This window comes from Mesorhizobium sp. WSM3873, assembly GCF_001672445.1.
GTDB lineage: Bacteria > Pseudomonadota > Alphaproteobacteria > Rhizobiales > Rhizobiaceae > Mesorhizobium.
Window position 1 is genome coordinate 1 of record NZ_LYTM01000056.1, and the last position, 56707, is coordinate 56707.

General features: G+C 64.3%; 52 protein-coding genes and 1 tRNA gene (1 of these 53 cut by a window edge). 31 read left to right on the forward strand and 22 right to left on the reverse strand.

Annotated features, from left to right (window positions below; translation table 11 throughout):
- Positions 1-259: 259 nt before the first annotated feature.
- Positions 260-1234, reverse strand: a complete 975-nt coding sequence (locus A9K71_RS27370) for a WD40 repeat domain-containing protein (protein WP_067003320.1) — start codon at positions 1232-1234, stop codon at positions 260-262.
- 234 nt (positions 1235-1468) lie between these two features.
- Positions 1469-2530: a GTP-binding protein gene (locus A9K71_RS27375; protein WP_067003322.1), complete on the reverse strand. Its 1062-nt coding sequence runs from the start codon at positions 2528-2530 to the stop codon at positions 1469-1471.
- A 358-nt stretch (positions 2531-2888) separates the two neighbouring features.
- Between A9K71_RS27375 and A9K71_RS27380 the strand changes: the two genes are divergently transcribed.
- Positions 2889-3359 (forward strand): MarR family transcriptional regulator, encoded by a 471-nt coding sequence (locus A9K71_RS27380; RefSeq protein ID WP_067003705.1) that lies wholly within the window; start codon positions 2889-2891, stop codon positions 3357-3359.
- A 180-nt stretch (positions 3360-3539) separates the two neighbouring features.
- Here the strand turns inward: A9K71_RS27380 and A9K71_RS27385 are convergent, their stop codons facing one another.
- On the reverse strand, positions 3540-4391 hold the full coding sequence (locus A9K71_RS27385) for an AraC family transcriptional regulator (RefSeq protein ID WP_067003324.1): 852 nt from the start codon (positions 4389-4391) through the stop codon (positions 3540-3542).
- A 33-nt stretch (positions 4392-4424) separates the two neighbouring features.
- On the opposite strand from A9K71_RS27385, the gene A9K71_RS27390 reads away from it, so the two are divergent.
- From A9K71_RS27390 to A9K71_RS27410, 5 genes are all read left to right on the forward strand, one after another.
- On the forward strand, positions 4425-4832 hold the full coding sequence (locus A9K71_RS27390) for a DUF2000 family protein (protein ID WP_067003707.1): 408 nt from the start codon (positions 4425-4427) through the stop codon (positions 4830-4832).
- Positions 4833-5172: 340 nt separating this feature from the next.
- Entirely contained in the window at positions 5173-6057 is an 885-nt protein-coding gene (locus tag A9K71_RS27395) for a DMT family transporter (protein WP_067003709.1), read from the forward strand.
- A 59-nt stretch (positions 6058-6116) separates the two neighbouring features.
- Positions 6117-7139 (forward strand): LacI family DNA-binding transcriptional regulator, encoded by a 1023-nt coding sequence (locus A9K71_RS27400; RefSeq protein ID WP_067324144.1) that lies wholly within the window; start codon positions 6117-6119, stop codon positions 7137-7139.
- Positions 7136-8119 carry a 2-hydroxyacid dehydrogenase gene (locus A9K71_RS27405; RefSeq protein ID WP_067003331.1) on the forward strand — a complete coding sequence of 328 codons (984 nt, stop codon included), beginning with the start codon at positions 7136-7138 and terminating at the stop codon, positions 8117-8119. Before A9K71_RS27400 ends, A9K71_RS27405 begins: the two co-directional genes overlap by 4 nt.
- 131 nt (positions 8120-8250) lie before the next feature.
- On the forward strand, positions 8251-8643 hold the full coding sequence (locus A9K71_RS27410; protein WP_067003333.1) for a hypothetical protein: 393 nt from the start codon (positions 8251-8253) through the stop codon (positions 8641-8643).
- Positions 8644-8649: 6 nt separating this feature from the next.
- Here the strand turns inward: A9K71_RS27410 and A9K71_RS27415 are convergent, their stop codons facing one another.
- Complete coding sequence (locus A9K71_RS27415) at positions 8650-9423, reverse strand: gamma-glutamyl-gamma-aminobutyrate hydrolase family protein (protein WP_067003338.1); 774 nt, start codon at positions 9421-9423, stop codon at positions 8650-8652.
- Positions 9424-9668: 245 nt separating this feature from the next.
- On the opposite strand from A9K71_RS27415, the gene A9K71_RS27420 reads away from it, so the two are divergent.
- On the forward strand, positions 9669-10778 hold the full coding sequence (locus A9K71_RS27420; protein ID WP_067003340.1) for a TRAP transporter substrate-binding protein: 1110 nt from the start codon (positions 9669-9671) through the stop codon (positions 10776-10778).
- 84 nt (positions 10779-10862) lie between these two features.
- On the opposite strand, the gene A9K71_RS27425 is transcribed toward A9K71_RS27420, so the two are convergent.
- The 4 genes from A9K71_RS27425 to A9K71_RS27440 all read right to left on the reverse strand — a co-directional run bounded on the left by A9K71_RS27425 (position 10863) and on the right by A9K71_RS27440 (position 15448).
- The gene (locus tag A9K71_RS27425; RefSeq protein WP_067003342.1) at positions 10863-11891 is read right to left on the reverse strand and encodes a zinc-dependent alcohol dehydrogenase family protein; all 1029 of its coding nucleotides are present in this window, start codon (positions 11889-11891) and stop codon (positions 10863-10865) included.
- A gap of 12 nt (positions 11892-11903) precedes the next feature.
- Entirely contained in the window at positions 11904-13697 is a 1794-nt protein-coding gene (locus A9K71_RS27430) for a TRAP transporter large permease subunit (protein WP_067003344.1), read from the reverse strand.
- Positions 13694-14299: a TRAP transporter small permease subunit gene (locus A9K71_RS27435; protein WP_067003346.1), complete on the reverse strand. Its 606-nt coding sequence runs from the start codon at positions 14297-14299 to the stop codon at positions 13694-13696. The genes A9K71_RS27430 and A9K71_RS27435 overlap by 4 nt, the downstream gene beginning before the upstream one ends.
- Positions 14300-14542: 243 nt before the next feature.
- Entirely contained in the window at positions 14543-15448 is a 906-nt protein-coding gene (locus A9K71_RS27440; protein WP_067003348.1) for a branched-chain amino acid ABC transporter permease, read from the reverse strand.
- 95 nt (positions 15449-15543) lie between these two features.
- Between A9K71_RS27440 and A9K71_RS27445 the strand changes: the two genes are divergently transcribed.
- The 10 genes from A9K71_RS27445 to A9K71_RS27490 all read left to right on the forward strand — a co-directional run bounded on the left by A9K71_RS27445 (position 15544) and on the right by A9K71_RS27490 (position 28036).
- Positions 15544-16152: a CGNR zinc finger domain-containing protein gene (locus tag A9K71_RS27445; protein WP_067003350.1), complete on the forward strand. Its 609-nt coding sequence runs from the start codon at positions 15544-15546 to the stop codon at positions 16150-16152.
- Entirely contained in the window at positions 16145-16672 is a 528-nt protein-coding gene (locus A9K71_RS27450) for a hypothetical protein (protein WP_067003352.1), read from the forward strand. Before A9K71_RS27445 ends, A9K71_RS27450 begins: the two co-directional genes overlap by 8 nt.
- A 175-nt stretch (positions 16673-16847) precedes the next feature.
- The gene (locus A9K71_RS27455; protein ID WP_280940582.1) at positions 16848-20351 is read left to right on the forward strand and encodes an indolepyruvate ferredoxin oxidoreductase family protein; all 3504 of its coding nucleotides are present in this window, start codon (positions 16848-16850) and stop codon (positions 20349-20351) included.
- Positions 20352-20606: 255 nt separating this feature from the next.
- The gene (locus A9K71_RS27460; RefSeq protein ID WP_067003356.1) at positions 20607-22922 is read left to right on the forward strand and encodes an EAL domain-containing protein; all 2316 of its coding nucleotides are present in this window, start codon (positions 20607-20609) and stop codon (positions 22920-22922) included.
- A gap of 25 nt (positions 22923-22947) precedes the next feature.
- A complete protein-coding gene (locus A9K71_RS27465) occupies positions 22948-24066 on the forward strand; it encodes a hypothetical protein (protein ID WP_245299802.1) in 1119 nt (372 codons plus the stop codon).
- Between the two features lie 147 nt (positions 24067-24213).
- Complete coding sequence (locus A9K71_RS27470) at positions 24214-24363, forward strand: DUF3096 domain-containing protein (protein WP_067003359.1); 150 nt, start codon at positions 24214-24216, stop codon at positions 24361-24363.
- A 272-nt stretch (positions 24364-24635) separates the two neighbouring features.
- A complete protein-coding gene (locus A9K71_RS27475) occupies positions 24636-24860 on the forward strand; it encodes an aa3-type cytochrome c oxidase subunit IV (protein ID WP_067003362.1) in 225 nt (74 codons plus the stop codon).
- 86 nt (positions 24861-24946) lie between these two features.
- Entirely contained in the window at positions 24947-26215 is a 1269-nt protein-coding gene (locus A9K71_RS27480) for a Re/Si-specific NAD(P)(+) transhydrogenase subunit alpha (protein ID WP_067003364.1), read from the forward strand.
- Positions 26215-26637, forward strand: coding sequence for a proton-translocating transhydrogenase family protein (locus A9K71_RS27485; protein ID WP_067003367.1), 423 nt, complete (start codon positions 26215-26217; stop codon positions 26635-26637). Before A9K71_RS27480 ends, A9K71_RS27485 begins: the two co-directional genes overlap by 1 nt.
- Position 26638: 1 nt before the next feature.
- Complete coding sequence (locus A9K71_RS27490) at positions 26639-28036, forward strand: NAD(P)(+) transhydrogenase (Re/Si-specific) subunit beta (RefSeq protein WP_067003368.1); 1398 nt, start codon at positions 26639-26641, stop codon at positions 28034-28036.
- Positions 28037-28112: 76 nt separating this feature from the next.
- Here the strand turns inward: A9K71_RS27490 and A9K71_RS27495 are convergent, their stop codons facing one another.
- From A9K71_RS27495 to A9K71_RS27505, 3 genes are all read right to left on the reverse strand, one after another.
- On the reverse strand, positions 28113-29030 hold the full coding sequence (locus tag A9K71_RS27495; protein ID WP_067003370.1) for a hypothetical protein: 918 nt from the start codon (positions 29028-29030) through the stop codon (positions 28113-28115).
- A 218-nt stretch (positions 29031-29248) separates the two neighbouring features.
- Positions 29249-31720, reverse strand: coding sequence for a DNA topoisomerase (ATP-hydrolyzing) subunit B (gene gyrB, locus A9K71_RS27500; RefSeq protein ID WP_067003372.1), 2472 nt, complete (start codon positions 31718-31720; stop codon positions 29249-29251).
- Between the two features lie 236 nt (positions 31721-31956).
- Complete coding sequence (locus A9K71_RS27505) at positions 31957-32538, reverse strand: NADPH-dependent FMN reductase (RefSeq protein WP_067003374.1); 582 nt, start codon at positions 32536-32538, stop codon at positions 31957-31959.
- Positions 32539-32718: 180 nt separating this feature from the next.
- Between A9K71_RS27505 and A9K71_RS27510 the strand changes: the two genes are divergently transcribed.
- Positions 32719-34089, forward strand: coding sequence for a cytochrome P450 (locus A9K71_RS27510; protein WP_067003375.1), 1371 nt, complete (start codon positions 32719-32721; stop codon positions 34087-34089).
- Between the two features lie 27 nt (positions 34090-34116).
- Here A9K71_RS27510 and A9K71_RS27515 read toward each other — a convergent pair whose 3' ends face one another.
- From A9K71_RS27515 to A9K71_RS27545, 7 genes are all read right to left on the reverse strand, one after another.
- Positions 34117-35100 (reverse strand): complex I NDUFA9 subunit family protein, encoded by a 984-nt coding sequence (locus A9K71_RS27515; RefSeq protein WP_067003377.1) that lies wholly within the window; start codon positions 35098-35100, stop codon positions 34117-34119.
- A gap of 158 nt (positions 35101-35258) precedes the next feature.
- The gene (locus tag A9K71_RS27520; RefSeq protein ID WP_067003379.1) at positions 35259-35711 is read right to left on the reverse strand and encodes a DoxX family protein; all 453 of its coding nucleotides are present in this window, start codon (positions 35709-35711) and stop codon (positions 35259-35261) included.
- Positions 35712-36091: 380 nt separating this feature from the next.
- Entirely contained in the window at positions 36092-37093 is a 1002-nt protein-coding gene (locus A9K71_RS27525) for an Ldh family oxidoreductase (RefSeq protein ID WP_067003381.1), read from the reverse strand.
- Positions 37094-37218: 125 nt separating this feature from the next.
- The gene (locus A9K71_RS27530) at positions 37219-38028 is read right to left on the reverse strand and encodes an ABC transporter permease (protein WP_067003383.1); all 810 of its coding nucleotides are present in this window, start codon (positions 38026-38028) and stop codon (positions 37219-37221) included.
- Positions 38028-38693: an ABC transporter permease subunit gene (locus A9K71_RS27535; protein WP_067003711.1), complete on the reverse strand. Its 666-nt coding sequence runs from the start codon at positions 38691-38693 to the stop codon at positions 38028-38030. The genes A9K71_RS27530 and A9K71_RS27535 overlap by 1 nt, the downstream gene beginning before the upstream one ends.
- 199 nt (positions 38694-38892) lie before the next feature.
- Positions 38893-39687: a transporter substrate-binding domain-containing protein gene (locus tag A9K71_RS27540; protein ID WP_067003384.1), complete on the reverse strand. Its 795-nt coding sequence runs from the start codon at positions 39685-39687 to the stop codon at positions 38893-38895.
- Positions 39688-39742: 55 nt separating this feature from the next.
- Positions 39743-40558 (reverse strand): ABC transporter ATP-binding protein, encoded by an 816-nt coding sequence (locus A9K71_RS27545; RefSeq protein WP_067003385.1) that lies wholly within the window; start codon positions 40556-40558, stop codon positions 39743-39745.
- Between the two features lie 211 nt (positions 40559-40769).
- Between A9K71_RS27545 and A9K71_RS27550 the strand changes: the two genes are divergently transcribed.
- From A9K71_RS27550 to A9K71_RS27565, 4 genes are all read left to right on the forward strand, one after another.
- Positions 40770-41642, forward strand: coding sequence for a dimethylarginine dimethylaminohydrolase family protein (locus tag A9K71_RS27550; protein WP_067003713.1), 873 nt, complete (start codon positions 40770-40772; stop codon positions 41640-41642).
- On the forward strand, positions 41612-42283 hold the full coding sequence (locus A9K71_RS27555) for a TetR family transcriptional regulator C-terminal domain-containing protein (RefSeq protein WP_067003386.1): 672 nt from the start codon (positions 41612-41614) through the stop codon (positions 42281-42283). The genes A9K71_RS27550 and A9K71_RS27555 overlap by 31 nt, the downstream gene beginning before the upstream one ends.
- Before the next feature lie 200 nt (positions 42284-42483).
- The gene (locus tag A9K71_RS27560) at positions 42484-44064 is read left to right on the forward strand and encodes a 5-guanidino-2-oxopentanoate decarboxylase (protein ID WP_067003387.1); all 1581 of its coding nucleotides are present in this window, start codon (positions 42484-42486) and stop codon (positions 44062-44064) included.
- Between the two features lie 183 nt (positions 44065-44247).
- Positions 44248-44955, forward strand: coding sequence for an SDR family NAD(P)-dependent oxidoreductase (locus tag A9K71_RS27565; protein ID WP_067003394.1), 708 nt, complete (start codon positions 44248-44250; stop codon positions 44953-44955).
- 77 nt (positions 44956-45032) lie between these two features.
- Here the strand turns inward: A9K71_RS27565 and rpsA are convergent, their stop codons facing one another.
- On the reverse strand, positions 45033-46730 hold the full coding sequence (gene rpsA, locus A9K71_RS27570) for a 30S ribosomal protein S1 (protein ID WP_067003396.1): 1698 nt from the start codon (positions 46728-46730) through the stop codon (positions 45033-45035).
- 203 nt (positions 46731-46933) lie between these two features.
- Positions 46934-47134 carry a hypothetical protein gene (locus A9K71_RS32210; protein ID WP_067003398.1) on the reverse strand — a complete coding sequence of 67 codons (201 nt, stop codon included), beginning with the start codon at positions 47132-47134 and terminating at the stop codon, positions 46934-46936.
- Between A9K71_RS32210 and A9K71_RS27580 the strand changes: the two genes are divergently transcribed.
- Positions 47133-48023, forward strand: coding sequence for a bile acid:sodium symporter family protein (locus tag A9K71_RS27580; protein WP_067003400.1), 891 nt, complete (start codon positions 47133-47135; stop codon positions 48021-48023). The two genes, A9K71_RS32210 and A9K71_RS27580, sit on opposite strands and share 2 nt — an antisense overlap.
- Positions 48024-48032: 9 nt before the next feature.
- Here the strand turns inward: A9K71_RS27580 and cmk are convergent, their stop codons facing one another.
- Both cmk and aroA read right to left on the reverse strand, forming a co-directional pair.
- On the reverse strand, positions 48033-48683 hold the full coding sequence (cmk, locus tag A9K71_RS27585) for a (d)CMP kinase (protein ID WP_067003402.1): 651 nt from the start codon (positions 48681-48683) through the stop codon (positions 48033-48035).
- A 254-nt stretch (positions 48684-48937) separates the two neighbouring features.
- Entirely contained in the window at positions 48938-50296 is a 1359-nt protein-coding gene (aroA, locus tag A9K71_RS27590; RefSeq protein WP_067003404.1) for a 3-phosphoshikimate 1-carboxyvinyltransferase, read from the reverse strand.
- 194 nt (positions 50297-50490) lie between these two features.
- On the opposite strand from aroA, the gene A9K71_RS27595 reads away from it, so the two are divergent.
- The 8 genes from A9K71_RS27595 to A9K71_RS27630 form a co-directional block, all read left to right on the forward strand.
- Positions 50491-50886, forward strand: a complete 396-nt coding sequence (locus A9K71_RS27595; RefSeq protein WP_067003406.1) for a TIGR02300 family protein — start codon at positions 50491-50493, stop codon at positions 50884-50886.
- Positions 50887-51062: 176 nt separating this feature from the next.
- Positions 51063-51138 (forward strand) — tRNA-Ala (locus tag A9K71_RS27600).
- Between the two features lie 129 nt (positions 51139-51267).
- Positions 51268-51618, forward strand: coding sequence for a hypothetical protein (locus A9K71_RS27605; RefSeq protein ID WP_245299804.1), 351 nt, complete (start codon positions 51268-51270; stop codon positions 51616-51618).
- Positions 51619-51680: 62 nt separating this feature from the next.
- Positions 51681-52397, forward strand: coding sequence for a DUF2161 family putative PD-(D/E)XK-type phosphodiesterase (locus tag A9K71_RS27610; RefSeq protein ID WP_067003408.1), 717 nt, complete (start codon positions 51681-51683; stop codon positions 52395-52397).
- 130 nt (positions 52398-52527) lie between these two features.
- Positions 52528-53259 carry a FadR/GntR family transcriptional regulator gene (locus A9K71_RS27615; protein ID WP_067003410.1) on the forward strand — a complete coding sequence of 244 codons (732 nt, stop codon included), beginning with the start codon at positions 52528-52530 and terminating at the stop codon, positions 53257-53259.
- Positions 53256-54458, forward strand: a complete 1203-nt coding sequence (locus A9K71_RS27620) for a PLP-dependent transferase (protein ID WP_067003412.1) — start codon at positions 53256-53258, stop codon at positions 54456-54458. Before A9K71_RS27615 ends, A9K71_RS27620 begins: the two co-directional genes overlap by 4 nt.
- Before the next feature lie 25 nt (positions 54459-54483).
- A complete protein-coding gene (locus A9K71_RS27625) occupies positions 54484-55761 on the forward strand; it encodes a sugar ABC transporter substrate-binding protein (protein ID WP_067003717.1) in 1278 nt (425 codons plus the stop codon).
- 276 nt (positions 55762-56037) lie between these two features.
- Positions 56038-56707: the 5' portion of a sugar ABC transporter permease gene (locus A9K71_RS27630; RefSeq protein ID WP_067003414.1), read on the forward strand. The gene runs 254 nt beyond the window's last position; the window shows 670 of its 924 coding nt (coding positions 1-670); its start codon is at positions 56038-56040; its stop codon lies off the right edge, out of view.

The window sequence follows — 56707 nt, forward strand, 5'->3', positions numbered from 1 at the left end:
TGCAGGAAGTGCAGGAAGTGCAGGAAGTGCAGGAAGTGCAGGAAGTGCAGGAAGTGCAGGAAGTGCAGGAAGTGCAGGAAGTGCAGGAAGTGCAGGAAGTGCAGGAAGTGCAGGAAGTGCAGGAAGTGCAGGAAGTGCAGGAAGTGCAGGAAGTGCAGGAAGTGCAGGAAGTGCAGGAAGTGCAGGAAGTGCAGGAAGTGCAGGAAGTGCAGGAAGTCTCTCCTTCCCTATTCCCTTGCCGCCCTATTCCCCTAATCCCTTACGCAGTGATGTCGATCACGCCGCAATCGCCGGCCGCGCTGCCGAAGACGATGCGGCGCTCTTCCCTGTCCCACATCATCGAGGTGATCGCGCCTTTGCCGGGACGACGCAGCAGCACTTCCTTGGCGTCGGCGAAGCGGGCCGCGATCACCATGCCGTCCTCATAGCCGATCGCGGTGACCTCCTGGCTGGGATGGCAGGCAACGCACGTCACCATGGTATTGCCGCGCGTGCCGAGCTCCAGCGGCGCCTTGCCCATCGGCCCGTCCTTGCTGGCGAAAGGCCACACGATCGCCGCCGGCGCGCCGGAGCTCGCCAGCCATTTGCCCTTCACGCTCCAGGACAGGCTTTTGACCTTGCCCGGATAGCCGCTCATGCGCATGTGCTTGCCGTCGGCCAGCTTCCAGCCATGCAGCGCGTTTTCCTGCATGGTGGTAATCAGGAAAGCGCCGTCCGGCGAAAAGCTGATCCCGGTATGGGCGCCGGCCCATTCGAGCTCGACCGGCTTGCCCTCCGCCGCAGGAAAATGCAGCGTCGCGCCGTTGTAGCGGGCAACGCCGAAGCGCATGCCCTTGGGCGAGAAGGCGAGCCCTTCCACCGAGCGCGGATGGGCGAATTCCTTGATCTTGCCGTCGGCGAAACGGACGAACGCCGTCTTGCCCGAGGCATAGGCGACTGCGCCCTGAGGGCCCGCCGCAACGCTGGTGATCCATTTTCTGCCGGCGCTGGCAAGTTCGCTCGCCTCGCCGCCGGCCTTGACCGCAAACACCTTGCCGTCCTCGCCGCCGGTGATCAGGCGGTCGTTCGCCGCATCGTGGAAGGCGGCGAGCAGCCCGTCATTCGCCTGTACGGTCTTGTGCCCATTGTCGAGCCGATGGATCGCGCCGTCGGCCAAAGCGAAATGCGGCACATCGTTGAGGAAGACGGCGGCGACGCAATGGCCTTCGAGATCAAGCGGGGCGACTGTCGGCATGGGGATGGTCCATTCGATTTCACTAAGCCGGCGCGGCTAGGTGTGACTCCCCCTTCTCCCCTTGTGGGAGAAGGTGGATTGGCGCGTAGCGCCAAGACGGATGAGGGGTGTTCGACGGAGTGCCGTCATCGCCAAGCTGGAACACCCCTCATCCGACCGAGCTTCGCTCGGCCACCTTCTCCCACAAGGGGAGAAGGAGAGAAGGGGCAGCGCTAGCGCCTGAAAGTCCGGAAATCAAGCCGCCTGGCAGGCTTCAAAACTCTTCCTGAGGCGCTCGGCGTCGAGATCGCGGCCGATGAAGACCAGCCGGCTTTCATGCTTCTCGCCGTCCTTCCAGGCGCGCTGGTGGTCGCCTTCGAGGATCATGTGCACGCCTTGCAGGACATAGCGGTCCTCGTCGCCCTTCAGCGCGATGATGCCCTTAAGCCTGAGGATGTTCGGCCCTTCCATCTGGGTCACCTTCTCGATCCAGGGGAAGAACTTCTTCGGATCCATCTCGCCGCCGCGCAGCGAGACCGACTTCACCGTGACATCGTGGATGTCGGAAGGATGGCCGTGGTGATGGTGATCGTGCCCGTCGTGATGATGGTGGTGGTCGTGATCGCAATCCGGACCGCATTCATGGTCGTGATCGTGGTCGTGCGCCTCGAGGAAATGCGGATCGTTCTCCAGCGCGCGTGAGAGGTCGAAGGCGCCGCGGTCGAGCACTTCGCCGAGCGCCACCCCGGCGCGCTGGGTGCGATGGATCCTGGCCGCCGGGTTGATGGCGCGGATCGTCGCCTCGACCTTTTCGAGCTCTTCCGGGGTGACGAGATCGGTCTTGTTCAGCACCACCACATCGGCGAAGGCGATCTGGTCCTCGGCCTCCTTCGAGTCCTTCAGGCGCAGCGGCAGGTGCTTGGCGTCAACCAGCGCCACCACCGCGTCGAGCTTGGTTTTGGAGCGCACATCGTCGTCCATGAAGAAGGTCTGCGCCACCGGCACCGGGTCGGCCAAGCCAGTGGTCTCGACCACGATGGCATCGAAACGGCCGGGCCGCCGCATCAGGCCCTCTACGACGCGGATCAGGTCGCCGCGCACCGTGCAGCACACGCAGCCATTGTTCATCTCATAGATTTCCTCGTCGGATTCGACGATCAGATCGTTGTCGATGCCGATCTCGCCGAACTCGTTGACTATGACCGCGTAACGCTTGCCGTGGTTCTCCGACAGGATGCGGTTGAGCAGCGTCGTCTTGCCCGCGCCGAGATAGCCGGTGAGAACGGTTACGGGGATCTGCGTCTGTGCATCGCTCATGGCCTGCCTCGAAAAATCTGTGCCTCGAAGGATTTGTCGGCCTCATATAGGATGCGAGCCGCGCTTTTGCACGCGCCAAACCGATGGGCCAGCCGGTCCCGATCGGGGCAGCCGCAGTGGGTTAAAGGAACAGGGCAGCCGCACGGCATCAGAGCCCCTCCGGGATGTTCCGCTGTGAATGCCGGCGGGCCAAAAGTCGTTTGTCATCTAACTGAAATAAACATCTGGCATCACCTGCGCGGGCACCGCAATGCTTGCCGGCAAAGTGTTTGCAGGCCGGACTCGTTAAATCGTCATTTGCCAGCCGCCGGACAGCCTCTATGCTGCCCGCGCCGGTTCGGCCGAAGAGGGAATGACCATGGCCAAGGCGGACAGAACAGCGACTATGAGCCGGCTGCATTCGGCAGCGCGGCTGGCGCGCACGGCGCTTGCTGCGCGGCTTCTGGCACATGGCTTCTACGCCGGCCAGGACCAGATCATGCTGGCGCTCGACCGCGAAGACGGCCAGACACCCGGCAATCTCGCCGACAAGCTCGGCGTACGTCCGCCGACGATCACAAAAACCATCAACAGGCTGCAGGCGCAGGGTTTTCTCGAAAAGCGCGCCTCCAACGCCGATGCCCGCCAGGCCCATATTTTCCTCACCGGCTCCGGCCGCGAAACCATCCGCGCCATCGAGAAATCGGTCAAGAAGACCGAGAAGCAGGCGCTGAGGGGTCTCGACAAGAAAGACCAGAAGGCGCTGTTCAAGCTGCTCGCCCGCATCGAGGCCAACCTGTCGAACGAGGACCTGATCCTCATCGACGACGACGCCGAGCTGGATGATTAACGAGCGACGCGCAGCGTCGTCTCGAGCGACGCGTGAGCGCAGCATCGTCGCTTAGCCGCTGGGCGTTGGTGGCCACGAGCGACGCGTAAGCGTCGTCTCGAGCGACGCAAGCGCGATGCACAGCGTCGTCGCTTCAGCCACCACCCAAGCATCGGCAGCTTATCGGAAAGGGCGACGACGCTACGCGTCGCGCACCAGCGTCGCCCAGCGTCCCGGCGTCAGCCCGAACGCCTTCTTGAAATGCCGGTTGAAATGGCTCTGATCGCTGAAGCCGGCCGCAACAGCGGTTTCGGCAAGCGGCTCTCCCGCTTCGATCATGCGCCGTGCTCGCTGCAGCCGACGCATCAACAGGAAGCGATGCGGGCTTGTCGAATAGGTCGCGCGGAAATGGCGCGACAGCGCGTAACGGTCGAGGCCGGTAACCGCCTCCAGCTCGTCGGAACGCACCGGCCGTTCAGCGTTTTCTTCGAGATAGTCGCGGGCCAGCGCGGCAGCCCGCCACGCGATCTTTCCCGCTGATTTTGCCGGCTGTCCGGCATGGCGTTTCAATTGCTGCGCCAGCTGCGCGATGAAATCCGCCACGAACAGGTCGTCGAGCTCCTCGGTGAGCGGTGTTAGCGCCGACAGCAGCGTGCCGCGCAACTGAGGGTCGCTCACCACAGCATCCTTAACGAAGGGGAGCGGCGATCCGTGGAGGCAGTCGAGCAGCATCGACGGCTCGAGATACAGAATCCTGTATCGTAGGCCGTGCTCGGTGCCGGCGCCGCCGTCATGCAGTTCGTCGGGATGCAGAACGATTGCCTGGCCGGGGAGGCTGTGCCGAAGCGCGCCGCGATAGTGGAAGCGCTGCACGCCGTCGAGCGTCACGCCGATGGCGTAGGTGTCGTGGCGGTGCAGGTCGAAAGCATTGCCGTGGAATCGCGCCTCGATGCGCTCGAGGCCCGTGGCGCCGGGCGCCGAAACGATCCGGTCGTCCTCAGCGCACGAACGTTCAAGACCTCCCAGCGCCTCATTGCCTAGATCGTGCGCCATGGTCCCTGATCCACATCTCGGAGAGACATTTTGGTGTTCGACACGAAATTTGCAATCGTGCTCAAGGAAGATCTCGCCGTCTGGCAGAAGCTCAACGTTACCGCTTTCCTGACCAGCGGCATCGTCGCGCAATGTCCTGAAATCATCGGCGAGGCCTATCGCGACCGCGCCGGCAATTTCTTCAATCCGCTCTCGATCCAGCCCGTTATCGTGCTGTCGGCAGACGGGTCGACGCTTGCCGCGATCCACCGCCGGGCCCTGGAGCGCGGCGTGACGACATCGGCCTATGTCGAGGAGATGTTCTCCACCGGCCATGACCTGGCCAACCGCGCCGTCTTCGCCGAATTCGCGCCGGACGACGCCAAGATCGTCGGCATCGCGCTGCGCGCCGAAAAGAAGCTCGTCGACAAGATTACCAAGGGCGCCCGCATGCATGCTTGATTCTCTGGGAAGGATGCTCTTGGTGACTGATTGACCATTCGTCCGGACGACGTCGCGCACGTTCGAGATTGGCCGCGACCTCCCTGCTTCGCCAGCCTGGGGTCTGCGAGCGTCGCGTCGCTCCTTGCTCCGCACGGGATGACGAACCAGGAACGTTCTGCTGATCGCCAAGGCACTGCGCTCTAAGCCTGTCGGCACGTCTTGTTGGGCCAGTCGCTTTTGGCTTGCCGGTCGGCGGCGATTGCCGCAAAAGAATGGCGTCTACCTCTCCTCCGGCCCGATTTTGAGCGTTCCCAAAAATCACGACGACAGCGCGACGCCGCCCGCGGCGATGCTGTTGATGCTCTGCGTCTATGTCTGCTTCACCTTTCTCGACACCTCAAGCAAATATCTGGTGCTCGCCGGCGTCTCGGCGCTGATCGTCGCCTGGGCTCGATTCATCGTGCATGTCCTGCTTGTCGGCGTTTTCCTTCGCGGTTGGCGCGAGCCGTCGCGCTTCCGCGCCAACAACCTGCCGGCGCACATCCTGCGCGGATGCCTGCTTTTCGGCTCGACCATGTTCAACATCCTGGCGCTCAGGACGCTGCAACTCGCCGAGACCACCTCGATCTATTTCTTCGGCCCGATGGTGATCACCGCATTGGCCGGCCCGCTGCTCGGCGAGTGGGCGGGCTGGCGGCGCTGGCTGGCGATCCTCACCGGCTTCGTCGGCGTCCTCATCATCACCCGGCCCGGCGTCGGCGTGTTCGGCATGGGCCATCTCTTCGCGCTGGGCTCAATGCTGTCGAATTCTTTTTACGTCATCATGACCCGGCGCATGTCGTCGACGGAGACATCCGAGAGCCTGATCCTGTTCTCGGCGCTGGCGCCGGCGGTGCTGCTCCTGCCCATGCTGCCCTTCTCATTGTCCCTGCCGCAGGACGGCTGGCGCTGGGTGATCCTTTTGATGCTCGGCGTCTTCGGCGCCGGCGGCCATTGGCTCCTGGTCCAGGCCTATCGCCTGGCGACGACGACGGCGCTCGCGCCTTACCCTTATTCGCAGATGGTTTGGATGATCATCTCCGGCTGGCTGATCTTCCACCAGTTTCCCGACCGCTGGACCCTGCTCGGCGCTGCCATCATCGTCGCCAGCGGCCTCTACATCATCCACCGCGAGCACAGGCTTCGCCTGCGCAATTCCGCTTCCTTGGACACGGAAGCCGAGAGCTTGGCAAAAAAACTTTGATTTGCCCTCGATCGATGGCATAAGCCCCATTTAAACAGTTTAAAGGCCGGGGACCAAGGCTGGCACAGAAGATCAAGCTTTCGACGATCGCGGATGCGCTTGGCGTGTCCACGGCAACGGTGTCGCTGGCGCTGCGCGACAGCCCGCTGGTCGCCGGCTCGACGCGCGAGCGCATCAAGGAGCACGCGCGCGCCATCGGCTATATCTACAACCGACGGGCCGCGTCGCTCCGCACCTCGCGCTCCGGCATTGTCGGCGTCGTCGTGCACGACATCATGAACCCGTTCTTCGCCGAGATTCTGCGCTCGATAGAAAGCGAGCTCGACCGCAGCCGCCAGACCTTCATCCTGTCCAACCATTATGACCAGCTGGAAAAGCAGCGCACCTTCATCGACACGCTGCTGCAGCTCGGCGCCGACGGCGTCATCATGTCGCCGGCCATAGGCACGCCGGCCGAGGACATCATCATGGCCGAGGAAAACGGCCTCCCGGCGGTGCTGATCGCGCGCACCGTCACCGGCGCCGACGTGCCGGTCTTCCGCGGCGACGATGCCTATGGCACGGCACTCGCGACCAACCATCTCATCTCGCTCGGCCACAAACGCATCGCCATGATCGGCGGCACCGACCAGACCTCGACCGGCCGCGACCGCTACCAGGGCTATGTCAACGCCATGGAGGCGGCCGGGCTGGAGGTGAAGCCGTCCTGGCGCATTCCTGGACCGCGCACCAAGCAGGCTGGTTTCGAGGCTGCAGGACAGTTCTTGGCGCTGAAGGACAAGCCGACCGCCGCCTGCTGCTGGAATGATCTGGTTGCGATCGGGCTGATGAACGGCATCGCGCGCGCCGGCCTGGTGCCGGGCGTCGATATTTCCGTCACTGGTTACGACGACCTGGAGGAGGCTGCGATAGCAACGCCGGCCTTGACCACGGTCTGGAATGGCCAGCGCGAGGTCGGCCGCCGCGCCGCCAGCGCGCTGCTCGACAAGCTGAACGGGCAGGCCGTGCGGCCGTCGCAGGAATTGATCAAGCCGGAGCTGCACGTGCGCCAGTCCACCGGCAAGCCGGTGGAGCGTCAATGACACAGACAGAAGCGAAGTCGCCGGTCGCCATCCTGGTGCCGGGCCGTTTCAACGACCACGCCATCGGCCGGATCGACAAGGCGTTCAAGCGCGTGCGGATCGAGCGCGCCGATCCGTCGCTCGTCACCGGCGAGATGCGCGAGAGCGTGCGCGGCATCGCCTCCTTCGGCGGCATCAGCGCGGCCATGATCGACGCGCTGCCCAATCTCGAGATCATCGCCAATTTCGGCGTCGGCTATGACTCCGTCGACGCTCGTCACGCGGCCGCCCGCGGCGTCATGGTCACCAACACGCCCGACGTGCTGACCGAAGAGGTTGCCGACACCACCATCGGCCTGTTGATCAACACTGTGCGCGAAATGTACGCCGCCGAGAAATGGCTGCGCGACGGCGACTGGGTGAGGAAGGGTGACTATCGCCTGAGCCGGCTCACCTTACGCGGCCGCCGCGTCGGCATCTTCGGCATGGGCCGCATCGGCCTCGCCGTCGCCCGTCGCCTCGAGGCTTTCGGCCTGCCGATCGCCTATCACAACCGCCGCCAGGTCGATGGCCTGTCCTACGAATACCATGCGACGCTGAAGGGTCTGGCCGAAGCGGTCGACACTCTGATTTGCATCGCGCCGGGCGGGGCCGCGACGGAGAAAGCCATCGACGCGGCGGTCCTGGCGGCGCTCGGCCCGAACGGCGTCTTCGTCAATATCGGCCGCGGCAGCACGGTTGATGAGGCGGCTCTGGCTGCAGCGCTCTCCAATGGCACCATCGCTGCCGCCGGGCTCGATGTCTTTGCCGACGAACCGAATGTGCCCAAAGCGCTGCTCGATGCGCCCAACACCTCCCTTCTGCCGCATGTCGGATCTGCGTCCGACCACACCCGCCGGGCCATGGCGGATCTGTGCGTCGACAATCTCATCTCCTGGTTCGGCGAGCGCCGGCCGCTGACCCCGGTGCCGGAGACGATCAACGTCAAGCCACGCGCCTGAGCGGAAGGCCGGCCACATTCATTAACGCCTGCTTAACCATCATTCTGCATACTTCGTTATGCATGTTGTCCAAATCGGCGCGTGGTTTGGAGACCGGCATGGCACGGCAAGCCAGGATGTGGAGAGGCGGAGTGAAGCTGTTAGCCGGGTTGATTGCGTCGGTCGCCTTATACGGGGGCGTTCAGTCCCTGCACGACGGCAACGGCCAAAGCGCGGTCGAGCAAGCCGGCCTCTCCAACAGCTATCGGCTGACGGCCAATGGCGACGAAGCGGCCTGCGCAATCAAGCGCGGCGCCGAGGTCTCGGACGGCCTGTCGCTGCTGACAATTGCTCCGAACTGCAGCAAGCTGATGCCCGGCATCGAGCGTGTGAAATTCTGGCGCGAGCAGGCCGACGGCTCGGTCGCGTTCAGCGAGAACGGCATCGATCCGATCGTCACCTTCGGTGTTGCTGATGGCGACGGCTACGAATCCTATGCGCCGGCCGCCCCGCTTTTGGCACTGAACGCGACGACCAGCGACTGAGTTCGGCTATTCCGCCGCCGCGCGTGCACCGGCCTTCGCCGCCGCATGCAGGCGCACGGCATCGCCGAAGGCGCGGAAGATCTTTGCCGAGTTGCTGTCCGACTTCACCCAATATTCGGGATGCCACTGGACGCCGACGGCGAAGGCGCGGGCCTCCTTGACCGAGACGGCCTCGATCGTGCCGTCGGTCGCCAAAGCCTCGACCTGCAGTTTCGATCCGAGCCGGTCGATCGCTTGGCGATGCAGCGAGTTGACCTTGATGTCGCCGGCGCCGAACACGCCGGCGAGACAGGTTCCGGGCTTGATCGAAATCGTCTGGTGGATGCCGAAGCGCTCGTCCTGATTCTCGCTCACCGGCGCGCGGTGATCGAGCGAGCCTTCACGCTCCTGGATCTCGGTGCCGAGCGTCCCGCCCAGCGCCACGTTGAGCTCCTGGATGCCGCGGCAGATGGCGAGTAGCGGCACGCCGCGCTCGATCGCCTTGCGGATCAGCGGCAGCGTGGTGGAGTCGCGCGCCGGGTCGTAGGGGCCGTTGGCCTCGCTGGGATCACCGCCATAGAGCGAGGGATGCACATTGGATTTCGAACCCGTCACCATCACGCCGTCGACCGAGGACAGCAGCTCGTCGAAATCGAGCCGGTCGCCGAAGGACGGCACCAAGAGCGGGAACACGCCGGCGCCGGCGATCGCCGCCTCGATATATTGCTGGGGCGCGGCATGCCATGTGTAGTTGTCGAACTGGCGGACATCGGTTGAGACGGCAACGAGCGGCTGCTGCATTTTGGATACGGGTTCCATCGAGGGCTAACGAATTATTCTGCCTACAAAATAGGCGATCAGCCGGCACTTTGCCATGGCAAGTTTCGGCTCTCCGAATGGGCCAGGACGGTCGACGTTAGACTATAGTTGCACGTTGCCCGCGGTGCTGGACTCGACATCTTGCCCGTGTATTGTTTCGCGCAGCCGATCAGGGCGCCGAGGATGTCCGAATATCGGTCTGTTGGTTCTAAACGGGAGGAAAATGCATGGATCGTCGTTCGTTCATCCGTAAGGCCGGTGCATCCGGTGTTGGTGTCGCGGCAGCGGCCGCCGCGCTTGCCACGCCGGCGATAGCCCAGTCCAATCCGAAAGTGACCTGGCGGCTGGCATCGTCCTTCCCGAAATCGCTCGACACGATCTATGGCGGTGCGGAAGTGTTCTCAAAAATGCTGTCGGAAGCGACCGACGGCAATTTTCAGGTTCAGGTCTTCGCCTCGGGCGAGCTCGTTCCCGGCCTGCAGGCGGCCGACGCCACCGCCGCAGGCACCGTCGAGGCATGCCACACGGTGGCATATTACTATTGGGGCAAGGACCCAACCTGGGCGCTGGGTGCCGCAGTGCCGTTCTCGCTTAACGCGCGCGGCATGAACGCTTGGCACTATCATGGCGGCGGCATTGACCTCTTCAACGAATTCCTTGCAACGCAAGGCCTGTTCGGCCTGCCGGGCGGCAACACCGGCGTGCAGATGGGCGGCTGGTTCCGCAAGCAGATCAACACGGTCGCCGATCTTTCCGGCCTCAAGATGCGCATCGGCGGCTTTGCCGGCAAGGTGGTGCAGAAGCTCGGCGTCGTGCCGCAGCAGATCGCCGGCGGCGACATCTACCCGGCCCTCGAAAAGGGGACGATCGACGCCGCCGAATGGGTCGGCCCTTATGACGACGAGAAGCTCGGCTTCTACAAGGTCGCGCCCTACTACTACTATCCCGGCTGGTGGGAAGGCGGCCCGACCGTGCATCTGATGTTCAACAAGGCAAAATACGAGGAATTGTCGCCCGCCTACAAGTCGCTGGTGCACACGGCCGCGCAAGCCGCCGACGCCAACATGCTGCAGAAATACGACTACCTCAATCCGGCGGCGGTGAAGCGGCTGGTCGCCAGCGGCGCCAAGCTGGCTCCTTTCAGCCAGGAAATCATGGCCGCCTGCTTCGAAAAGGCCAACGAAGTCTATGCCGAAATGGAGGCCAACAACGCGCCGTTCAAGAAGATCTGGGAATCCATCAAAGGCTTCCGCAAGGAGCACTATCTCTGGGCCCAGGTCGCCGAATACAACTACGACACCTTCATGATGGTGCAGCAGCGTAACGGCAAGCTGTAGCCGGGGTCTACGCCCTCTCCCCTATGGTGACGGGGAGAGGGCGCTGTCACCGCCGGTTTCGCCAATCGCCAACGTTGCAGGACTTCAGGTCCGGCCCGGCACGACCAGCACCTTGACCTCGCCGGGGGCGGCTGGGTTCGAGATCACCTGCGGCGCCTCTTCGAGTGGCACCTGCCTGGAAATCAGCTTGTCGATCTCGATCGCGCCGGACGCGATGAGGTCCGCGGCGCGGCGATGCGTGAAGGGATTGATGAAGGACCCGAGGACCTTCAACTCCCGGAACAGCACGTCGAAAGGCTCGAAAGCCACCTTCTGCCCCTGCGGCATCACGCCGACGATCACCACCGTGCCTCCGGCCTTGGCAATTCGCATCGACTGCTCGACCGTGTCGCGAACCCCGGCGCATTCCAGCACCACGTCGACGCCGCCCGGTACAAGCCCGGCTTTTCCGGCGATGGCCTCGATGGGATCGACGGCGCTGGGATCGACCGTAGCGGTCGCGCCGAGTTCTTCGGCCAGCGCCCGGCGCGAGGCCTGCCTGGTCGACAGGATGATGATCGCGGCACCGGCAAGCTTCGCCAATTGCACAGTGAGCAGGCCGATGACGCCGCCGCCGAGCACCACCACCGAGCCGCCGGGCCTGATTCCGGCTAGGTCGATGCCATGCAGGCAGCAGGCCAGCGGCTCGCAGAAGGCGCCATGCGTCGGCTTGAGGTTGCCGGGCAGGAGGAAGGCCTGGCCTTGCGGCATCACGACATAATCGGCGAAACCGCCGTCCCGGTGGATGCCGATAGCCCTGAGATTACTGCACAAATTGACGCGGCCGGCCCGGCACTGGCTGCAGCGCCCGCAGGCGATGTTGGGGTCGCCCGTGACCCGATCGCCGACGGCGATGCCGGACACCGCGTCGCCGACCGCCTCGACGATGCCGCAGAATTCGTGGCCGAGCGTGACCGGCGGCGTGCACGGGAATTCGCCATGGAACAGGTGGCGGTCCGTGCCGCAGACGCCGCAGGCTTCGATCCGCACCAGAACATCCTCCGGCCCCGGCTCAGGTTTGTCGACCTCACGAAGGGCGATGCCGCCGATTGCTTCCAGCCGTACGGCTCTCATGACTTGGTCACCTCAGTTGAAACTCGGCGGCTTGGAAAGATCGGGCGCCGGCGCCGCCGGCTTGGCGGGGGCCGTATCGCCGAAATTCGGCGGCTGTGACAAGTCCGGGGTGCCAGGCGCGGCGGGCGCCGAGCCGCCACCGGCGGGCGCCGCGCCATTGTCGGCCGGCGTGCCGAGCGGCGCAAGTCCCGGCATGTCCGGCAGCTTGAGGTCGATCGTGCTCGGCTCGACGGCGGTGCCCTTGTAGCGCATCACCATTTGCGGGAAGGCGATGGTAAGCCCGATCATGATCACCTGGATACAGACGAACGGCACCGCGCCCCAATAGATCTGGCCGGTGGTGACCGGCGCGATCTGTTTGCCGGTGATGCGGTCGAGATAGGGCACGCGCGCCGCGACCGAACGCAGGTAGAACAGCGCGAAGCCGAACGGCGGATGCATGAAGCTGGTCTGCATGTTCACGCCAAGCAGCACGCCGAACCAGATCAGGTCGATGCCGAGCTTGTCGGCGGCGGGCGCCAGCAGCGGCACGATGATGAAGGCGAGCTCGAAGAAGTCGAGGAAGAAGGCGAGCACGAAAACCAGCACGTTGACGCCGATCAGGAAGCCGGTCTCGCCGCCCGGCAGCGAGGTCAAGAGATGCTCGACCCAGATGTGGCCGTTGACGCCGTAGAAGGTGAGCGAGAAGACGCGCGCGCCGATCAGGATGAACAGCACGAAGGCGGAGAGCCGCGTCGTCGAGGCCAGCGCCTGCTTGATGACATCCATCGTCAGCCGCCCCTTGAAGCCCGCCATGATCAGCGCGCCGACGGCGCCCATGGCGCCGCCCTCGGTCGGGGTGGCGATGCCGAGGAAGATGGTGCCCAGCACCAGGAAGATCAGCGCCAGCGGCGGGATCAGCACGATCACCACCTGCTGTGCCAGCTTGGACATCATGTTGATGTGGAGGCGCTGGTCGGCGATCGCCACGATGTAGATGGCGATCACGCCGACGGTGGCGCCAAGGATGTCCGCATTGTCGCCATGCGTCGGCGCGAGGTAACGATAGGCCGCATAGGAAATCGCGCCGGTCACCAGCAGCGCCACGATCAGCGAAATCACGCCGTGGCCGAGCGTGCGGGCCTCGAGCGGCAATGCCGGCATCGAGTTCGGCCGGACGATCGACATGATCAGGATGTAGAGCATGTAGATGCCGGTCAGAACGAGGCCGGGGATCAGCGCGCCCGCATACATGTCGCCCACCGAGCGTCCAAGCTGGTCGGCCAGCACAATCAGCACCAGCGAGGGGGGGATGATCTGGGCCAGTGTGCCGGAAGCCGCGATCACGCCCGAGGCGAGGCGCCGGTCGTAGCCGTAGCGCAGCATGATCGGCAGCGAGATCAGCCCCATGGCGATGACGGAGGCCGCCACCACGCCGGTCGTTGCGGCAAGCAGTGCGCCGACGAAGATCACCGCATAGGCAAGCCCGCCGCGGATCGGGCCGAACAGCTGCCCGACCGTGTCGAGCAGGTCCTCGGCCATGCCGGATCGCTCCAGCACGATTCCCATGAAAGTGAAGAATGGAATGGCCAGCAGCGTGTCGTTCGACATCACCCTTGTGCCGTAGAAATTATCCGGCAGCGCATGCAGCAGAGGCCAGGCGAGGTTGATCGAGCCGCCGGAATAGGGCGACAAGAGCACGCCGATGAAGAAGAACAACAGGCCGTTCGCAGCGAGCGAGAAGGCGACGGGGTAGCCGATCAAAAGGAAGATGATCAGCGAGGCGAACATGATCGGCGCCATGTTCTGCGCGATGAACTCGATCATGAGCGCACCTCGCCGGACAGCGCCTTGGCTTCTTCGGCAAGCGCTTCGGCCTCGAGCTTGGCCTGGTCGTGGGCCGAGACATAGGGAGTGGGATCCTCCATGTCGCCGCGCATGATGGCGATCTTCTTGATGATCTCCGAGACACCCTGGATGGCCAGCAGGAAGAAGCCGACGAGCAGGATGGCCTTGGCCGGCCAGACGATCAGCCCGCCGGCATTGGTCGACATCTCGCCGCTGCGGAAGGACAGCGACACGTAAGGCACGAAGTAGATCACCATCAGCACCACGAAAGGCATCAGGAAGAGGAGATGACCGAGGAGGTCGATCCAGTGCTGCACGCGGCGGGGGAACATGCCGTAGACGATGTCGATGCGGATATGGTCGTTCTGTTTCAGCGTATAGGCGGCGGCCAGCATGAAGGCGGCGCCGAACAGATACCACTGCAGTTCGAGCCAGGCGTTGGAGGAGATGTCGAACACCTTGCGGATGACCGCGTTGCCGGCGCTCACCAGGATCGCAAGCAGGATCAGCCACGAGACCCAGCGGCCGATGAACTCGTTGATGCGGTCGATCGTCGTGGATAGAGCGAGCAGCCCTGCCATGCATTTCCTCCCTCGCGCACCGGCCCCGAGAATCGCGTTCGATTTCGGAAAGCACGATGCATAACTCAAAGTGCTGGCGCCGCGCCCGAGTCCCCCTCCGGTGTCGCGCCGCTTGGCCCAACGGTATGCAGTGCGTGGTCCGGTTGGTCAACATGGCAAAGCACGTGCCGGCGATCCAGGCGGCGAGCAACGGTAAAAACCGGTCACCTCACGGCGCGTCATGCAACCAAAGTCTGATGGGTTTCAGGCGACCTTGGCCTGGTCGCGGCCGGCGCCGATCAGCACCAGCATGGCGACGAGAAAGAGGTATATCCAGCCGTCGCGCCATTCGAGCGGGAAATAACCGGCCCACAGCGATTCGGCCATGCCGAAGGCCGCGGCACCGAGAGCAGCCTTGAGCGGCGACATGTAGCCGCCGACCGCCGTCACGAACAGGATCTTGAGGCCGTAGACGAGGCCCGTGCCGAAGCTGATGTTGCCGTAGTAGATGCCGGCGAGCATGCCGGCAAAAGCCGCGCAGAAGCCGCCATAGAGCACCGCGCGGCGGAACACCGCGGTGACGTCGATGCCGCACATCGCGGCCGCCTTCGGGTCGTCGGACACGGCCCGCCAGGCCCGTCCGAAGCGCGAATGCGAAAACAGCCAGGCGGCCACTGCCACCATCGCCATCACCGCCGCGCAATCCAAGAGCTGGATAACGGTGAGCGTCACCTTGAAGCCGGCACCCTGCGCGAAGACGACGGGTTGGGCGAGCATCGGCGGCAGCCAGAGATCATGCGTGTCGGCGGCGATGCGGCTTGCTTCCGACAGGAACAGCAAGATGCCGAGCGTCGTCACCACGATCGCATTAGGCGACCGGTCCGCCAGCCTCTTGAACACGCTGCGCGACAGCACCTGGCTGATCAGCACCGAATAGAGCAGGGCAGCAACGATACCTAGCGCGACCGAGGCAAACAGCGTCAGCCACAGCGCCTGATAGCCGAAGGCGGCGGTCAGGATCATGGTGTGGCCGCAAAAGGCAAACAGCGCGCCATAGGCAAGGTTGGTGCGGTGCAGGATGCCGTTGGTCAGCACGTAGCCGAAGGCGAGCAGCGCATAGAGCGCGCCCGAATGCAGCCCGTTCAGCACCTGCTGATAGAAATAGAGCATGGAGCATCCCTAGGGCCGCGCGAACTGGCCCCCGTTTCGAGCGTTGCATCCGAAATCTAACTTGTCAAATACGTTTTATCGGTTAGATTTGCGGCATGACGGTATCCTGGACCCCGCACCGCTTCACCGGCGGCATCCTCGCGCTCGACACGGCGAACACGGTCGTCCTGCGCAACGATCCGGAAAAGACCTTCGACCGTTTCGCTGATCCGGCCGAGATCGCCCGCTTCGCCGAGGCGGCGAGCGGCTTTCGCGCCGCCGAGCTTGGCGGCCGGCGGCTGGAGGCGCCTGAACCGGGCGGCATCGCCGCGGTCGTGCTGTCGATCCGCGAGGCGACGGACCGCCTGTTCCGCCATGCCGTAGCGAAAGGCGCGATCGCCGCCGGCCATCTGCCGGATTTCCTGACCGCCTGCGCCAACGGCCTCTCCGGCAGCAGCACCGAGATCGGCGCGCCGGGCAGGCCCTTTGGCGATCCGGCGACGCCGATCGCTTTCGAGGCGGCTTTGGCCGTCTCGGCGCTTTCGCTGCTGCGCGACGACACCGTTGCCAGGCTCAGGATCTGTCCGAACTGCAGCTGGCTCTTTCTGGACCGCAGCCGCAACTCAAGCCGCCTCTGGTGCGACATGGCCGTCTGCGGCAACCGCCAGAAAGCGAACCGCTATTATCGCCGCCGCACGGCGGCCAGGGAGGCCACCAATGCTTAGAAAATTCCGTTCGATCGCTCTCGGCGCGGCCCTGATCGCCGCGACGGCGCTCGGCGCCTGCCGCGACACCGGCAAGGAGCAGCTCTTCGCCATTTCCGGCAAGCTGTTCGAGTTCAACTACCGGCTTGGCATCGCCACCTATGTCATCACGCTGAGACCGCTGCGGCCGATGGGCGAGGGACAGATTGCGGTGGTGAATTTCCAGAATCCGGCCGGCGGCGACCCGCTCATCGTCAACCAGAAGATCTGGCCGAAGCTCCCGCATATCACCTTGACCAGCCCGCCGCTCACCTGCGTGGTCAAGGACAAGCCCTATTCCGTGACGATCCGCATCGAGGATTCGAGCGGCACGTTGCTTCAAAGGCTCGAGACGACGATGACCTCCTCGGCGGACCAGACCATGCTGCCGGACCGGCCGCTGGTGATCGGGCCGAAATACGAGCTCAACCCGGACCTTGCCGGCCATCCCGACGGCAAGCTGCCGGATGCGCCCAAGCCGGATTGCTCGAAGGCGGCGTGAGGCCCGTTGACCGGTCGAAATTTTCGTGCGCTGCAAAGCGTTTAGCGTGCGATTGAATGCGGCGACCGCTTCCAGCGGGACCGTTTGTTGCGTGCGCTCTGGTCGCTGCGATTTCGTTTGACCTGTCCCGCAAGGGAAGAAAGACTGCGGCCTCTCACTCCGACGTTGGCCGCCGATCCGCGGCGCGCCTCCGCAGAGGACATGCCTGATGACGCTGCATGACGTCGCGCTCGACGACAAGTTCGACCTTGGCAAGGAGCGCGTTTTCCTGTCCGGGGCGCAAGCCGTCGTGCGCATGCTTTTGATGCAGCGCGAGCGCGACCGCCGCGCCGGCCTCAACACCGCAGGCTTCGTCTCCGGCTATCGCGGCTCGCCGCTGGGCGGCCTCGACATGCAGCTGTGGAAGGCGAAGCGGCAGCTTGCGCAGGCCGACATCGTCTTTCAGCCGGGCCTCAACGAAGAGCTCGCCGCCACCGCGTGCTGGGGCTCGCAGCAGACCGAGCTGCTCGGCGAAGGCACCCATGACGGCGTCTTTGCCGTCTGGTACGGCAAGGGGCCGGGCGTCGACCGCTCCGGCGACGTTTTCCGCCACGCCAATCTCGCCGGCTCGTCGAAAAATGGCGGCGTTCTCGCCCTGATGGGCGACGACCACATGGCCGAATCCTCGACCAACGCGCACGCGACCGAATTCCTGTTCGTCGACACCATGGTGCCGATCCTCAACCCCGCCGGCGTCCAGGAGATCATAGACTACGGTCTCCTTGGCTTCGCCATGTCGCGTTTCGCCGGCACCTGGGCGGCGATCAAATGCGTCAAGGACAACATCGAATCGACCGCTTCGGTCGACGCCTCGATCGAGCGGCTGAACATCGTCATTCCTGATTTCGACATGCCGCCGGGCGGCCTCAACATCCGCCACGAGATCGACATGCTCGGCCAGGAGGAGCGCCTGCATGAGCACAAGCGCGCCGCCGCTTCCGCCTTCATCCAGGCCAACGGGCTCAATCGGACCGTCTATTCGGGCGGCAGCAACCCGAAGCTCGGCATCATCACCATAGGCAAGAGCTATCTCGACGTCCGCCAGGCGCTGGAGGATATCGGCATCGACGAAAATGCGGCCAATCGCATAGGCATCCGCCTGTTCAAGGTCGGCTGCCCCTGGCCGCTCGATTATCAGCATATCGCCGACTTCGCCCGCGGCCTCGACACCATCGTCGTCGTCGAGGAGAAGCGCTCGTTGATCGAGGTCCAGTTGCGCGAGAACCTCTACGGTTCCGCTATTCAGCCTGCCATCGTCGGCAAGAAGGACGAGCGCGGGGACTGGCTGTTTCCGGCCAAGGGCGCGCTCGACCCGAACGAGATCGCGATCGCGCTCGGCGAGCGTATCTTGCGCACCATCGGCCCCTTGGAGGAGATCGCGGCGCGCGTGGCGAAGCTGCGCCAGTTCCAGGCGATGCTCGCCGATACCGTCGACATCGGTTCGCGCACGCCGTTTTTCTGCTCGGGCTGCCCGCACAATTCCTCGACCAAGGTGCCGGAGGGCTCGCTTGCCGCCGCCGGCATCGGCTGCCACTTCATGGCGCTGTGGATGGACCGGAACACGGTCGGCTTCACCGCCATGGGCGGCGAGGGCGCGCAATGGGTCGGCCAGGCGCCGTTCTCCAAGCGCGGCCATATCTTCCAGAATCTCGGCGACGGCACCTACAACCACTCCGGCGCGCTGGCGATCCGCTTTGCGCTCTCCTCAGGCGCCAACATCACCTACAAGATCCTCTACAATGACGCAGTCGCCATGACCGGCGGCCAGCCGCACGAAGGTGGCCTCACCGTCGATATGATCGCCAGACAGGTGCGCGCCGAGGGCGTCGAGCGCATCGCCGTCGTCACCGACGAGCCGGCTAAATATGCCGGCAAGGCCGATTTCCCGCCCGGCGCCACGATCCATCACCGCGACGACCTCGACCTCGTCCAGCGCGAGCTGCGCGAGGTCAAGGGCGTGTCGGTGCTTCTCTATGACCAGACCTGCGCCGCGGAAAAGCGCCGGCGCCGCAAGCGCGGCACCTTCCCCGATCCCGACAAGCGCGTCTTCATCAACGAACTGGTCTGCGAAGGCTGCGGCGATTGCGGCGTGCAGTCGAACTGCGTCTCGATCCAGCCGGTCGAGACCGAATTCGGCCGCAAGCGCCGGATCGACCAGTCGAGCTGCAACAAGGATTTTTCCTGCCTCAACGGCTTCTGCCCCTCTTTCGTGACGGTGCATGGCGGCAAGATCAGGAAGGCCGAGGGGATTGCCGGCAAGAGCGATCCGCTCGAAGGCGTGCCGTCACCCGGCGAATTTCCACTCGGATCTCAGGGCTGGGCGGCGATCATCGACGGCGTCGGCGGCACCGGCGTCGTCACCATCGGCGCGGTGCTGGGCATGGCTGCCCATATCGAGGGCAAGGGCTGCGGCATGATCGACATGGCGGGCCTTGCCCAGAAGGGCGGCTCGGTCTTCACCCATGTCCGCATCGCCCCGACGCCCGAGGACATCCACGCCATCCGCGTTTCCGCTGGCAAGGCCGATCTTGTGCTTGGCTGCGACCTCGTCGTCTCCGGCGCCAAAAAGGTGCTCGCCGCGGTGCGAGAGGGCCATACCATGTTCCTCGCCAACACCGCCGAGATCATGCCCGGCGAATTCACCCGTTCCGCCGATTTTTCGCTGCCGGTCGAGCGGCTGAAGAAGGCGATCCGTGCCGCCGCCGGCGACGACAAGGCCCACTTCTTCGATGCCACCCGCACGGCGACCGCGCTGTTCGGCAATTCGCTCGGCGCCAACATGTTCATGCTCGGCTTCGCCTTCCAGCATGGCGGGCTGCCGCTCTCGGCCGAAGCCGTTGAAAAAGCGATAGAATTGAACGGCGAAGCGGTGGTGATGAACATCGCCGCCTTCCGCTGGGGCCGTCGCGCCGCGCACCAGCCGGATTTCGTGCGCGGCCTGGTCGGTCGTACCGGCAAGCCGGCGTCGACACCCGAAACGCTCGACGACATTGTCGCCCGGCGGGTGGCTTTCCTCACCGCCTACCAGAACGCCGCCTATGGCAAGCGCTATTCCAACAGGATCGCGGCCCTGCGCGCAGCCGAGGCGAGAGCGGTTCCCGGCTCAACGGCCGTCACCGAGGCGGCCGCGAAAAACCTCTTCAAGCTGATGGCGATCAAGGACGAGTACGAGGTGGCCCGGCTTTACACCGACGACAGCTTCGCCGCCGATCTCGCAAGGCAGTTCCAAAGCTACGAAAAGCTGGAATTTCACCTCGCGCCGCCGATCCTCGGGCGGCGCGGCAATGACGGCAAGCCGAGGAAATCGAGTTTCGGCCCGTGGATGATGAAGGCATTTCGCCTGCTTGCTGTCATGAGAGGCCTGCGCGGCACCGCGTTCGACCTGTTCGGCCATACCGCCGAACGGCGCGCCGAGCGGCAACTGCTTGCGCAATACGAGGCCGATCTCGATCTGATCGCCGCAGCGCTTGCGCCGGGCAAGGTCGAGGCCGCCGCCGCTCTGGCCTCCGTTCCGGCGCTCATCCGCGGCTATGGCCATGTCCGGCAGGCCAGCGCCGCCAAGGCGTCCGAAGAGCGCTCCAGGCTGCTGCAGCGGCTGACCGAGGCCGCTCCGGTGCCCGTTCTCAGCGCTGCCGAGTGATTGCGCCAGACCAATCCCGAAGTTTTCGTCGGTCGGCCTAAAGTGCCTCGCGTCGAAATGGATCCAGGCGAGGCGCTTTAGGCCTTTGTTCGATGCAGGTCGTTCTCCCAAAAACCGCTGCGCACTTGTGGGCGACATGCGTTAGGTCCTTTGCGCCCTTGGCGGGCAGACCAAAGCCGCTGCTCAAGGCGGTTCTGTTCTAAGCCTTTCTTAAGGCGGTTGTGTCATGACAAGGCTTAGCGTTGGGCCGACCCTATGGGCAAAACAAAGACCGAAAGCATCCCCGCGGATGTTTATATCCAATTTGTGCGGTCGTTGTTCGACAACGCGCACATGTTGTTGATCGGTGGCGCGTGCTACTGGATCCTCGGATTCATGATCTATCTGCGCACCCACAATCCCCTGTTCCTGGCGTTTTCTTTTGCCCTGCTTTCCGTCAGCCTTATCCGTTACTTCGGCATTCGCGGCTTCCTGAGGACAGGCGGCGCGATTGCCGATGTCGAACACGCGCAGCGGTTGGAGCGCAGCTACATCCTGAAGGGCTGCCTTCAGGGTCTCGGATTGGGCGCGCTGTGTTTCGTGTCGATCTACATATATCCCGAACCGTTCGCCGAGCTGGCGGCAATGTCGCTGACGCTGGCGACCCTGGTCACCGTTGTCGCCCGCAACTATGGGTCGCCGCGCATGGTGCGGATTTTTTCCGTGACCTTCATCGGTCCGGCGGCTCTCGCGCTCCTGCTGCGCATGGACGCGCCCTCCGTCGTCCTCGGCCTGATGATCATCCCGATGACGTTCATCACCATCACCGGCGCCGATCATGTCCGCAACGTGCTGTTCTCGGCGGTCATCGGCCACAAGCAGGCGAGAAACCTGACGCGCAGGTTCGACCGCGCGCTCAACACGATGTCGCACGGCCTGGTCATGCTCGGCCCCGACGGGCGCGTCGCCGTCGCCAATGCCGAGGCCGCCCATCTGATGTCGCTGAAATCGGCCGACGCGCTGCTCGGGCGCTCGATCCACGGCCTTCTGATGCGCGGCGTCGCTGGCGGCATGCTGGCACCGAAGGATTGCCGCTACATCGAGGCGCAGCTGACGCGCGCCTTGCGCGAGGGCCGGGACCGCAAGGTGCTCGTGTCGCTCGCCAATGGCCAGCACTACGAGTTCTCCGCGCGCGAAGGCAGCCAGGAACTCGGCGTCATCACCTTCGAGGACGTCACGGCCCGCGTCGAGGCGGAGGAAAAGATCCGTTTCATGGCGCGCTACGACAACCTCACCGGCCTGCCGAACCGTGCCTATTTTCACGAGCTGGTCGGCGAGGCCATGGCGTCCGGCGACCGCGACCGGCTCTGCGGCCTGGCGGTGCTCGACCTTGATGATTTCAAGAGCGTCAACGACACGCTCGGCCACCCGGTCGGCGACGGTTTGATCTACGCCGTAGCCGAGCGGCTGGCAGCGGTCGCCGGGCCGGGCATCAATGTCAGCCGCTTCGGCGGCGACGAATTCATGATCTATTTCGACCGCATCGAGGATGAGAGCCATCTCAGCAGCCTGCTCGACGAGATCTTCGCCGGCCTGCAGGGCGAAGTCGACGTCGCCGGTCACGGCCTGCGCATCCAGACCAGCGGCGGCGCGGTGTTGTCCGTGGTCAAGGACACCGACGTTGACGGCATGATCGTCAAGGCGGACCTCGCGCTCTACAAAGCCAAGGAGCTCGGCAAAAACAGCTGGCGGCTGTTCGAGGCATCGATGGACGCCGCCTTCCGCAATCGCCAGCTGATGAAGGCCGATCTGCGCAGCGCCGTGCAAGCCAAGGAGTTGCGCGTCGTCTACCAGCCGATCGTGTCGATGAGCACCATGCGCATCGCCAGCTGCGAGGCGCTATGCCGCTGGGATCATCCCGATCTCGGCCCGATTTCGCCGGGCGTCTTCATTCCGCTGGCCGAGGAGATGGGCATCATCTCCGAGATCAGCTCTTTCGTGCTGCAGGCGGCCTGCGCCGAATGCGCCAAATGGCCGGCCCAGACCAGCGTTTCGATCAACCTGTCGGCCAAGGACTTCCGCAACCGCGACGTCGTGCAGAAGGTGCGTGATGCGCTGGCGGCGTCGGGCCTTGCGCCGCACCGGCTCGAGATCGAGGTGACGGAGACTGCCCTGCTCGACGACAAATCACTGACCCGCGAGCTGATCGAAGAGCTGAAAGCGCTGGGCGTCCGCATCGCGCTCGACGACTTCGGCACCGGCTATTCCAGCCTCAGCTACCTGCACAAGCTGCCGCTCGACAAGATCAAGATTGACCGCTCCTTCCTGATCGACGTGACCCAGAGCCCCCAGTCGCTCGATCTTCTGAAGGGTATCGTCGGCTTGACCCGGACGCTGGGCCTGGTCGTCACGATCGAAGGGGTGGAGACTTTCGAGCAGCTGAAGATATTGGTGCGTTCGGTCAAGCCGGACCTCGTGCAAGGCTTCCTGTTCGGCGCCGCGCTCAGCGCGTCCGGCATCGAGACGATGTCGAACGTCACCTGGCCGTTCGCCGCGGACCTGCGCCTCGCCCCCAGACGGTCGGCCAGGTAGGGAATTTCATCATTCAGGATTGAGAATGCGCGTTGCTTTGGCTACGCAGCCATTTTCGCCAAATCGGAAGGTTTTCACCCGAGTTTTTCAGGTTCAAAAGCTCGCAGTTGTTTTCTCTAAGCAATTCAATACAGCCGAGTATTTTGGCCAGATGTCCTATATTGCTGTCAGCTGCGGCGGCCCAGTCCTATCAGTTCTGGCAGCTGTGTACTCTTTGATATCGGATGCGAGCCAAGGTCAGGGCGCCAGGTCAACTTTTCCATGCAACCTTTCCGGCGCATTGTTAAGGTTAACGGAAGGTAAACCAGCAGTATCGAATTTTCGGCTTGTGTCTCATTTTGACTCGAATAGCCTGTTTACAGGCGGATACGAGGACTTGAGGATGGATGCTGCAAGAAACGATGCGCAGGCTGACGCCGGCGCAAATGCTGGCTCGGCGCTGAATCGTTCGATCATGCAATTGCTGGAGCATGTCGATTATCGTCTGATCACGGGGGGCGAGGATCTGGAGGCGATCTACCGCCTTCGCTATCAGTCCTACCTGCGCTCAGGCATGTGCGGCCCGATCGCCAGCGGGATGTTCGAGGATCGCTGGGACAACCTGCCGAATTCCTACCGGTTCGGCGTCTATTTCGATGGCCACTTGGTCAGCACGCTGCGGCTCCATTACATTTCCCGCGAGCACCCCTATTCGCCCTCTGTCGACGCCTATCCGGAAATCTTGGCCGAGCGGCTTGCCCGCGGAGAAACCTTCATAGACGGAACCCGGTTCGCAACCGACGCGGATAGCGCGCCCGCGCCCGGAGTCCTGCCTTTCCTGACGCTGAGGCTCGGCATGGTGGCTTCCAGCTATTTTGGCCAGACGGCCGTGCTGACGCCGGTCAAGGTCGAACATTCCGCCTACTACGCCCGCATCTTCCATGCCGTGCAGCGGACAGAAGGCAAGGTGTTTCCGGGTGTCCTTGCGCCGATCGCCTTGTTCGAGATCCCCTGTGGTGAAAACTTGCGCCAGACGCTCGACCGCTTCCCTTTCTTCAAGTCGACGCCGGTGGAGCAGCGGATGATGTTCGCCAATCCGGCCATCAACCGGCTCACCCCGCTGTCGATCGTACCGACGGCCAAATACTATCGCGATGCCGCCTGAACGGGCGTCCTTCCGCGCCTCGTGAACCTTCCCCGCCGCTCCCGCGTTACGAGTACCGGCGTCACTGATCATCGGCGGCGCCGCATTCTTGCCCCAGGCTTGTCGCCGGCTCAAATCGGGTTTTTCACGGGAAGGAGTACGATTATTATGACCATCCACTCGCTTGCGCTCACGCCCCTGATCTCGCTGATCGCCGGCATATTGATCCTGGTGATGCCGCGCCTGCTCAATTACATCGTCGCGCTCTATCTGATCGTGGTCGGCCTGCTCGGCCTGTTTCCGCACCTCGCCGCCTAATGCATCTCGCCCGGAACCGTGCAGCGGTTCTGGGCAACGGCACCCATCAAAAAGAGTTTTGAAGCGTCTCGCCTGAATCCGATTCAGCGCGACGCGCTTTAAAGGCCTACGACGCCCCTCGCCACGGCGATGGCCTCCCATCGCAATTTTAGCTTCCGCCCATTTCAACATTCGTTTGAGGCTGTTGTCGCCGGCCGTGCGGCAATAGCGCCATTGCTCTTGCTCGGGCTTTTCGCTATGTGCCTCGAAGGCATTTTCGAAGGGGTATTCCTATGGCTGATCACACGCCGACCGGTCCTGTCGAACTGGGCGCGCAGATGGACTATGCCGAGCATGATCGCACCTACAACGCATTTCTCACGCTCGCCAAATACGGCTCGCTCGTCTGCGCTGCCATTCTGCTGGCCATGGCCTTCGGCTTCTTCGCGGGCGGCTTCTTCTCGGCGACCATCCTGTTCATCGTGATCATGGCCGTCGGCTATTTCATTCTGCGGTAGACTTTCCAAGCCATTGCGTTCGACGTTTCGCCGGAGGTCCCGGCCGACGCCTTGCGCAGCAAGGTTCCAGCCGAAAGGATCATGCGGTGGGGCAGACGGTATTCATCCCTCGTGAGCTTGACGCGAACGAGCCGAGAGTCGCGGCCTCGCCCGAGACGGTGAAAAGGCTGGCCGGCCTGGGCTTCGAGGTGATCGTCGAGAGGGGCGCCGGCCTGGGCTCGCGCATCACCGATCAGGAATTTGCCACCGCCGGCGGCACGATTGGAACTGCCGGGGACGCCAAGAACGCCGATGTGGTGCTGAAGGTGCGCCGGCCGACCGATGCCGAGCTCAAGGGCTACAAATCGGGCGCGGCCGTCATCGCCATCATGGATCCTTACGGCAACGATGCGGCGCTTGCCGCGATGGCCAGTGCCGGCATCACCGCCTTCTCGATGGAGTTCATGCCGCGCATCACCCGCGCGCAGGTGATGGACGTACTCTCCTCGCAGGCCAATCTGGCCGGCTACCAGGCGGTGGTCGATGCGGCGGCCGAATATGACCGCGCGCTGCCGATGATGATGACGGCGGCGGGCACGGTGCCGGCAGCAAAAACCTTCATCATGGGTGTCGGCGTCGCCGGTCTGCAGGCGATCGCCACCGCGCGCCGTCTCGGCGCCGTCGTCACCGCCACCGACGTGCGTCCGGCGGTGAAGGAGCAGGTGCAGTCGCTCGGCGCAAAGTTCCTGGCGGTCGAGGACGAGGAGTTCAAGGCGGCGGAGACCGCCGGCGGCTACGCCAAGGAAATGTCGAAGGAATATCAGGCCAAGCAGGCGGCACTGACCGCAGAGCACATCGCCAAGCAGGATATCGTCATCACCACGGCGCTGATCCCCGGCCGTCCGGCGCCGAAGCTGGTGTCGGCCGCCATGGTCGCTTCGATGAAGCCGGGTTCGGTGATCGTCGACCTCGCCGTCGAGCGCGGCGGCAATGTCGAAGGCGCGGTGCCCGGCAGGGTCGTGACGACGGAAAACGGCGTCAAGATCGTCGGCCATCTCAATGTGCCCGGTCGTGTCGCTGCATCCGCTTCGCTTCTCTACGCCAAGAACCTCTACGCCTTCCTCGAGACGATGGTCGACAAGGCGACGAAGACCCTTGCCATCAAGCGCGATGACGAGTTGGTCAAGGCGACGATGCTGACCGATGCCGGCCAAGTCGTGCACCCCAGTTTCGCCAAGGCCGCCGAGACGCCGCGCACCGAGCCGGCTGCGATCCCGGCCACCGTCCTGGTCGCGGATGCCGCCGACAAGAAACCGGTGCCCAGGAAGAGGGCCGCAGCCAAGTCACCCTCGCCTAAGCCAGAAGGGACCGCGTGATGGAACAGCTGCAGAAAGCCCTCGACCAGCTCGATCAGGCGACGGCTGCCGTACGCCTCGCGGTGCAGGATCTCGCCAATGCGCCCGCCGGCGCCGAGGCTGCCGGCAACGCGGCGCACGCGCTCTCGGGCGGCGCCATCGATCCCTTTGTCTTCCGCTTCGCCATCTTCGTGCTGGCGATCTTCGTCGGCTATTATGTCGTCTGGTCGGTGACGCCGGCGCTGCACACGCCGCTGATGGCCGTCACCAACGCCATCTCCTCGGTCATCGTCGTCGGCGCGCTGCTCGCCGTCGGCATCGCGGCCTCCGGCCTTGCCGCGGGCTTCGGCTTCATCGCCCTGGTGCTGGTGTCGGTCAACATCTTCGGCGGCTTCCTCGTCACTCAGCGCATGCTCGCCATGTACAAGAAGAAGGAAAAGTGACGTGACCGTCAATCTCGCTTCCTTCCTCTATCTGGTCTCCGGCATCCTGTTCATCCTGGCGCTGCGCGGCCTGTCGCATCCGACCACCAGCCGACAGGGCAATCTCTACGGCATGATCGGCATGGGCATTGCCATCGCCACCACGCTGGCACTGGCGCTGCCCTCGGCCGGCCGCTTCGGCCTGATCGTGCTGGGGCTTGCCATCGGCGGCGGCGTCGGCGCCTATGTGGCGCGCCGCATCGCCATGACCTCGATGCCGCAGCTGGTCGCCGCCTTCCACTCGCTCGTCGGTTTCGCTGCCGTCATGGTGGCGGCGGCCGCCATCTACGCGCCGGAAAGCTTCGGCATCGGCACGGCCGGCGACATCCATGCCCAGGCGCTCATCGAGATGAGCCTCGGCGTCGCCATCGGCGCCATCGCCTTCACCGGCTCGGTCATCGCCTTCCTCAAGCTCGACGGCCGCATGTCCGGCAAGCCGATCATGATCGGCGGCCGCCACCTGATCAACATCGCGCTTGGCGTAGCCCTCGTGGTTATGATCGTGCTGCTCGTCACCACCGAATCCAAGCTCATCTTCTGGCTGATCGTCGCCGCCTCGCTGGTGCTCGGCGTGCTTCTGATCATCCCGATCGGCGGCGCCGACATGCCGGTCGTGGTGTCGATGCTGAATTCCTATTCCGGTTGGGCGGCGGCGGCGCTCGGCTTCACGCTCGGCAATCTGGCGCTGATCATCACCGGTGCGCTGGTCGGCTCTTCCGGTGCGATCCTGTCCTACATCATGTGCAAGGGCATGAACCGCTCCTTCATCTCCGTCATCCTCGGCGGCTTCGGCGGCGAGACGGCTGCGGCTGCCGACGACGGGATCGAGCGCACCGTCAAGCAGGGCTCGGCCGACGACGCCGCCTATCTGATGATGAACGCGCAGAAGGTCATCATCGTGCCGGGCTATGGCATGGCGGTGGCCCAGGCCCAGCACGCGCTGCGCGAGATGGCCGACAAGCTCAAGGCCAATGGCGTCGAGGTAAAATACGCCATCCATCCGGTCGCCGGCCGCATGCCCGGCCACATGAACGTGCTGCTCGCCGAGGCCAATGTGCCCTATGACGAGGTGTTCGAGTTGGAGGATATCAACTCCGAATTCGCGCAGGCCGATGTCGCCTATGTCATCGGCGCCAACGACGTCACCAACCCGTCCGCGCGAGATGACAAGAGCAGCCCGATCTACGGCATGCCGATCCTCGACGTCGACAAGGCCCGCACCTGTCTCTTCGTCAAGCGCTCGCTGGGTTCGGGCTATGCCGGCATCGACAACACGCTGTTCTATAAGGACGGCACCATGATGCTGCTCGGCGACGCCAAGAAGATGACCGAGGAAATCGTCAAGGCTTTCGATCACTGATCCGGCTCGCCATCTCAAAGACCGAAAAGCCCGGCCGTGAGCCGGGCTTTGTCTTTCAATCACCGGATGGTTCAGTCTAGCCTTTGGACAGGAAAAGCGCCTCGTCTTCGTCGCGCTGCTTGCCGCCGAGAGCTGCGGCAGCGCTGGCGATGAATGCGCCGATGACCAACGCCAAGGCGCCGATCAGGGCAAATGAGGCCGTTGCCTTCCTGGCCGTGTCTGCCGCCTGCTTGGCCTTGGTCTTAGCCTCCTCCACCTTTGCAAGCACCGCATCGACACGGGCCTTTGCGTCAGCTTCCGGAAGGCCTGTGCGGGCAGTCACAAGCTGCGCCAGGTAGGTCTTGTCGTCGGCCGACACCTCACCGGCGGCGGCACTTGCGACCAGGATGCGAGACGCTTGCGCCGTGGTCGCCGCGTCGTTTTGCGGATTGGCGGCTGCAAGCTTGCTCGCATCCGCCGGACGGAACAGCGTGTCGACGAAATAGGATGTCGCATTGTCAACCGAGGCGCCGTTGGCGTTTGCCGACGCGCCTGCCGAGGCACCCATCGCGGCGCCCGACGCGACAGTGGATGCCGCCTGCACGCCCGTCCCCACTGCAGCCGACAGGACCGAGCCGAGAACACCGGCGACAAGCAACGTGGCCAGCGCCCAGGCAAGGAAGCCGTGGGTGGTGTCGCGGAAATAGACCTCGTCAGTGTGGACGCCAACCCATTTGGTCCGCAACCGCCCGGCAAGATAACCGCCTAGGCCCGCCGACAGCCATTGTACGACGATCAACCAGGCGCCGGTGGTAGCCGCGAAGGTGGTGACCGAAGGATTCGACGCGGACCAGGGCGAAACCATCGTCAGCCCGAGTCCTGAGCCGAGCAAGGTGAGGATGAGAGTCAAAGCCGAGGCTGCGAAAGCGCCAGCGATGATCGGCCCCCAACTGACGGCGGTGGCGGAGGATTCTAGCGTACCGGGAGCCTCGGTTGCCGATAGGGTGGGCTGCATCGAAGCCTCCTAGCGGGCAAAAAGCATAATGAGAATGATGATCGGAATCGGAACCCCGAGCAACCAGAGCAAGATACCGCGGCCCATCGAAACCTCCTGAAACAAGTTGTGATCGATCTGTCACAATGTTTCAGGAGACCTTCTGTTCCGGTCGGATCACCCCATCCGCCACGGACGGCGGACCGACGGCAGGCTGAGAGGGCCGATTGGCACGGTCCTCAAATATCCAGATTGGCCACCGACAGCGCATTGTCCTGGATGAACTCGCGCCGCGGCTCCACCTCGTCGCCCATCAGCCGTGAGAACAAGCTGTCGGCGTCGGTCGCGTCGGCCACCTTGACCTGAAGCAGCGAGCGCACATTCGGATCCAGCGTGGTTTCCCAGAGCTGTTCGGCGTTCATCTCGCCAAGGCCCTTGTAGCGCTGCATGGTCAGTCCCTTGCGGCCCGCCGCGAACACCGCGTTGAGCAGCGCCAGCGGTCCGGAAAGGAGCTCGGAAGTCTCCTTGCGGCGCAGCGTCGGCTGCTCGCCATAGACTTCCGCCAGACGCGCTGCATAGCGGTCCAGCTGGCGCGCATCGGCCGAATTGATCAGCCCGGCATCGAGCTGGACCGCGTCCTTGACGCCGCGCACGGTGCGTTCGAAGACATAGCCGCCCGACCCGTCATTGGAGGTCGACAGCCGTCCGCTCCAGCCGCGCTCGGTCTCCTCGGCGATCATGTCGAGCCGCCTGGCGACGTGTTCGGCCATGGCGGTGGCGCGGCCGAGATCGGCGAGCACGTCGGCGTTGAGCGCGCCGGCGATCGCCGCCTGCTCGACGACACTGCGGTTGTAGCGCGTGTGCAGCCCGTTGATCAGGTGCCGCACCGCCAACGCGTCGTCGACCGCGCTGCGCAGGTCCTGTCCGGTCCGCACCTCGCCGGAGGCGAGCGTCAGTGAAGCCTCTTCCAGCCCGGACTCGATCAGATATTCCTCATAGGCGCTTTCGTCCTTGAGATATTGCGAGCTCTTGCCTCGCGTCACTTTGTAGAGCGGCGGCTGGGCGATGTAGAGATGGCCGCGCTCGATCAGCTCCGGCATCTGCCGGAAGAAGAAGGTGAGCAGCAGCGTGCGGATATGGGCGCCGTCGACGTCGGCGTCCGTCATCAGGATGATCTTGTGGTAGCGCAGCTTGTCGGCGTTGAACTCGTCCTTGCCGATCGAGGTGCCGAGCGCCGTGATCAGCGTGCCGATCATGTCGGAGCTGAGCATGCGGTCGAAGCGCGCCCGCTCGACATTCAGGATCTTGCCCCGCAGCGGCAGGATCGCCTGGTTCTGGCGCGAGCGCCCGCCCTTGGCCGAGCCGCCGGCCGAGTCGCCCTCGACGATGAAGATTTCCGATTTCGCGGGATCGCGCTCTTGGCAGTCGGCAAGCTTGCCGGGCAGCGAGGTGACGCCGAGCGTGCTCTTGCGGGTTATATCGCGCGCCTTGCGCGCGGCTTCGCGCGCGGCGGCCGCCTGGATCACCTTCTCCACCACCACCTTGCCTTCGGTTGGATGCTCTTCCAGCCAGGTGCCCAGCGCCTCGTTGACCAGGCTTTCCACCACCGGCCGGACTTCCGAGGAGACCAGCTTGTCCTTGGTCTGCGAGGAGAATTTCGGATCCGGAACCTTGACCGACAGAACGGCCGTCAGGCCTTCGCGGCAGTCGTCGCCGGTGAGCGAAACTTTTTCCTTCTTGGTCTGGCCGGAGGACTCGCCATAGCCGGTGATCTGCCTGGTCAGCGCGGCGCGGAATCCGGCCAGATGCGTGCCGCCGTCGCGCTGCGGGATGTTGTTGGTGAAGGCCAGAACGTTCTCGTGGTAGCTGTCGTTCCACCACATCGCCACCTCGACGGTGATGCCGTCGCGCTCGGCGCGAATGGCGATCGGCTTCTCGATCAGCGGCTTCTTCACCCGGTCGAGATACTTGACGAATTCCTCTAGGCCGCCGTCATAATGCAATTCGTGGCGCACGAGGTCGGCATGGCGCGCGTCGGTCAGCACGATGCGCACGCCGGAATTGAGGAAGGCGAGCTCGCGCAGCCGGTGCTCGAGCGTGTTGTAGTCGAATTCGACCATGGTGAAGGTTTCGGCCGACGGGAAGAAGGTGATCTCGCTGCCGCTGCGGCCTTCATAGGTCCCCGGTCGCTTGTCCTGCTCGTAGGTGCCGGTCACCTTCAGCGGAGCGTCGGCATTGCCGTGCGTGAAGCTCATCTCGAAGATTTCGCCGTTGCGACGGATCTTGAGCTTGAGCCATGCCGAAAGAGCGTTGACCACCGAGACGCCGACGCCGTGCAGGCCGCCCGAAACCTTGTAGGAGTTCTGGTCGAATTTGCCGCCGGCATGCAGCTGGGTCATGATCACTTCGGCCGCCGAGACGCCCTCGCTGGGATGGATATCGGTCGGAATCCCGCGGCCATTGTCGATGACGGTCACCGAGCCGTCGGGGTTGAGCGTCACCGAGACGAGGTCGGCATGCCCGGCCAGCGCCTCGTCGATGGCGTTGTCCACCACCTCATAGACCATGTGATGCAGGCCCGAGCCGTCGTCGGTGTCGCCGATATACATGCCCGGCCGCTTGCGGACAGCATCCAACCCCTTCAAAACCTTGATGGAATCGGCGCCATACTCGGCTTCCGCGCCAATGGCGCTTTCGGTCTGATCGCTCATAAATACCTGTCTGATTGATGTCGCTGATCCGGCGCGGAAAAATGGTCCCGAATCGCGCCGTTTTGATGTCTTAGATATAGGCGCAAATGGCCGTTTTTCCAAGGTTTGCAGGCGTTTTGCCGGCTTGGCGAGCGGCCTTTCGCAGGCCGGGCTCAATGCACCGGGGGAAAGCGGGCTATGCCGGCGCGAACGCCTCGCCCGAGCGCGGCGTTGCAGCAGTCATATCGGGACGTCTGCTATTCTGCCGTGAGGCCGGCGCGCAGTGCCTTCAGTGCCTCGCTCCAGCGGAACAACTCGTCCAGCATGGTCTTTGCACCGCCCAGAACCTGCTCGCTCGGATGATACGCGCCCTCCTTGTCGAGCAAGGTCCTGTAGGAAGGCAGCGCCACGCCTTCCGGAATCGGCATGACGCCGACGGCGGTCAGCAGCGGCTTCAGCGCCTGTGCCGCGCGCAGGCCGCCGGACACCCCGCCATAGCTGAAGATGGCGGCGGGCTTGTAGCGCCACTCCTTGAGCAGATAGTCGACGGCGTTAACAATCGCCGGAGCGGCGAAGTAATTGTATTCCGGCGCCACGAAGACGAAGGCGTCGGCGGCGTCGATCGCCGTCGACCAGGCCTTGGTGTGGTCGTTCTCGTATTTGCGCAGGCGCGGATGATGCGGCTCGTCGAGCAGCGGCAGCTTGAAGGCGGCAATGTCGGCGAGCGCCGGCTCGAACTTGCCGTGCTCGCGCGCGAACCCCTCCAGCCACTCGGCGAAGATCGGTCCGGCGCGTCCCGGTCGCGTGCTGCCGATGATGATGCTCAACTGGTGCTTCACGGGTGGCTCCTCGATTGACGGTATCCGTTGGCGACTAAAGGAACCGGTCACCGTCAACAAGCAGCCATCGAAGGGCGCCGTTCACATTCAGGCGAGGCGGTCTCTCCATGGGCTTTCCGTTCGGTCACATGGACGCCCGCTTTGCCGCGCATTACATTTGCCGTCGTAGCGGAGCATCCGATGGACACAAAGCCCGCCCCCTTCGTGCCGCCTGCGCCGAAGCCGCGCACCCAGCCGCCCTCGACGCTGGAGATGATGCGCATCGTCTACCGCAACCCGCTCGAGCTGTGGGGCGAGCATACCTACAACGAGCCCTGGATCTCGGTGACCGGTATCGGCGGGCCGCTGGTCATCGCCAACGATCCCGGCCTCATCCGCCACGTGCTGGTCGACAACGCCAGGAACTACAAGATGGCGACGGTGCGCCAGCTGATCCTGCGCCCGATCCTGCGAGACGGCTTGCTCACCGCCGAGGGCGAGGTGTGGAAGCGCTCGCGCAAGGCGATGGCGCCGGTGTTCACGCCGCGCCACATCTTCGGTTTCGCCGAGCCGATGCTGAAGCGCACGCTGGAATTCGCCACCCGCTACGAGGCCGGCGGTACGACCGACGTCGCCCGCGACATGACGATGCTCACCTATGACATCCTGGCCGAGACGCTGTTTTCCGGCGAGATCGCCGGCGAGCCCGGCAGCTTCGCCAAGGAGATCGACCGCCTGTTCGAGACCATGGGCCGGGTCGATCCGCTCGACCTGTTGCGCGCCCCGGAATGGCTGCCGCGGCTGACCCGCATCCGCGGCCGCAAGACCATGGCCTATTTCCGCAACATCGTTGCCAACACGGTGAAAATGCGCGAGCAGCGGCTGAAGCGCGATCCCGACGGCGTGCCGCAGGATTTCCTGACGCTACTCCTGAAAGCCGAGGGGCCGGACGGCCTGACCCGCGCCGAAGTCGAGGACAACATCATCACCTTCATCGGCGCCGGGCACGAGACCACGGCGCGCGCGCTCGGCTGGACGATCTACTGTCTCGCCGAAGCGCCTTGGGAGCGCGACAAGGTCGAGCAGGAGATCGATGCGGTGCTGGCGCGCGAGCCCGATCCGACAAGGTGGCTGGACGCCATGCCGCTCACCCGCGCCGCCTTCGAGGAAGCGCTGAGGCTTTATCCGCCAGCGCCCTCGATCAATCGCGAGCCGATCGAGCCGGAGACCTGGAACGGCCTCTATATCCCGAGATACGCCGCCGTGCTGGTGATGCCCTGGGTGGTGCATCGCCATCGCAAGCTATGGGACAGGCCGGACGCCTTCATGCCGGAGCGCTTCCATCCGGAGAACCGCGAACGGATCGACCGCTTCCAGTATCTGCCTTTCGGCGCCGGGCCGCGCGTCTGCATCGGCGCCAGCTTCGCCATGCAGGAGGCGATCATTGCTTTGGCCATCCTGTTGTCGCGCTTCCGTTTCGACGTAACGTCACAAACTCGGCCATGGCCGGTGCAGAAGCTGACCACGCAGCCGCAGGGCGGCCTGCCGATGCAGATTTCCCGCCGCGCCTGATTGGAACGGGTCCCGATCGGGAACAGTCTACCGGTCGGCGATCGGCCGGCGCTGCTGGAACTGGCCGGCGGCGCGGAAGCGCCAGAGATAGCTCGGCAGGATCGCTGCGATCGCCTGCGGCTGGATGCCGAGGCCATTGATCGTTCTGTTCGCCTTGGCGGCGGCTTCGGAGACGACGTTGTGCTCGCGCAGCTGGAGCACCTGGTCCTTGGTCAGCAGCGGATTGGGCAACAGCTGCAGGATCGAGGCTTGGATATTGGCCACCCACCACGGCACCGGCACCAGGAGGCGTCTGCGATCGATAACGGCGAGCAGCTCCTGCATGCATTCCTTGAAGGTCAACACCTGCGGGCCGCCGAGCTCATAGGTCTGGCCACGCTCGACCTTGCCGTCGACCGAGCCTGCCACCGCCTCGGCGACGTCGCCGACATAGATCGGCTGGAATTTCGTCTCCCCGCCGCCGATCAGCGGCAGCACGGGCGAGAAGCGCGCCATGTTGGCGAAGCGGTTGAAGAAGGCGTCCTCGGGTCCGAAATTGATCGAGGGCCGCAAGACGACGGCGTCGGGCACCGTCTCGAACACCGCTTTCTCGCCGAGAGCCTTGGTGCGCGCATATCCCGACGGCGAGTTGAGGTCGGCGCCGAGCGCCGATATATGGGTGAGGCCGGCGCCGACCGATCGCGCGGCCTCGGCGACGGCGCGCGCGCCGAACTCGTGCACGGAGCCGAATTTCTGCCGGCCGCTCTCATGCAGTATGGCGACGAGGTTGACGACGTGGTCGGCGCCCTGCACGGCGCGGTCGACCGACCAGCGCACGCGCACATTGGCCTGCACCGGCTGGATCTGGCCGACATTGCCGAGCGGCTGCACATGGCCGGCAAGGTCGGGTCGCCGGCAGGCGACCCGGATGCGATAGCCGCGCTTGGCGAGCGCGCGAACGACATGACGGCCGACGAATCCCGAGCCGCCGAACACGACGACGAGCTTGGGGGTCTGCAGGATTTCTGTCATGGCTGGCTCCGCGCGCAAAAGCTTGGCTGAGCCGCTTCTTAATCCGTTTCGCGTCAAAGGCAAAGAGCGACCGGAGGTCGCCGCCGCCTTGTTTTTGAGCAATTCCAGGAAAGTGTGGAGCGGTTTTCCTTGCCGAATTGCGTCAGGCTAAAAGCCGCTCAGAACGCCTTGCCGATACGCTTGTCGACCGAATGCCGGTTTCCGCCGCGGATGACGAAGAAGGCGAGGATTGCCGCCCAAAGCAGCGATTTTTCTGCGCCCGAAAAGCCCTGGCCCATGGTGACCCAGTGGAACCATACCGTGACCAGAAGCACGATCAGGCCGGCGAAAGCGGCCGGGCGGGTGACGAGGCCGATGGCAATCAAAATGCCGCCGAAGAATTCGGTGCAGGCGAGCAGCGGCGACCAGAAGACGCCAGGATAGAAGCCCAGACCTTCGACCATTTCCGTGGCGCCAAACGGATTGACGATCTTCTGCGAGCCATGAATGGCGAGGAAGGCCCCGGCGACGGCGCGCAGCAGCGTTTCGGCCGCATTGTTCAGCGTCGCATAGACTCCGCCTAGGGCCGGAACGATAAGCCTTGTTCTGGACGTGTCGGTGCTGGCGAACATGCGGTCTCCTTTTTGCTGATTTGACGGACGCAAAGGCGTCCACTCCGTCAAATAGGATAAACCTGACGAACTTTCGCATGTTTTATTGCCGCAGTGAGAAACAGAAAACCCCGCCGAGGCGGGGTTTTCCGGGCAGTGAGCGCACCGAAACAGGGTCCAACGAGGCGGCCTGACCTGAGACGGTATCAAGGCGGCGTGAAGCAAGCACGCCCGCCCCGGCCCTGGACGCCCGGCGCGACGGCCGCCAATCGCAAGCCGCGACCCAAGCCACCCTTTTGCGGCTTGCGATGTGGGGTGCCGCTGATGGGTCGCTGCCGGGCTAAGAAAGGTTCAAAGCGGCGCGAAGCAAATGCGCGCCTTGTTGCCGGGCGATGCCTCGATCAGGCCGAGTAGCGTTCGGCGAATTCGGAAATGCGCTGCACGACCGCCTTCGGGATATCGACACCGCGCGCCGTCGCCTTTTCAGCGGCCTCTGCCCGGGCACGGCCGGGGATGTGCACGCCGTAGCGCCGCCGCAGCCGGTCGAGCTGGTCCTTCATGCGCTGCTCAAAATCCGGATCGACCAATTTGGGCTCGATAGCGAGCACGAAGAGCCCGGTTCCGGGGCTGTCCGGCCCGCCGGAGAACCAGGGTGCGTCGAGCGACCAGTTGGCGCCGGAAATCCCCGCCGCCAGCACCTCGACCATAAGCGCGATGTTGGCGCCGCGCTGGCCGCCGAAGGCGAGCATCGCGCCCTTCATCGCCGCCGCCGGATCGGTGGTCGGGTTGCCGCTGGCATCGAGTGCCCAGCCCTCGGGGATCTTCCTGCCGTCTTCCGCCGCCTTGCGGATGTTGACGAAGGCGGTGGCGCTCGACGATTGGTCGATCACCAACGGCGGCCCTTCCGCGGCAGGCGCGGCAAAGGACATCGGGTTGGTGCAGTAGACCGGCTTGACCGAGCCCGAGCCTGCAAGCACCGCCGGCCCGTTGGTGGCGGCGAACGAGACCAGCCCCTGCGCTGCCAGCCGTCCGGTGAAATAGCCGAGCGCGCCGCAGGTATAGGCGTTCCTTTGCGAGAAGATGGCGACGCCGAACAGCCTCGCCGCCTTGACGAGGTCATCGATAGTGCGGTCGAAGCCGGTATGGGCAAGCCCGCCGCGCGCGTCGGAGAGGTAGACGGCCAGCGCCGGCCGGGTGACGACCGGATCGGCATCGCCGTCGATGCGGCCGTCCTCGATGGCCTCCAGATAGTCGATGAAATGCGACAGGCCGACCGCCGACAGGCCTTCTGCTTGCGCGGCGATGATCGAGGCAACCAGCGACTGCGTCGCCTCCTCGTTGGCGCCGGCGCCGAGCGCCGCCATGCGGCAGAGCCCTGTTGCCTGGTCGAGAGTGAGTTGCATCGGAGCCGTCCTGAGGGAGTAAGGGAATAAGGGAGTAGGGGGAAATTGTGGAGCAAATAGCGAATGGGGATGGAAATGTGAATGCGGATCGTGGCTGAACACTCCCTTCTTCCCCTACTCCCCTACTAACCGATCTTGACCGGAATCCGGGCCTCGATGCGGCTGAAGATGAGAACCAGGATGCCAGTGATGGTCATGTAGATCAGCGCCAGCAGCAGCAAGGGCTCGTAGGTGAGATAAGTGTCCTGCCGCACCTTGGACGAGACGGCGAAGATATCGATGACGCTGATCGTCGCCACCAGCGGCGTCGACTTGAGCTGCAGCACGGTTTCGCCGGTCAGTGTCGGAAGCGCGCGGAAGAAGGCCTGCGGCAGCCAGATGCGGCGGAAGATCTTGAAGCGGCTCATGCCGAAGGCGCGCGCGGCTTCCAGCTGCCCTTTCGGCACGCCGGCGAAGGCGCCGCGCATCACCTCGCCTTCATAGCCGGCAAATGACAAGGTCAACGCCAATACGCCGTAGGGCCAGGCTTGCCTGAGATAGGGCCACATCCAGGACTCGCGGATCCATGGATATTGCGGAAAAAGCGATCCAAGCCCGTAGTAGAGCAGCCACAGTTGCAGCAGCAGCGGCGTACCGCGGATGATGGTGCAGAAGATCTTGGCCGGTGCGGCGAGCCAGAACGGCCCACCGGCCTGCGCCAGCCCAAGCGGTACGGCCAGTATAAAGCCCAGCGCGCAGGTCACGACGAGGATCCACAGCGACCGCCAGATGCCGAGCAGCCCCATCTGCCAATATTGCGGCAGCCAGTCCCAGCGCATGAAGAAGGCCGCGCAGAGGACCAATCCCAGCGCGATTAAGATCAGCACGATGCGGTGCGGCTTCAGCCAGAGCGAGGCACGCGCCGCCATATTGATCGCGGTCGCTTCGGCCGACATCAGCGCGCCTCCTTGACGGAAGGCATGCCGCGCCGCGACCAGGCCTCGACGCGGCCGATGATCACGTTGGAAAACAGCGTCAGCGCCAGATAAAGCGCGCCGGCAGCAAGATAGAAGACCAGATAGGCCTTGGTGACGCCGGCCGCCTGACGCGTCGCGAGCGTCAGTTCGAAGAAGCCGACGACGGCAAGCAACGCGGTGTCCTTGGTGGCGATCAGCCAGAGATTGGCAAGGCCGGGAATGGCGAAAGGCAGCATTGCCGGCAATGTTATGCGCCTCAACATCAGGCCGGGCGGCATGCCATAGGCGCGGGCGGCCTCGATCTGGCCTTGTGGGATGGACAGGATGGCGCCGCGGATGACTTCCGTCGAATAGGCGCCCTGCACGACGCCAAGGACAAAGATGCCGGCGGCCAGCCCGCTGATGTCGACGCGCTGGTAACCCGTCGCGGTCAGCAGCTGATTGATGAGATCGGTGCCGGCGTAATAGAGCAGCAGGATCAGCACCAGTTCCGGCACGGCGCGCACCACCGTGGTGTAGACGGCGAGCAGATCGCGCGTCACCGGTCCGCCGTAAAGCTTGCCCCAGGCGCCGCCGGTGCCGATCAAAAGGCCAAGGCAGGTGGCGCCGATGGCGATCTCGATCGAATGCAGCAATCCGACCAGCAGGGTGCCGCCCCAGCCGGGCGGCACGGGCGACAGGAGTTCGATGATGCCGGCCGCCGAGGCCGGAAGAAAGGCATTGATCAGCTTCGCCCCCGAATTGCTGGCAGCCGCCGACCGCAGCGTTCAGCGGCGGGCTTGCGTGGCAAGGTTTGGGCCAAGGGGCATGGCGCTGGCCATGCCCCAATATCAAATGGAGGCGTCAGTTCGACTGCGTGGCGCCGCCATAGATGTCGAAGTCAAAGTATTTCTTGGAGATCTCATCGTACTTGCCGTTGGCGCGGATCGCCTTGATGCCGGCGTTGATCTTTTCCTTGAGCGCGGTGTCTTCCTTGCGCACGCCGGCGCCGACGCCCGGTCCCAGCACCTCGTCGTCCGGCGCGACCATACCCTTAAGATCGCAGCAGGCCTTGCCCTGGTCCGTCTTGAGGAATTCGCCGAGCGCGATGGAGTCGGCCTGCACCGCATCGAGGCGCCCGGCGGCGAGATCGTTGTTGGCCTCGTCCTGCGTCTGGTATTCCTTGATCTCCTGCGCGCCGGTGAAGTGCTTCTTGGCGTAGACGGCATGCACGGTCGACACCTGAACGCCGATCACCTTGCCTTTAAGATCGTCCGGCGTGGCGCCGAACTTCTGATCCTTCGGCCCGATGATTGCTGTCGGCGTGTTGTAATACTTATCCGAGAAGTCGATCGTCTTCTTGCGCTCTTCGGTGATCGACATCGAGGAGACGATGAGGTCGATCTTCTTGGTGGTGAGCGCCGGAATGATGCCGTCCCAGGCAACAGGCGTGATGACGCAGTCGAGCTTCTCCTCGGCGCAGACGGCGTCGATGAAATCGATCTCCCAGCCGACCCACTTGCCCGTCGCGTCCGGCGAGGTGAATGGCGGATAGGGCTCGGCGGCGACGCCGATCTTGACCTGATCGGCCTTGGCCACGCCCATCGCGGCGACGCCGAACAGCAGCGCCGCGGCGAAGGTCTTGAGAACAGTCTTCATTTCAGGACTCCCAGTTTGTTGTCGTTCCCGGTTTTCGCTCCGCTTGACGCCGGCCCTAGCCGACATTGCGGAGGAATTGCTTGAGCCTTTCGGATTTCGGCGCGCCGAACAGCTGTTCCGGCGGGCCTTCTTCCTCGACCAGCCCGTTGTAGAGGTAGACGACATGGGTCGCGACCTCGCGGGCGAATTTCATTTCATGCGTCACCAGCACCATGGTGCGCCCCTCGCGCGCCAGGTCGCCGATCACCTTCAGCACCTCGCCGACCAGCTCCGGATCGAGCGCGGAGGTCGGCTCGTCGAACAGCATGACGCGCGGATTGATCGCCAGCGCCCTGGCGATCGCGGCGCGCTGCTGCTGACCGCCCGACAGGAACGCCGGGTAGACATCGCGCTTCTCCGCCAGCCCGACCCGGGCGAGCAGCTTCTCGGCCTGGGCGATCGCCTCGTCGCGCTTGACGCCGAGCACGTGCACCGGAACCTCGATGACGTTCTCGATCAGCGTCATGTGGCTCCACAGGTTGAAGTTCTGGAACACCATGCCGAGTCTCGAGCGGATGCGCTCGATCTGCTTGCGGTCGGCAGGCACCGTATGGCCGTGGCTGTCGGCCTTCAGCTTGATCTCCTCGCCATTGACGCGGATGATGCCGCTGGTCGGGTTTTCCAGGCAGTTGATGCAGCGCAGCAGCGTCGACTTGCCGGAGCCCGAGCCGCCGATGATGGCGATCACCTCGCCGTCGCGCGCCGACAGCGAAACGCCCTTCAGCACATGCAACTGGCCGAACTTCTTGTGCAGGTTCTCGACATGGATGGCTTCGGCGGCGCCGCTCTGCGCTTGGCCGGCTGGGACGGCGGCGGCTTCCACCGCGCTCACCGGGTAACCTCTATAGGGGCGACGGCAGTTCGTCGAACGTCCATCCGGCTCATCAACATACGCTGTACCGTCCCGCTCCTCACTTCAGCATGGACCCGGCAGCGCGAGCCCGTCAATCCCGTTCATTACGGCACTTGCGACCTTGTTGCGCAAGTGTATAAATAGCCTTTCATGAAATTTTTTCGGTTTTTTTCATCTTAAAAGGGCATTGATGAGCGCTTTCGGATCACAATCCATGGCGGCGCCGCTGCGGCGCGTGCTCATGCGATCGGCGGCGAACGCGATGCGCGACGCCGACAGAGCTCAATGGCACTATGGCCCCGGGTTCAACCCGGCGAAGGCAGCGTCGCAGCACGCGGCCCTTGCTGAACTGGTAGCGGCTTCCGGCGCCGAAATCGAATGGATCGAGGACAAGGCCGACGGCCTTTCGGATTCGGTGTTCACGCACGACCCATCGCTGATGACCGAGCACGGTGCGCTGATCCTGTCCATGGGCAAGCCATTGCGCGCCAGGGAGCCCTCCCTGCATGAGGAAACCTATAGAGGGCTGGGTATTCCGATCCTCGGCCGCGTCGAGGCTCCTGGCCAGGTCGAAGGCGGTGATTGCGTATGGGTGGATGCCCGCACGCTGGCGATCGGGCGCGGGGTCCGCTCCAACCAGGAAGGCATCCAGCAGGTTTCGAACCTGCTGACGCCGCTGGGAATTTCCGTCTACGGTTTTGATCTGCCGCTGTGGCAGGGGGAAGAGGCGTGCCTGCATCTGATGTCGGTGATCAGCCCGCTGGCCGACGATCTCGCGCTGGTCTATTCGCCGCTGTTGCCGGCTCCGTTCTATCAGATGCTGAAGGCGCGCGGCATCAGGCTGGTCGAAGGCGACGCCGGAGAATTCGCCGCTTCCAACGGCCTCAGCCTGAACGTGCTGCCGACCAGCCCGCACAACGTCATTGCCGTTGCGGGCTTTCCCAATACCAAAGCCGCGATGGAGGCCGCCGGCTGCACGGTTGAGATTTTCGAGGCGGATGCGCTCTGTATTGCCTGTGAAGGCGGGCCGACATGCCTGACGCGGCCGATCCTGCGCCGATGACGGCGCGCCGCAAGTTCCGTCGCGAGGGCGAGGAGCGGCGGCGGCAGGATCTGATCGAAGCGACTCTGGACTGCGTGGCGGAATATGGCCTGCAGGGCGCCACTTTGCGCACCATCGCATTGCGTGCCGGCGTCACCGCCGGCCTGATCCGGCACTATTTCCCCGGCAAGGAAGAATTGCTGCAGGGGGCCTATACGGCGCTGGTCGGCCGCATGACCGAGCAGGCGAAAGCGGCATTGGTCATGGAAGACGCGTCGCCTCGCCAACGCCTTGCAGCTTTCGTCACCGCCAATCTCAGCGCGCCGATCATCGACCAGCGGGTGTTTTCGCTCTGGGCGACCTTCATCGGCCGTGCCGGCGCGGATCCGACGCTCGCCCGCGCTCACCGCGAAGGCTATCTTGGCTTTCGCAACGAGGTGGAAGCTGTCGTCGCCGAGGTGCTCGCCGCCGAACAGCGCGAACCGGACGCAAGTCAGCTGCGCCGTCATGCCATCGCCATCAATGCGATCATCGACGGACTTTGGATCGAAGGCTGCCTGGCCGGTGAGATGTTCTCGCCCGGCGAGTTGGCGGCGATTGGCATCAAGGCTGTCGAGGCCGAACTCGGCCTCGCGCCGCTGAAGCATGATCCCGAAAAGTAGGACCCGGTTTTCGGAGAAAGATCATGCTCAACAAAGGTTAGATCGGGATGGCAATTCAACGAAACGCCATCACGGTCAGAGCAATTCCAGGAAAAGGTGAGAAGCGGTTTCCCGTCCGGGATTGCGTAACAAACTAAAGAGATAGAGCGGAGGATCACTGTTTCCGTTAAACGGTGATCCGCTCCAAAGGGAGAAAACCAATGACCACGCTCGGCGAAGCGCTCATCACCTTGCTCGAGGCGCATGGCGTCGACACCGTCTTCGGCATTCCGGGCGTCCATACGGTCGAGCTTTATCGCGGCCTGGCGCGTTCGAAGATCCGCCACATCACGCCGCGCCACGAGCAGGGCGCCGGCTTCATGGCCGACGGCTACGCCCGCGCCGGCGGCCGGCCGGGCGTGGCTTTCGTCATCACCGGACCCGGCCTCACCAACACCATCACCGCGATGGGCCAGGCGCGCGCCGATTCGGTGCCGATGCTGGTGATCTCCGGTGTCAATGCCACCGATACGCTCGGCAAGGGTTTGGGCTTCCTGCACGAACTGCCGGACCAGCGCGGCATGATGGAGAAGGTGGCGTTGTCTTCCGAGCGTGTCACCGAGGCCGAGGAACTGCCGGGTGCGCTCGCCCGCGCCTTCGCCGTCTTCTCCTCGTCGCGGCCGGGTCCGGTTCACATCGAGATCCCGACAAACGTCATGGTGAAGCCCGCCGAGGGGCTCGCGCCGGTGCTCGGCAACGCCGCGCCGCCCGCTCCGGACGCGGCGGCTGTTGCCGAGGCTGCGAGGTTGATCAAGGCGGCTCGCCGTCCGCTGATTCTTGCCGGTGGCGGTGCCAAGAAAGCCGACGCGGCGCTGACACGCTTCGCCGAAGCGCTCGGCGCGCCGGTGGTCGAGACCGCCAATGCGCGCGGCCTGCTGCATCGGCACCCGCTCTTGGTGCCGGCAAGCCCCAGCCTCAAGGCGGTGCGCGCGCTGATGGCGGATGCCGATCTGGTGATCGCCGCCGGCACCGAATTCGGCCCCACCGACTATGACGGCTACGGCGATGGCGGCTTCGTGCTGCCGCCGAGCCTCATCCGCATCGATATCGGCGCCGACCAGCTCGCGCGCCGTCCGGTGACGGTTGGCATCCACGCCGATTGTGCCGAGGCGCTTTCTGCCCTGCTGGCTGCACTCGGCGCCGCTCATGTCGCCGCGAAAGACGGCGAAGCCCGCGCTGCCGCAGGGCGAGAGGCCGCGCTGGCGGAGCTGCGGCCGGACTACCTGGCGCAGCTGCGCGCGGTGGAGACGATCCGTGACGCGCTGCCCGGCGCCATCATCGTCGGCGACTCGACGCAACCGATCTACGCCGCCAATCTCTATTACGACCACGACCGTCCGGGCGGCTGGTTCAATGCCGCGACCGGTTTCGGCGCGCTGGGCTACGGTCCGCCGGCGGCGATCGGTGCCGCCCTTGCCGTGCCCGAAGCGCCGGTCGTGTGCCTCACCGGCGACGGCGGCTTCCAGTTCACCTTGCCGGAGCTCGGCGCGGCGCTCGACGCCGAGGCGCCGGTGATCTTCGTCGTCTGGAACAATCGCGGCTATCGCGAGATCGAGACCTCGATGCTTGATGTCGGCGTCGAGCCGGTCGGCGTGTCGCCGGCGCCGCCGGATTTCTGCAAGCTCGCCGAGGCCTACGGCATCGAAGCCGAGCGGCTGACAGGGGTCGGTGACCTGGCCGGTGCGCTGAAGCGCGCGCGAACTGCCGGCAAGCCGCGGGTTATAGAAATCACCGTCGATTGAAGGTCCTGGCGACCGTCCCATCCGGCCGAGACGCAGCCGCGTCACGTTACGCGGCTGCGTGTCGACGCATGCAAAGACGGGACGCCTGCCATGTCGATATTTCAATTGAGTGACAACGCGAAAGGCGCGACGTTCGAGGCTGGGGCGGCATAACCATAAGAATACGACAGGAGCAGTCGAAATATGACGGAAACGCTTAACGGCAGGCATGTCGTGGTGACGGGCGGCACCGGGGCGCTCGGCGGCGCGGTTGTCGGCAGGTTGCTGGAGCAGGGCGCGATTTGCCACGTGCCCAATGCGCATGCCGCGGCTCCGCCGCATTTTCCCTACGCGGCTCACGCCAGCGTCCATCTGGCGCACAATGTCGACCTGTCGGACTCCGCCAAGGTCGAGGCCTTCTACCATCAGGTTCCGGAGCTTTGGGCTTCGATCCATCTCGCCGGCGGTTTCACCATGGCGCCGGTCGAAAAGATCGAGACGGCATCCTTTGCCGAGATGATGGACACCAATGCCCGGACCACCTTCCTTTGCAGCCGCGCCGCGGTGCGCTCGATGCTGACGTCGGGCACCGCGGGACGCATTGTCAACGTCAGCGCGCGCGCCGGGCTTGATCCCAGGCGCGGCGCCGGAATGGTCGCCTATGCCGCGAGCAAGGCGGCGGTCGCCGCGATGACCCAAGCGATGGCCGAGGAGCTGAAGCACAAGGGCATCCTGGTCAATGCGGTCGCGCCCTCGACGCTCGACACGCCCGCCACCCGCGCCGACATGCCCGACGCCGATTTCACCAAATGGGTCAGCCTCGAGGCCGCCGCCGAGGCGATCGCCTATCTCGCCTCGCCCGCCAATCAGGCGATGAGCGGCACGCTGGTGCCGCTCTACGGGCGAGCCTGACCTCATAGATCAAAGTGCAATGAAAAACCCCGCCGGATCGCTCCGGCGGGGTTTTTGCTTTCGGTAGAGGAAGGAGCTTAGTTGCCCTGCTTCTTCAGCGCCGCGCCCAGGATGTCTCCCAGCGAGGCGCCGGAGTCGGTCGAGCCGTACTGGGCGACCGCTTCCTTCTCCTCGGCGATTTCCAGCGCCTTGATCGAGACCTGCAGCTTGCGGGTCTTCTTGTCGAAGGCGATGACGCGGGCGTCGACCTTCTGGCCGACGGTAAAGCGCTCGGGGCGCTGCTCGTCGCGGTCACGGGAAAGGTCCGAACGCTTGATGAAGGTATCGAGGCCGCTGTCGACCAGCCGTACTTCCAGACCGCCATCCTTCACCGCGGTGACCTCGCAGGTAACGACGGCGTTCTTGCGCAGCTCGCCGCTGCTCGCCGCCTCGCCGACCGTGTCGCGGGCCAACTGCTTGATGCCGAGCGAGATGCGCTCCTTCTCGATGTCGACGTCGAGCACCTGCGCCTTGACCATGTCGCCGCGATTGTACTCTTCGATCACCTGCTCGCCCGGACGGGTCCAGTCGAGGTCGGAGAGGTGCACCATGCCGTCCACGTCGCCTTCCAGGCCGATGAACAGGCCGAACTCGGTCTTGTTCTTGACCTCGCCCTCGACCTGGCTGCCGACCGGATGGTTGCGCGCGAAGGCTTCCCACGGGTTCTCCAGCGTTTGCTTGAGACCGAGCGAGATGCGGCGCTTGGCCGGATCGACCTCGAGCACCACCACGTCGACTTCCTGCGTCGTCGACAGGATCTTGCCGGGATGCACGTTCTTCTTCGTCCACGACATTTCCGAAACGTGGATGAGGCCCTCGATGCCCGGCTCCAGCTCGACGAACGCGCCGTAGTCGGTGATGTTGGTGACGGTGCCCTTGATCTTCTTGCCGATCGGGAACTTGGTGCCGATATCCGACCACGGATCGCTCTCGAGCTGCTTCATGCCGAGCGAGATGCGGTGGGTTTCCTGGTTGATGCGGATGATCTGCACCTTGACCGTCTGGCCGATGTTGAGGATCTCGGTCGGATGGTTGACGCGGCGCCATGCCATGTCGGTGACATGCAGCAGGCCGTCGATGCCGCCGAGATCGACGAACGCACCGTAGTCGGTGATGTTCTTGACCACGCCCTCGACCACCTGGCCTTCCTCGAGGTTCTGCACGATCTCCGAACGCTGTTCGGCGCGGCTCTCCTCGAGCACGGTGCGGCGCGACACCACGATGTTGCCGCGGCGGCGATCCATCTTGAGGATCTCGAAGGGCTGCGGGTTGTGCATCAGCGGCGAGACGTCGCGGATCGGACGGATGTCGACCTGGCTGCGCGGCAGGAACGCCACGGCGCCGTCGAGATCGACGGTGAAGCCGCCCTTGACCTGGTTGAAGATGACGCCTTCGACGCGCTCACCCTTGGTGAACTTCTCTTCGAGGCGCACCCAGCTCTCCTCGCGGCGGGCCTTCTCGCGCGACAGCATGGCCTCGCCAAGCGCGTTCTCGATGCGCTCGACATAGACCTCGACGGTGTCGCCGACCTTGAGGGAGGAGTCCTTGCCCTTGGCGCCGAATTCCTTCAGCGGCACGCGGCCTTCGACCTTGAGGCCGACATCGATGATGGCCATGTCCTTTTCGATCGCGGTGATCGTGCCCCGGACAACCTGGCCCTCGCCGGAATGGCCGGCGGTGAATGATTCTTCGAGCATGCTCGCGAAATCATCGCGAGTGGGATTTGCAGCTGACATTGTTTCTCCTGGAATGCTTCGCACAACAAGCGAAGCGGGCGCCGTGGGTTAGCGTTGCGTGAGCCTGCCGGCGTTCCGGGCTGAAGAGCCCTCGGCCGCTTAAGCGGCAAGTCCGGCGCATAGAGAATGCTGGCAGGCTGGTTCGTGCCCGATATGGGTATTTTCATCGCCTCCGGCAACGGAAAACACGAGGAAAACCCGGATCAGGCCTTGTTTCTCTTGGCCAGCAGTCTTTGATGGTTAGCCATGGCCGCCAGAAACGCGGTCTCTATAGACACTTCGCCGGTGTCAGGCAAGTGCGCGTCGCGGCGGTGCGCGTGCTCCGCCCGAATGTTTTTGCGATTACGCGTTCGCGGTTGCAGTTCTTTTTTGCCGACATGGATTGTCACGGGGAGCATCACCATGCAGTCAAGCGCCACTTTCAACATCTTCCTGCCGGTTGCCCTCGTCATCATCATGCTGGGGCTTGGCCTGTCGCTCAAGCTCCAGGACTTCTTGCAGGTGGTGCTGCGACCGAAGGCCCTCCTGGTGGCTCTTATCGTGCAGATACTGGTTCTTCCCGTCCTTTGCTTCGGCATCGTGTCAGTTTCGGCTTTGCCGCCTGCCATGGCGGTCGGCATGATGCTGCTCGCGGCCAGTCCCGGCGCCCCGTCCGCGGTTCTCTTCACCCACCTTGCCAAGGGCGATACGGCGCTCAGCCTGACGCTGACGGCGATCAGCTCAATGGTGGCGCTTGTGTCGGTGCCATTGATCACCAATTTTTCGCTGCTGCATTTCTATGGCGCCGGGCACGTCATCCCGCTGCCGATCGAGAAATTCCTGCAGTTCTTTGCCGTTGTGCTTGTCCCGGTTTCGATCGGAGTTGCCGTCCGGCACCGCTACACGGCCCTGGCCGAGCGCCTGGAGGGGCCCGTCAAGCTACTGGCGACGCTTTTTCTTGCGGCGGTCGTTATTTTTGCCGTCGTCGATCAGCGGCAGGTTATCGTGACCTGGGGGCCCATTGTCGGCTTTGCCGCCTTTGCCTTCAACGTGGTGAGCATGGCGCTCGGCTACGCCGTTCCGTCGCTGCTGCGCCTGGAAAGGCGGCAGGCGGTCGCCATCACCATGGCAACGGCCATCCACAACGCCGCGTTCGTCATAGCCCTGGCGCTTAGCGAATATCTCCTCAACAACGCCGAAATGGCGATCCCGCCAGCGCTTTATGCCTTGATTGCCTATGTCACCGCGGCGGTTTTCGTAGCCGTCCTGAGCAGGTCAGGCAGACATGCGATCGAAGGCACGATCCGGTCGTGACAGCCAAGCTCAGGCGAGGTCTTTCGCGGCCATGGCGCGGTCAACGATTGCCATGGCCGCCAGAAACGCGGCCTCGATTGCCATGTCGCTGGTGTCGAGCAAGTGCGCGTCCGCCGCCGGCTTGAGCGGGGAGTCGGCACGGCCCATATCGCGCTCGTCGCGGCGCTCGATGTCGGCGAGGATCGTGGCAAAATCGGCGCTGCCGCCCATGCTTTCGATCTCGGCCAGCCGGCGCCTTGCCCGCACTTCCGCGCTCGCTGTGACATAGAGCTTGATATCGGCGTCGGGACACACGACCGTGCCGATGTCGCGTCCGTCGAGCACCGCGCCCGGCGGCGCCTTGGCGAACTCGCGCTGCTTGTCGACCAGGATGCGCCGGACCGACGGAATGACGGCGACCTTTGAGGCGGCTTCGCCCACCGCATGCGCCGAAAGCACCGTGCGGTCGAGGTTCGAAAGATCGACTTGGCGAGCCGCGGTTTCCGCCGCCGAGACATTGTCGAGCGGCAGACCGAGCTCGAGCAGCTTATGGGCGACGGCGCGATAGGTGAGGCCGGTATCGAGCAGGTTCAGCCGGTAATGATCGGCGAGCCGGCGAGCGAGTGTGCCCTTGCCGGCGCCCGCGGGGCCGTCGATGGCGATGGTGAAGGGGGTGCTCATTGGCTCGCCTCGAACGATAGGCGCAATGAGCAAGATGAGCGCCGCGATCCTTCGCGCCCCCCTTTGTCCTGCCGGACATCTCCCCCGCAAGGGGCGAGATCAGCCGTCATCGCGGCTTGCGCCAATTGTCTATGTTGCAGGATTGAGCGGAGCGCCGGAGCCGCCAATCTCCCCCCTTGCGGGGGAGATGTCCGGCAGGACAAAGGGGGGTGCTGTTCCGCTTGCATCTCGGTTCGGCTCCAACCCATCGCCCGTCACTCGATCTCGGCGCCGAGCCCCTTCATCAGCCCCATGAATTCCGGAAAGCTCGTCGCGATCATGTTGGCGTCGTCGATGGTCACCGGCTTTTCCGTCGCCAGCCCCATCACCAGGAAACTCATGGCGATGCGATGGTCGAGATGCGTCTTCACCGCCGTGTCCGGCCCGTTGGGATGAGCGCCCAGGCCCTTGCCGCCGGGCTTGCCGCGCACGGCGAGCGAGGCTTCGCCCTCGCTGCAGTCGACGCCGTTGAGCTTCAGCCCGTTGGCCACCGCCGACAACCGGTCGGATTCCTTGACGCGCAATTCCTCCAGACCCTGCATCAGCGTCTCGCCTTCGGCGAAAACAGCGGCAACCGCCAGCACCGGATATTCGTCGATCATCGACGGCGCCCGCTCCGGCGGCACGACGACACCTTTGAGGTCGGAGGAGCGCACGCGCAGGTCCGCCACGTCCTCGCCGCCGGCATTGCGCGGGTTGAGGATGTCGATGCGGCCGCCCATCTCCTGCAATGTCAGGAGCAACCCGGTGCGGGTCGGGTTCATCAGCACGTTCTCGATCACGATATCCGAGCCCGGCACGATGAGCGCCGCCACCAGCGGGAAGCCGGCGGAGGAGGGGTCGCCGGGCACGGCGATGGTCTGCCCCGTGAGCTTGCCCTGGCCTTCGATGAAGATGTGGCGCACGCCGCGCTCGTCGGTCTCGACGGTCAGGTTGGCGCCGAAGCCTTTCAGCATCTTTTCGGTGTGATCGCGCGTCATCACCGGCTCGATGACGGTGGTGATGCCCGGCGTGTTGAGGCCGGCAAGCAATACCGCCGACTTCACCTGGGCGGACGCCATCGGCACGCGATAGGTTATCGGCGCGGCATGCTTGGGGCCGCGCAGCGTGATCGGCATGCGGTCGCCGGGCGCCGCTTTCAGCACCTGCACGCCCATCTGGCGCAGCGGCTCCAGCACCCGGCCCATCGGCCGGCCGGAGAGCGAGGCGTCGCCGATAAAGGTCGTCTCCATGTCATAGGTGCCAACCAGGCCCATGGTGAGCCGCGAGCCGGTGCCCGCATTGCCGAAATCGAGCGGGCCTTCCGGCTCCAGCAGCGCGCCGTTGCCGGTGCCGCGGATCACCCATTCGGCGCCCGTCTTTTCGATATGCGCGCCCATCGCCTTCATGGCGGCGCCCGTGCGCATCACGTCTTCGCCTTCCAGCAGGCCGGTGATGCGCGTCTCGCCGGAAGCCAGGCCGCCGAACATGAAGGAGCGGTGCGAGATCGACTTGTCGCCCGGCACCCGCGCCGTGCCGGCAAGGGCAGGGGATTTGCGGGCCGTAGCCGGCTTCGGGGCGGCAGCGTGAGACATTGTCTGTTCCAAATGCGGGCGCCGGCGGGCCGGCTCAATTCGTCGTGTTGCGGCGGTCTCGTATCACGGCGCGCCGCAATGGTCATCCCCTCACGCGGGCCTTCGAATGCAAGGTTTTGCGATGCCGGCTTTTGGCTTTGACAGCGCGGAAAACTGCGGTTAAGGGGACCATTCTTTTTTTGACGAGGCTTGCTGTGGCAAAACCTGAACTTGGCACAAAACGTGTCGACCCCGAAACGGGGCGGAAATTCTACGATCTGAACAAGGACCCGATCGTCTCGCCATACACCGGCAAGAGCTATCCGCGCTCCTATTTCGAGGAAGGCAAGATTTCCGCGATCGAGGACGATGAGGACGTCGCCGACAAGGAAGTCGACTCCGAGGAGGAAGAAGGCGCCGAAATCGTCTCGCTCGAAGATGCGGACGAGGAGACCAAGGGCGGCGGCGACGATCTGCCCGATCTCGGCGACGACGAGGATGATGTCGATCTCGGTGACGATGACGATGACACCTTCCTTGCCGACGAGGAAGAAGAGGACGACGACGTTTCCGATATGATCGGCGTCGGCGACGACGAGGACGAGGTCTGATTTCGGCCCCGGCGCGATTGTTTGCCGGCCATTTTGACCTGTGACGAAAAAGCGGCTTTTCAAGGCTTGATCTTGACCGAAGGCGGCGCTAGAAGCCGCCAGCACTAAACGACGGCGCGGTGCCCAACCGCGCCGGATCTCTTCGCCGGAAACGGCGCCGGCTGACTGCCGGGAGTGGGGCCATAGCTCAGTTGGGAGAGCGCTTGAATGGCATTCAAGAGGTCGTCGGTTCGATTCCGATTGGCTCCACCAAACAGTCTTTCTTTGATGCTCGGTTTCGCGGCATTGGCGCTTGTCGCTTGTCAATCGGTATCCGAGGCCCCGCCTCCTCCTCAACCTGCCCCGGCTGCTGTCGCGGCTCCCGCTGTCCCGGACACTGCGGTGCTCGACCAAACCGTGGCGATCACGCCTCCGGGCAAGAGTGTCCCCGCCCGATATGCGGCGTTTTCAGGCATTTGGGCGGGACGGCTGGATGGCACCTTTGAAGGCAAGCTGGCCGTGCTGACCGTTTCACCGGCCGGGCAGGTGACGGTCAGCTACGCGTGGGGCGATATGGCCGACAACAAGCCGGGGATCGCCGACGGCGCCGGCAGGATCGCCGGGAACACCTTGAAGCTTGGACGCCTGCCGAACGGCGCAGACATCACGTTTACGATGCAGCCTGACGGAACGCTGGCCGGCACCTACACGCTTGCCGGCCAGACCTATAGGGGCCAGTTCGCCAAGCAATAGCGGCGGGCGGTCGCGTCGCCTTCTGCCGTGTCGGCCGGGCTCGAATCGGCTATGCCTCTCCCATGCAGGAAATGTCCCTCTATGCACCGGTGAAGCGGTTCCTCGAGAGCCTCGACTTCACCGTCAAAGGCGAGGTCGGCGGCTGCGACATCGTCGGGTTGCGCGAAGGCGAGCCGCCCGTGGTCGTCATCTGCGAGCTGAAGCTGCAGTTCAATCTTGAGCTCGTTCTGCAAGGCGTCGATCGGGCGGCGGCCTGCGACGAGGTCTGGCTCGCCGCGCGGATGTCGGCGCGCGGCAAGGGCCGCGAGCACGATCGACGTTTTCGCGCGCTCTGCCGGCGGCTCGGCTTCGGCCTGCTCGCGGTCGACGGGAAAGGCAAGGTCGAGTTGCTGCTCAGCCCGGCCGCCGTGCCGCCGCGGCGCGACCCGAGGCGGCGCTCGCGGCTGGTCGAGGAGCATCACCGCCGCAAGGGCGATCCCTCCATCGGCGGCAGCACGCGGCAAAAGCCGATCATGACCGCATACCGCCAGGAAGCGATTGCCTGTGCCGCCGCCATGGCCGACGGCCCGAAGCGGCCGCGCGATTTGAAACTCGTTGCCCCCCGCGCGGCCAGCATCCTGCTGCACAACTATTATGGCTGGTTCGCCAGGGCCGAGCGCGGCATCTACGCTCTGACCGAACTCGGGCAGGCTGCCTTGCAGTCGCAAGGGGTCCTCGACGGTCCGCCGCTGGTCGCTCCGTTTCAAGTCGAGCAGCTTGGAGCGAAGCTCGGCGCGTGAGCGGCTGACGCCGCTCGCGCACTGTCGGCTATCGACCGAAAATCGCCGAATCGCACCATGCGTGGTTGACTCACCTCTTCGTTCATGCAGAAATTGGTTGGACCATTGAACCACTTTCGGATTCACCAGCGTGACCGACCCTCTCCCGCCGATCCAGACGACGGCCCGCGATGATGCGGTCCTGAAGGCGTTGGCCGGCTTCGTGCGGCAAGAGGCGTTGGGTCCCGGTGAAAAACTGCCGACCGAGCGCATCTTGGCCGAGCGCCTTAAGGTCAGCCGCAACACGGTTCGCGAGGCACTCACCCGCTGGGAGGGGCTGGGCCTCGTCGAGCGGCGCCAGGGCAGCGGCACTTACCTCAAGGCGGCGGTCTCGCCCGACATGCTGCACATGCCGCTGACCCTTGCCGGCGGCAACGACTTCGCCGGCCTGATGCGCACGCTGGAGATCCGCCGCGCGCTGGAGGCCGAGGCCGCCGCTCTTTGCGCCGTCCGCGCCGACAAGGCTGAGGTCGCCGAGATCGAGCGCAAGCTCGACATCATGGAAGAAGCCTTCCACAGCCGCGCCGGCATGTCGTCGGAGGAGGACTGGGAGTTCCACCAGTCGGTCTACCGCGCCTCCGGCAATCCGCTGTTCGAGCAGATCATCAGCGCCATGCACGAGCTGTTCCACCGCTTCTGGGAACATCCGCTCGGCGTGCGCGATTTCGGCCATGCCAGCTTTCCCTATCACCGCACCATCTTCGACCGCATCGCCGCGCACGACCCGGAGGGAGCCCGGGCCGAAGCGCTGAAGCTCATCGCTACCGTCGAAAACGACTTGAAGCGCGGCGCCGCCAACCTCAAGCTTTTGGATCGCAAATGAACGAGCATCCCACAGGGTTCGACCCGGCTTCTTTGGCCAGCGACTACCTCGGCGAGGCGGCGACGCTTCTCGCGCATGACGATCCGTTCCCCGGCGGCGCTGTGGTGCCGCCGATCTACCAGACATCGCTCTTCACCTTCGACAATTACGCCGAAATGGCCGACACCTTTGCCGGCAGGAGAAGGCAGCCGATCTATTCGCGCGGCGACAACCCGACGGTGATGGAATTCGAGGCGCGCGTCGCGGCCTTGGAAGGTGCGGAAGCCGCGCGGGGCTTTTCCAGCGGCATGGCGGCGATCAGCGCCACCGTGCTCGCCTTCGTCGGCGCCGGCGAACGGATCGTTGCCGTACGCAACTGCTATGGCGACGCGTACCGCCTGTTCGAGCGCCTGTTCCCGCGCTTGCAAATCAAGGTCGACTATGTCGACGGCTCGGACCCCGATGCGGTGGCGGCGGCGCTTCCGGGCGCCAAGCTGCTCTACCTCGAAAGCCCGACCTCGATGATGTTCGAGCTGCAGGACATTGAGCACCTGACCCGGCTGGCGAAAAGTGAGGGCATCGTCACCACCATCGACAATTCCTGGGCGACGCCCGTCTTCCAGAAGCCGATTTCGCATGGTGTCGATCTGGTGCTGCACTCGGCCTCGAAATATCTCGGCGGCCACAGCGACACCGTCGCTGGCGTGGTGGCGGGCTCGGCCGCGCATATCAAGCACATCAACGAGCAGACCTATTCGTCGCTTGGCGGCAAGCTGTCGCCTTTCGAGGGCTGGCTTCTGCTGCGCGGCCTGCGCACGCTGCCGCTGCGGTTGCCGCATCATATGAAGAGCGGTCTCACGCTCGCCGAGCGGCTGAAGGCGCATGGCAAGGTCGAGCGGGTCAACCATCCCGCCTACTCCAATCATCCCGGCAAGAAGACGCTTGCCGGCTATGCCGGGCTGTTCTCTTTCGAGGTCGCGGAAGATGTCGACATTCCGGCTTTCGTCGATGCGCTGAAGCTGTTCCGCATCGGCGTCAGCTGGGGCGGCCATGAAAGCCTGGTCGTGCCGGCCAAGGCCTCGCTCGAGCAGACGCCGGGTCTGAATTCGATGGCGCGCTTCGGCGTCAGCCCCCGAACCATCCGCTTCAATGTCGGATTGGAGAACGTCGAGGACCTCTGGGCCGACATCGCCCAGGCCTTCGACAAGGCAAAAAAATAAGGTGTTCAAAATGGGAGTTCCGAACATGAAAAGACTGACAATCCTGCTTGCCGCCGCTGCCGGCCTCGCGATTTCCGCCGGGGCCGCGCTGGCCGACACCACCATCAAGATGGTCGAGGTCATCACCAGCCCGCCGCGCACCGAATTCCTGAAGAAGCAGATCGCCGAATTCGAGCAGGCCAATCCCGGCATCAAGGTCGAGCTCGTCTCGCTGCCTTGGGGTCAGGCGTTCGAGAAGTTTCTCACCATGGTTCAGGCCGGCGACACGCCCGACGTGGTCGAGATGCCGGAGCGCTGGATGGGCCTCTATGCCAACAACGGGCAGCTCGAGGATCTCGGCCCCTACATGGCCAAATGGGACGACGCCAAGACGCTCGGCGACCGCGCCAAGCAGTTCGGCTCGACAGTCAACAACACGCAGTTCATGATCCCTTACGGCTACTATGTGAACGCGCTGTTCTGGAACAAGAAGCTGTTCAAGGAAGCGGGTCTTGACCGTCCGCCGGAAAACCTCGACGAGTTCGTCGAGTTCTCCAAGAAGATCTCCGCCATCCCCGGCAAATATGGCTACTGCCTGCGCGGCGGGCCCGGCGCCTTCAACGGCATGCACATGTTCATGAACATCGCCGCCGGCAAGGGGGGCTACTTCACCGAGGACGGCACCTCGACCATCAATGACGAGGGCTCGGTCAAGGGGCTGCAGATGCTGGCCGACATGTACAAGAACGGCCTGGCGCCGAAAGATTCCGTGAGCTGGGGCTTCAACGAGACGGTGACCGGCTTCTATTCCGGCACCTGCGCCATGCTCAACCAGGATCCGGACGCGCTGCTCGGCATCGCCGACAAGATGAGCGCCGACGACTTTGCGGTCGCGCCGCTGCCGGTCGGCCCGAGCGGCAAATCCTATCCGACGCTGGGCTATGCCGGCTGGGCGATGTTCGCCAATTCGCAGCACAAGGACGAAGCCTGGAAGCTGATGGCGACGCTGCTGTCGCCCAAGGACAATCTGGAATGGGCCAAGGAAGTCGGCGTCGTCCCGATCCACAACGGCGCCGATCAGGACGCCCACTTCAAGACCGAGCAGTTCAAGGGCTGGTTCACCGAGCTCAACGACAGCTCGAAATATGAAATGGTGACGCCGCCGACGCATCTGGAAAACCTCGGCAACTTCGTCGACCAGGTGGCGATCAAGAACTTCCAGGAAGTGCTGCTTGGCCAGAAGCCGGCCAAGCAGGTGGCCGACGAGTGGGCGGCGTTCCTGACCAAGGAGCAGCAGGCCTGGCTGGCCAAGAACAAGAAGTGACCTTTCTTCCTTCTCCCCGCTTGCGGGGAGAAGGTGTCACCCGATGAATTGTCGCCCAAAAGTGCGAAGCGGTTTTGGGAGAACGACATTCACGGACAAGTGACGGATGAGGGGCAGCGCCGAATCCTGAAAGTCGGCTCCGCTCCTCATCTGCCTGCCTTCCTCCGCAGCAGCTGCGCTGCAGCTACGGAGGGTGAACCGGCGTCTTCTCCCCGTGAATGGGGAGAAGGACGCTGTCGCCACGCTGGCCTCACCATCACCCGTAGAGCCAAATCGATGACCTACGCAGTGTCCGAAATCCGATCGACCGGCCGGCCGCGCAAGAAGCGGCTGAGCAAGGCCGCGATCGAGCCCTGGCTTTATCTTTCGCCGGCTATCGTCCTGCTGGTCGTCGTGCTCCTGGTGCCGCTGATCATCGGCATCAGCTATTCCTTCCGCAAATTCTCCGCCTTCAAATCGGAATATGTCGGGCTCGGCCAGTACCAGGCGATGCTCTCGGACGCGGTGCTCGGCCAGGCGCTGGTCAACACGCTTTGGTGGACTGCCGCCAGCCTGTTCTTCCAGTTCTTCCTCGGGCTTGGTCTGGCGCTGCTGCTCGACAAGCCCTTTTATGGCCGCAAGGTCGTGCAGGCCGTGGTGTTCCTGCCCTGGGCGGTGCCGTCCTTTCTTTCCGGCCTTACCTGGGCCTGGCTGTTCAACCCGATCATCGGCCCGCTGCCGCACTGGCTTTTCGCGCTCGGCCTGAAGGCCGAGCCGACCAACATGCTTTCCGATCCGGCGACAGCCATGTGGGGGCCGATCGTCGCCAACATTTGGTTCGGCATTCCCTTCTTCGCCATCACGCTGCTTGCGGCGTTGAAGTCGATCCCGTCGGAACTGCATGAGGCGGCAGCCATCGACGGCGCCTCGCCCTGGCAGCGCTTCACCAAGGTGACGCTGCCGTTCC

Coding starts and splice junctions, on each gene's coding strand:
- A9K71_RS27370 (WP_067003320.1), bottom strand. CDS start 1,234: ATGCCGACAGTCGCCCCGCTTGATCTCGAAGGCCATTGCGTCGCCGCC.
- A9K71_RS27375 (WP_067003322.1), bottom strand. CDS start 2,530: ATGAGCGATGCACAGACGCAGATCCCCGTAACCGTTCTCACCGGCTAT.
- A9K71_RS27380 (WP_067003705.1), top strand. CDS start 2,889: ATGGCCAAGGCGGACAGAACAGCGACTATGAGCCGGCTGCATTCGGCA.
- A9K71_RS27385 (WP_067003324.1), bottom strand. CDS start 4,391: ATGGCGCACGATCTAGGCAATGAGGCGCTGGGAGGTCTTGAACGTTCG.
- A9K71_RS27395 (WP_067003709.1), top strand. CDS start 5,173: ATGCTCTGCGTCTATGTCTGCTTCACCTTTCTCGACACCTCAAGCAAA.
- A9K71_RS27405 (WP_067003331.1), top strand. CDS start 7,136: ATGACACAGACAGAAGCGAAGTCGCCGGTCGCCATCCTGGTGCCGGGC.
- A9K71_RS27415 (WP_067003338.1), bottom strand. CDS start 9,423: ATGCAGCAGCCGCTCGTTGCCGTCTCAACCGATGTCCGCCAGTTCGAC.
- A9K71_RS27420 (WP_067003340.1), top strand. CDS start 9,669: ATGGATCGTCGTTCGTTCATCCGTAAGGCCGGTGCATCCGGTGTTGGT.
- A9K71_RS27425 (WP_067003342.1), bottom strand. CDS start 11,891: ATGAGAGCCGTACGGCTGGAAGCAATCGGCGGCATCGCCCTTCGTGAG.
- A9K71_RS27430 (WP_067003344.1), bottom strand. CDS start 13,697: ATGATCGAGTTCATCGCGCAGAACATGGCGCCGATCATGTTCGCCTCG.
- A9K71_RS27435 (WP_067003346.1), bottom strand. CDS start 14,299: ATGGCAGGGCTGCTCGCTCTATCCACGACGATCGACCGCATCAACGAG.
- A9K71_RS27440 (WP_067003348.1), bottom strand. CDS start 15,448: ATGCTCTATTTCTATCAGCAGGTGCTGAACGGGCTGCATTCGGGCGCG.
- A9K71_RS27445 (WP_067003350.1), top strand. CDS start 15,544: ATGACGGTATCCTGGACCCCGCACCGCTTCACCGGCGGCATCCTCGCG.
- A9K71_RS27450 (WP_067003352.1), top strand. CDS start 16,145: ATGCTTAGAAAATTCCGTTCGATCGCTCTCGGCGCGGCCCTGATCGCC.
- A9K71_RS27460 (WP_067003356.1), top strand. CDS start 20,607: ATGGGCAAAACAAAGACCGAAAGCATCCCCGCGGATGTTTATATCCAA.
- A9K71_RS27465 (WP_245299802.1), top strand. CDS start 22,948: ATGCGCGTTGCTTTGGCTACGCAGCCATTTTCGCCAAATCGGAAGGTT.
- A9K71_RS27470 (WP_067003359.1), top strand. CDS start 24,214: ATGACCATCCACTCGCTTGCGCTCACGCCCCTGATCTCGCTGATCGCC.
- A9K71_RS27475 (WP_067003362.1), top strand. CDS start 24,636: ATGGCTGATCACACGCCGACCGGTCCTGTCGAACTGGGCGCGCAGATG.
- A9K71_RS27485 (WP_067003367.1), top strand. CDS start 26,215: ATGGAACAGCTGCAGAAAGCCCTCGACCAGCTCGATCAGGCGACGGCT.
- A9K71_RS27495 (WP_067003370.1), bottom strand. CDS start 29,030: ATGCAGCCCACCCTATCGGCAACCGAGGCTCCCGGTACGCTAGAATCC.
- gyrB (WP_067003372.1), bottom strand. CDS start 31,720: ATGAGCGATCAGACCGAAAGCGCCATTGGCGCGGAAGCCGAGTATGGC.
- A9K71_RS27510 (WP_067003375.1), top strand. CDS start 32,719: ATGGACACAAAGCCCGCCCCCTTCGTGCCGCCTGCGCCGAAGCCGCGC.
- A9K71_RS27515 (WP_067003377.1), bottom strand. CDS start 35,100: ATGACAGAAATCCTGCAGACCCCCAAGCTCGTCGTCGTGTTCGGCGGC.
- A9K71_RS27520 (WP_067003379.1), bottom strand. CDS start 35,711: ATGTTCGCCAGCACCGACACGTCCAGAACAAGGCTTATCGTTCCGGCC.
- A9K71_RS27525 (WP_067003381.1), bottom strand. CDS start 37,093: ATGCAACTCACTCTCGACCAGGCAACAGGGCTCTGCCGCATGGCGGCG.
- A9K71_RS27530 (WP_067003383.1), bottom strand. CDS start 38,028: ATGTCGGCCGAAGCGACCGCGATCAATATGGCGGCGCGTGCCTCGCTC.
- A9K71_RS27540 (WP_067003384.1), bottom strand. CDS start 39,687: ATGAAGACTGTTCTCAAGACCTTCGCCGCGGCGCTGCTGTTCGGCGTC.
- A9K71_RS27550 (WP_067003713.1), top strand. CDS start 40,770: ATGAGCGCTTTCGGATCACAATCCATGGCGGCGCCGCTGCGGCGCGTG.
- A9K71_RS27555 (WP_067003386.1), top strand. CDS start 41,612: ATGCCTGACGCGGCCGATCCTGCGCCGATGACGGCGCGCCGCAAGTTC.
- A9K71_RS27560 (WP_067003387.1), top strand. CDS start 42,484: ATGACCACGCTCGGCGAAGCGCTCATCACCTTGCTCGAGGCGCATGGC.
- A9K71_RS27565 (WP_067003394.1), top strand. CDS start 44,248: ATGACGGAAACGCTTAACGGCAGGCATGTCGTGGTGACGGGCGGCACC.
- rpsA (WP_067003396.1), bottom strand. CDS start 46,730: ATGTCAGCTGCAAATCCCACTCGCGATGATTTCGCGAGCATGCTCGAA.
- A9K71_RS27580 (WP_067003400.1), top strand. CDS start 47,133: ATGCAGTCAAGCGCCACTTTCAACATCTTCCTGCCGGTTGCCCTCGTC.
- A9K71_RS32210 (WP_067003398.1), bottom strand. CDS start 47,134: ATGGTGATGCTCCCCGTGACAATCCATGTCGGCAAAAAAGAACTGCAA.
- cmk (WP_067003402.1), bottom strand. CDS start 48,683: ATGAGCACCCCCTTCACCATCGCCATCGACGGCCCCGCGGGCGCCGGC.
- aroA (WP_067003404.1), bottom strand. CDS start 50,296: ATGTCTCACGCTGCCGCCCCGAAGCCGGCTACGGCCCGCAAATCCCCT.
- A9K71_RS27610 (WP_067003408.1), top strand. CDS start 51,681: ATGCAGGAAATGTCCCTCTATGCACCGGTGAAGCGGTTCCTCGAGAGC.
- A9K71_RS27620 (WP_067003412.1), top strand. CDS start 53,256: ATGAACGAGCATCCCACAGGGTTCGACCCGGCTTCTTTGGCCAGCGAC.
- A9K71_RS27625 (WP_067003717.1), top strand. CDS start 54,484: ATGAAAAGACTGACAATCCTGCTTGCCGCCGCTGCCGGCCTCGCGATT.